43 protein-coding genes are annotated in these 57,355 nt (G+C 31.6%); 22 read left to right on the top strand and 21 right to left on the bottom strand.

Translation table 11 applies throughout. The annotated features are described in order from the left end of the window. Positions 1 to 155: 155 nt before the first annotated feature. The 4 genes from P8K68_RS10950 to P8K68_RS10935 all read right to left on the bottom strand — a co-directional run bounded on the left by P8K68_RS10950 (position 156) and on the right by P8K68_RS10935 (position 2,393). On the bottom strand, positions 156 to 584 hold the full coding sequence (locus P8K68_RS10950) for a DUF5606 domain-containing protein (RefSeq protein WP_300250770.1): 429 nt from the start codon (positions 582 to 584) through the stop codon (positions 156 to 158). A 54-nt stretch (positions 585 to 638) separates the two neighbouring features. Beyond that, positions 639 to 1,229, bottom strand: a complete 591-nt coding sequence (gene def, locus P8K68_RS10945) for a peptide deformylase (protein WP_300250767.1) — start codon at positions 1,227 to 1,229, stop codon at positions 639 to 641. Positions 1,230 to 1,480: 251 nt separating this feature from the next. Next, entirely contained in the window at positions 1,481 to 1,891 is a 411-nt protein-coding gene (ruvX, locus tag P8K68_RS10940; RefSeq protein WP_300250764.1) for a Holliday junction resolvase RuvX, read from the bottom strand. A gap of 193 nt (positions 1,892 to 2,084) precedes the next feature. Further along, positions 2,085 to 2,393 (bottom strand): hypothetical protein, encoded by a 309-nt coding sequence (locus P8K68_RS10935; RefSeq protein ID WP_300250761.1) that lies wholly within the window; start codon positions 2,391 to 2,393, stop codon positions 2,085 to 2,087. Positions 2,394 to 2,720: 327 nt separating this feature from the next. On the opposite strand from P8K68_RS10935, the gene P8K68_RS10930 reads away from it, so the two are divergent. The 4 genes from P8K68_RS10930 (at position 2,721) to P8K68_RS10915 (ending at position 6,578) form a co-directional block, all read left to right on the top strand. After that, the gene (locus P8K68_RS10930) at positions 2,721 to 3,536 is read left to right on the top strand and encodes a 2,3,4,5-tetrahydropyridine-2,6-dicarboxylate N-succinyltransferase (RefSeq protein ID WP_300250758.1); all 816 of its coding nucleotides are present in this window, start codon (positions 2,721 to 2,723) and stop codon (positions 3,534 to 3,536) included. Between the two features lie 121 nt (positions 3,537 to 3,657). Then, the gene (locus tag P8K68_RS10925) at positions 3,658 to 4,650 is read left to right on the top strand and encodes a Stealth CR1 domain-containing protein (RefSeq protein WP_300250756.1); all 993 of its coding nucleotides are present in this window, start codon (positions 3,658 to 3,660) and stop codon (positions 4,648 to 4,650) included. Between the two features lie 18 nt (positions 4,651 to 4,668). Then, complete coding sequence (locus tag P8K68_RS10920; RefSeq protein ID WP_366143747.1) at positions 4,669 to 5,820, top strand: CDP-glycerol glycerophosphotransferase; 1,152 nt, start codon at positions 4,669 to 4,671, stop codon at positions 5,818 to 5,820. 2 nt (positions 5,821 to 5,822) lie between these two features. Then, positions 5,823 to 6,578, top strand: coding sequence for a glycosyltransferase family 2 protein (locus P8K68_RS10915; protein ID WP_300250753.1), 756 nt, complete (start codon positions 5,823 to 5,825; stop codon positions 6,576 to 6,578). A 1-nt stretch (position 6,579) separates the two neighbouring features. On the opposite strand, the gene P8K68_RS10910 is transcribed toward P8K68_RS10915, so the two are convergent. Continuing rightward, positions 6,580 to 7,335, bottom strand: a complete 756-nt coding sequence (locus tag P8K68_RS10910) for a Kdo domain containing protein (protein WP_300250750.1) — start codon at positions 7,333 to 7,335, stop codon at positions 6,580 to 6,582. Between the two features lie 382 nt (positions 7,336 to 7,717). Here P8K68_RS10910 and P8K68_RS10900 point away from each other — a divergent pair, with 382 nt between their 5' ends. Genes P8K68_RS10900 through P8K68_RS10890 form a run of 3 tightly spaced genes read left to right on the top strand, consistent with a single transcriptional unit; the run spans position 7,718 to position 10,694 of the window. Beyond that, complete coding sequence (locus P8K68_RS10900) at positions 7,718 to 9,139, top strand: HD domain-containing protein (protein WP_300250747.1); 1,422 nt, start codon at positions 7,718 to 7,720, stop codon at positions 9,137 to 9,139. Continuing rightward, complete coding sequence (locus tag P8K68_RS10895; RefSeq protein ID WP_300250745.1) at positions 9,126 to 10,142, top strand: COX15/CtaA family protein; 1,017 nt, start codon at positions 9,126 to 9,128, stop codon at positions 10,140 to 10,142. The genes P8K68_RS10900 and P8K68_RS10895 overlap by 14 nt, the downstream gene beginning before the upstream one ends. A gap of 39 nt (positions 10,143 to 10,181) precedes the next feature. After that, positions 10,182 to 10,694, top strand: coding sequence for a hypothetical protein (locus tag P8K68_RS10890; protein ID WP_300250743.1), 513 nt, complete (start codon positions 10,182 to 10,184; stop codon positions 10,692 to 10,694). 6 nt (positions 10,695 to 10,700) lie between these two features. Here the strand turns inward: P8K68_RS10890 and P8K68_RS10885 are convergent, their stop codons facing one another. After that, complete coding sequence (locus P8K68_RS10885; protein ID WP_300250740.1) at positions 10,701 to 11,765, bottom strand: hypothetical protein; 1,065 nt, start codon at positions 11,763 to 11,765, stop codon at positions 10,701 to 10,703. A gap of 125 nt (positions 11,766 to 11,890) precedes the next feature. Here P8K68_RS10885 and P8K68_RS10880 point away from each other — a divergent pair, with 125 nt between their 5' ends. From P8K68_RS10880 to uvrB, 6 genes are all read left to right on the top strand, one after another. Further along, positions 11,891 to 12,793, top strand: a complete 903-nt coding sequence (locus P8K68_RS10880; protein WP_300250737.1) for an ABC transporter ATP-binding protein — start codon at positions 11,891 to 11,893, stop codon at positions 12,791 to 12,793. Between the two features lie 5 nt (positions 12,794 to 12,798). Beyond that, positions 12,799 to 13,623: an ABC transporter permease subunit gene (locus P8K68_RS10875; protein WP_300250734.1), complete on the top strand. Its 825-nt coding sequence runs from the start codon at positions 12,799 to 12,801 to the stop codon at positions 13,621 to 13,623. Between the two features lie 28 nt (positions 13,624 to 13,651). After that, a complete protein-coding gene (locus P8K68_RS10870) occupies positions 13,652 to 16,402 on the top strand; it encodes a T9SS type B sorting domain-containing protein (protein ID WP_300250731.1) in 2,751 nt (916 codons plus the stop codon). A 147-nt stretch (positions 16,403 to 16,549) separates the two neighbouring features. Then, positions 16,550 to 21,499 (top strand): choice-of-anchor L domain-containing protein, encoded by a 4,950-nt coding sequence (locus P8K68_RS10865; RefSeq protein WP_300250729.1) that lies wholly within the window; start codon positions 16,550 to 16,552, stop codon positions 21,497 to 21,499. A 69-nt stretch (positions 21,500 to 21,568) separates the two neighbouring features. Continuing rightward, positions 21,569 to 27,370 carry a T9SS type B sorting domain-containing protein gene (locus P8K68_RS10860; protein ID WP_300250726.1) on the top strand — a complete coding sequence of 1,934 codons (5,802 nt, stop codon included), beginning with the start codon at positions 21,569 to 21,571 and terminating at the stop codon, positions 27,368 to 27,370. Positions 27,371 to 27,457: 87 nt separating this feature from the next. Beyond that, positions 27,458 to 29,461 (top strand): excinuclease ABC subunit UvrB, encoded by a 2,004-nt coding sequence (gene uvrB / locus P8K68_RS10855; RefSeq protein WP_300250724.1) that lies wholly within the window; start codon positions 27,458 to 27,460, stop codon positions 29,459 to 29,461. Positions 29,462 to 29,550: 89 nt separating this feature from the next. Here the strand turns inward: uvrB and P8K68_RS10850 are convergent, their stop codons facing one another. Continuing rightward, complete coding sequence (locus P8K68_RS10850; protein ID WP_300250721.1) at positions 29,551 to 29,964, bottom strand: TerB family tellurite resistance protein; 414 nt, start codon at positions 29,962 to 29,964, stop codon at positions 29,551 to 29,553. 382 nt (positions 29,965 to 30,346) lie between these two features. On the opposite strand from P8K68_RS10850, the gene P8K68_RS10845 reads away from it, so the two are divergent. Next, on the top strand, positions 30,347 to 30,604 hold the full coding sequence (locus tag P8K68_RS10845) for a DUF1456 family protein (RefSeq protein ID WP_300250719.1): 258 nt from the start codon (positions 30,347 to 30,349) through the stop codon (positions 30,602 to 30,604). A gap of 57 nt (positions 30,605 to 30,661) precedes the next feature. Here the strand turns inward: P8K68_RS10845 and sucC are convergent, their stop codons facing one another. Continuing rightward, positions 30,662 to 31,852, bottom strand: a complete 1,191-nt coding sequence (gene sucC / locus P8K68_RS10840) for an ADP-forming succinate--CoA ligase subunit beta (RefSeq protein WP_300250718.1) — start codon at positions 31,850 to 31,852, stop codon at positions 30,662 to 30,664. Between the two features lie 199 nt (positions 31,853 to 32,051). Between sucC and lysA the strand changes: the two genes are divergently transcribed. Together lysA and P8K68_RS10830 are read left to right on the top strand one after the other, a co-directional pair. After that, positions 32,052 to 33,290, top strand: a complete 1,239-nt coding sequence (gene lysA, locus P8K68_RS10835) for a diaminopimelate decarboxylase (RefSeq protein WP_300250773.1) — start codon at positions 32,052 to 32,054, stop codon at positions 33,288 to 33,290. Between the two features lie 127 nt (positions 33,291 to 33,417). Then, on the top strand, positions 33,418 to 34,374 hold the full coding sequence (locus P8K68_RS10830; protein ID WP_300250716.1) for a sterol desaturase family protein: 957 nt from the start codon (positions 33,418 to 33,420) through the stop codon (positions 34,372 to 34,374). A gap of 66 nt (positions 34,375 to 34,440) precedes the next feature. Here P8K68_RS10830 and P8K68_RS10825 read toward each other — a convergent pair whose 3' ends face one another. Then, positions 34,441 to 35,529, bottom strand: coding sequence for a T9SS type A sorting domain-containing protein (locus P8K68_RS10825; protein WP_300250714.1), 1,089 nt, complete (start codon positions 35,527 to 35,529; stop codon positions 34,441 to 34,443). A gap of 236 nt (positions 35,530 to 35,765) precedes the next feature. On the opposite strand from P8K68_RS10825, the gene P8K68_RS10820 reads away from it, so the two are divergent. Together P8K68_RS10820 and P8K68_RS10815 are read left to right on the top strand one after the other, a co-directional pair. Beyond that, positions 35,766 to 36,947, top strand: a complete 1,182-nt coding sequence (locus tag P8K68_RS10820) for a heparan-alpha-glucosaminide N-acetyltransferase domain-containing protein (RefSeq protein WP_300250713.1) — start codon at positions 35,766 to 35,768, stop codon at positions 36,945 to 36,947. 19 nt (positions 36,948 to 36,966) lie between these two features. Beyond that, positions 36,967 to 38,265: an APC family permease gene (locus P8K68_RS10815; protein WP_300250711.1), complete on the top strand. Its 1,299-nt coding sequence runs from the start codon at positions 36,967 to 36,969 to the stop codon at positions 38,263 to 38,265. Positions 38,266 to 38,276: 11 nt separating this feature from the next. On the opposite strand, the gene P8K68_RS10810 is transcribed toward P8K68_RS10815, so the two are convergent. The 10 genes from P8K68_RS10810 to P8K68_RS10765 all read right to left on the bottom strand — a co-directional run bounded on the left by P8K68_RS10810 (position 38,277) and on the right by P8K68_RS10765 (position 48,741). Further along, positions 38,277 to 38,786, bottom strand: a complete 510-nt coding sequence (locus P8K68_RS10810; protein ID WP_300250710.1) for a hypothetical protein — start codon at positions 38,784 to 38,786, stop codon at positions 38,277 to 38,279. Between the two features lie 63 nt (positions 38,787 to 38,849). Beyond that, positions 38,850 to 40,262, bottom strand: a complete 1,413-nt coding sequence (locus P8K68_RS10805) for a M20/M25/M40 family metallo-hydrolase (protein WP_300250707.1) — start codon at positions 40,260 to 40,262, stop codon at positions 38,850 to 38,852. 237 nt (positions 40,263 to 40,499) lie between these two features. Beyond that, entirely contained in the window at positions 40,500 to 41,357 is an 858-nt protein-coding gene (locus tag P8K68_RS10800) for a PPK2 family polyphosphate kinase (protein WP_300250704.1), read from the bottom strand. Between the two features lie 18 nt (positions 41,358 to 41,375). After that, positions 41,376 to 42,539, bottom strand: coding sequence for a sigma-54 dependent transcriptional regulator (locus P8K68_RS10795; RefSeq protein ID WP_300250702.1), 1,164 nt, complete (start codon positions 42,537 to 42,539; stop codon positions 41,376 to 41,378). Positions 42,540 to 42,541: 2 nt separating this feature from the next. Then, positions 42,542 to 43,435 carry a DUF6268 family outer membrane beta-barrel protein gene (locus P8K68_RS10790; protein WP_300250700.1) on the bottom strand — a complete coding sequence of 298 codons (894 nt, stop codon included), beginning with the start codon at positions 43,433 to 43,435 and terminating at the stop codon, positions 42,542 to 42,544. Positions 43,436 to 43,454: 19 nt separating this feature from the next. Beyond that, complete coding sequence (locus P8K68_RS10785) at positions 43,455 to 44,384, bottom strand: mechanosensitive ion channel domain-containing protein (RefSeq protein ID WP_300250698.1); 930 nt, start codon at positions 44,382 to 44,384, stop codon at positions 43,455 to 43,457. Position 44,385: 1 nt separating this feature from the next. Continuing rightward, entirely contained in the window at positions 44,386 to 45,699 is a 1,314-nt protein-coding gene (locus P8K68_RS10780) for an ABC transporter permease (RefSeq protein ID WP_300250695.1), read from the bottom strand. A gap of 3 nt (positions 45,700 to 45,702) precedes the next feature. Then, positions 45,703 to 46,629, bottom strand: a complete 927-nt coding sequence (locus P8K68_RS10775; RefSeq protein WP_300250692.1) for an ABC transporter ATP-binding protein — start codon at positions 46,627 to 46,629, stop codon at positions 45,703 to 45,705. Between the two features lie 388 nt (positions 46,630 to 47,017). Continuing rightward, complete coding sequence (gene dnaJ / locus P8K68_RS10770) at positions 47,018 to 48,142, bottom strand: molecular chaperone DnaJ (RefSeq protein ID WP_300250690.1); 1,125 nt, start codon at positions 48,140 to 48,142, stop codon at positions 47,018 to 47,020. Positions 48,143 to 48,192: 50 nt separating this feature from the next. Continuing rightward, a complete protein-coding gene (locus tag P8K68_RS10765; RefSeq protein WP_300250687.1) occupies positions 48,193 to 48,741 on the bottom strand; it encodes a nucleotide exchange factor GrpE in 549 nt (182 codons plus the stop codon). A gap of 148 nt (positions 48,742 to 48,889) precedes the next feature. On the opposite strand from P8K68_RS10765, the gene P8K68_RS10760 reads away from it, so the two are divergent. Then, positions 48,890 to 49,543, top strand: coding sequence for a YceI family protein (locus tag P8K68_RS10760; RefSeq protein WP_300250685.1), 654 nt, complete (start codon positions 48,890 to 48,892; stop codon positions 49,541 to 49,543). A 160-nt stretch (positions 49,544 to 49,703) separates the two neighbouring features. Here P8K68_RS10760 and P8K68_RS10755 read toward each other — a convergent pair whose 3' ends face one another. After that, complete coding sequence (locus P8K68_RS10755; RefSeq protein ID WP_300250684.1) at positions 49,704 to 50,726, bottom strand: glutamine synthetase beta-grasp domain-containing protein; 1,023 nt, start codon at positions 50,724 to 50,726, stop codon at positions 49,704 to 49,706. Between the two features lie 270 nt (positions 50,727 to 50,996). Here P8K68_RS10755 and P8K68_RS10750 point away from each other — a divergent pair, with 270 nt between their 5' ends. Continuing rightward, entirely contained in the window at positions 50,997 to 53,183 is a 2,187-nt protein-coding gene (locus P8K68_RS10750; protein ID WP_300250682.1) for a glutamine synthetase III, read from the top strand. Positions 53,184 to 53,412: 229 nt separating this feature from the next. On the opposite strand, the gene P8K68_RS10745 is transcribed toward P8K68_RS10750, so the two are convergent. Continuing rightward, the gene (locus tag P8K68_RS10745) at positions 53,413 to 54,363 is read right to left on the bottom strand and encodes a calcium/sodium antiporter (RefSeq protein ID WP_300250680.1); all 951 of its coding nucleotides are present in this window, start codon (positions 54,361 to 54,363) and stop codon (positions 53,413 to 53,415) included. Positions 54,364 to 54,914: 551 nt separating this feature from the next. Here P8K68_RS10745 and P8K68_RS10740 point away from each other — a divergent pair. Together P8K68_RS10740 and P8K68_RS10735 are read left to right on the top strand one after the other, a co-directional pair. After that, positions 54,915 to 55,067, top strand: a complete 153-nt coding sequence (locus P8K68_RS10740; protein WP_300250677.1) for an SsrA-binding protein — start codon at positions 54,915 to 54,917, stop codon at positions 55,065 to 55,067. Between the two features lie 102 nt (positions 55,068 to 55,169). After that, positions 55,170 to 57,026, top strand: a complete 1,857-nt coding sequence (locus tag P8K68_RS10735) for a hypothetical protein (protein WP_300250673.1) — start codon at positions 55,170 to 55,172, stop codon at positions 57,024 to 57,026. Positions 57,027 to 57,355: the final 329 nt, after the last annotated feature.

Raw genomic sequence — 57,355 nt, 5'->3', positions numbered from 1 at the left:
ACTAAAAAATGGATAATGCCTGTTAGAAATTGGGGAATTATACTCAACCAATTTTTAGCTATATTTGAAAACAGGATTAAACTATAAATAATTTAACCCTGAAATTTTGAACTTACACACTTTTTAGGATAGTGTCTTTATATATTTAGTTTGCTTTATTCTTCTTCATCTGATGCTTTTTCATCTTCATCATCAATTAAATTATTTAACATATTATGTTGTTGTAATAAATTATACCATTGAATAACTTTCTTGATATCACTTGCATATACTCTATCTTCATCATAATCTGGTAAAACATTAAAGAAATACTCTTCTAGTTTATCTTTACTATCTTTAGCTTTTACTGTTGTTTGCGCTCCATTTTCTTTCTTTTTGATGTTCTCAAAAACTCGAACTAAAGGCACTTCTTCTGTTAATGTATAGATAGCAATTTCGCTTAACACACTTACATTGTTTTGTACACTAACGGAAATACGTTTATTATCTACTAAAGATTCTGCTACAAAACCGCCACGTGTTTGAGTTATTAATTTATATAACCCTGGTTTTCCTGAAATTGAAATAACTTTTTCTAAACTCATAAATGTTTTTTTGAAAGGCGCAAATATCAAATGTTTATTGATGTCTTGCAAATATTATCGTCTCTTTTTTTGGTCTGGAAAACGCATTTTGTAGTCTACATTTATTTTCCCTTTAGATATGTTGGTAAGTTTACTTTTTATTAATCGCTTTTTTAAACTAGAAAGTTTATCTGTAAATAAAACACCCTCAATATGATCGTATTCATGCTGAATGACTCTGGCTATTAAACCATCAAACGATTCTTTTTGAGATTCAAAGTTCTCATCAAGGTATTCCATAGTAATGTTTGGTTTTCTAAACACATCTTCGCGAACATCAGGGATACTTAAACACCCTTCATTAAAAGCCCATTCATCGCCTTCTTCCTTAATAATTTTTGCATTAATAAATACACGCTTAAAGCCACTTAAAGCCTCTGCTTCTTCTTTTGTTAAACCTTCATCTTCAGAAAAAGGTGTTGTATCAACCAAAAATAACCGAATAGGTAAACCAATTTGAGGGGCTGCAAGACCAACTCCATAAGCATTATACATCGTCTCGAACATGTTTTCTAAAAGGGTATCGAAACTAAGATAATCTTTCGCTATTTCTTTCGCTTTCTTCTTTAAAACTGGGTCTCCGTAAGCTATAATTGGTAAAATCATTCTGTGTAATATTAATATTTACAAAAATACAATACTTATACGTTATGCATCGTATTTAACAAAAAATTATTCTTTTAGAAATTTAGAGTCTATTTAAGAATTTGTGATTGGAATTTTTATAGGCTGTTTTAATACAGTATGAGGTAATGTTTTTAAACATAGCAGCAGTTATTACGGTTCAAAATTTTAACGAAATAATGCTGAAAAAGAGGCATAAAAAAATAATTGACGAAATCTTTAATAGACGCCTCTTATTTTGAATACAGATAACTCTGTAAAATAAGTGTTGCACTAATTTCATCCACAAGCGCTTTATTTTTTCTTTGATTCTTTTTTAAGCCACTATCAATCATGGTTTGGAATGCCATTTTTGATGTAAAACGTTCATCAACACGTTTAACAGGAATATTTGGGAGCGCTTTTTCTAGCTTAGCAATAAAAGACAGAATATGCACTTCACTTTCAGAGGCAGAATTATCCATTTGCTTTGGTTCCCCAACTAGGAATAATTCAACAGATTCTTTTGAGGTATAATCTTTTAAAAAAATAAGCAAATCTTTAGTATTAACTGTGGTAAGACCAGAAGCTATAATTTGCAACTCATCGGTTACAGCTATACCTGTCCTTTTTGTACCAAAATCAATCGCTAGAATTCTTGCCATATTATCTTTTTTTGCAAAAGTAGTAAACAATCTTTTAAGATTTTTTTTTTAGTTTACCGATTACTCGGTAATGACAGTTTAAAGGAAAATCTTGAGAAAAAAATTACTTCTCATGTAAAACAAGAAAGGCTATCCTAAATGGACAGCCTTTCTCGATAGTTAACCTTAATTATTAATACTTGAACATTATTTTTTAAGCTCTTGTAGCTTTATAATTTTCTTGAAATACTAAATTGAAGTTGCTAACATTTCTTTTGCGGTTTAAATAAACTCTAATATCACTAGAACTACGAGCGATTGTTGCATTTACTTTAGCAGCATCAATTAATAATGAATCATTTTTAATAGTATTAACCTCTGCAGTTACAGAAATAATTTCATCTTCGTTAGAAACAGAAATTGTTTTATTAGATTCAATCTCTACGACTACAGAAGAACTTTGAGCGTTTCCGAAAGAGACAGTAAGTAATAAGATTAATAATATGTAAAAATTTGTTTTCATGTGTTTATTATTGTTTGATGGTTCAAATATATATCCAGATGGTATCTAATGAACAAAAAATTAGTTGTATAACCTTGTATTTTCGATAACTAGAGCAGCTACAAATTTTTATCGACGAATAGTTAAAGTGCGTATTTTATCGCTTAAATACACGTTTTCCTGCACTTCATCATGAATAGTCTCAGTTGAAAGGTTAAAATGCATATTTCTATCCTTTAAAAACCACCAATAAATTGAATATTCCTTAGAGAATTCAAGTTATTATTATGGCTATTTCAATGTCTTTTTAAATGATAGCTATTATATTTGCCAAAAAACATAATAGTAATGACTGAACTACAACAAATCATAGAGAAAGCTTGGGATAATAGAGATCTTTTAAAACAAGAAAAGACAACCTCAGCAATAAGAAACGTAATAGATTTATTAGATAAAGGTGAATTGCGAGTTGCAGAACCAATTACTGGTGGATGGCAAGTAAACGAATGGGTTAAAAAAGCAGTTGTTTTATATTTCCCTATTCAGAAAATGGAAACTCTAGAGGCTGGTATTTTTGAATATCATGATAAAATCCCGTTAAAAAAGAACTTTGCTGAACGTGGAATCCGAGTAGTTCCTAATGCTGTAGCGCGCCATGGGGCTTATATTTCTGCTGGTACTATTTTAATGCCAAGTTATGTAAATATTGGTGCTTATGTAGATGAAGGGACTATGGTTGATACTTGGGCAACAGTTGGTAGTTGTGCACAGATTGGTAAAAATGTACATTTATCTGGTGGTGTTGGTATAGGTGGTGTTTTAGAACCTTTACAAGCTGCTCCAGTTATTATTGAAGACAATGCCTTTATTGGCAGCCGTTGTATAGTGGTAGAAGGTGTACGTGTAGAAACCGAGGCGGTTTTAGGTGCTGGTGTTATTTTAACCATGAGTACAAAAATTATTGATGTAACTGGCGATGAACCTGTTCAATATAAAGGTGTTGTTCCTGCAAGGTCTGTAGTTATACCTGGTAGTTATGCTAAAGAATTTCCTTCTGGAAGCTATAATGTACCTTGTGCATTGATTATTGGTAAGCGTAAAGAGAGTACAAATAAGAAAACATCTTTAAATGACGCCCTTCGTGAACATAGTGTAGCGGTTTAGTATGAATCGTGAATAGAAACTATAAAATAGGGTAACTTTTAATAGTTGCCCTTTTTTTTTTTAAATTTAGAAAATTAAATAATTTTATATTTTATCAATATTGAAACTAAACTAAAAACACATGAACAAATCAAAAACTAATATTCAAGTTGATGCTGTTATAACTTGGGTTGATGGTAATGATAAAAATTGGCAACAAAAAATTAATACCTATTCTGAAACTAAAATTAATTTCTCATCGGAAAAACACTTAAAACGCTATAATTCTATAGGAGAAATTAATATAGCAATTAAAGCAATTATTAAATTTGCTCCATTTTTTAAGAATATATTTTTAGTAACTGATAATCAAACTCCAGAATCTTTTGATTCACTTCAATTATTAGCTAAAAACCAGAATATTAATCTAGAAATCGTTGATCATAAAGTCATATTTAACGGTTTTCAAGAATATTTACCTTGTTTTAACTCCTGCTCAATTGGCTCAATGTTATTTAGAATTCCCAATTTATCAGAGCACTTTGTTATTTTTAATGATGACACCTTTATAATGAGAAATGTATCTGAAAATGAATTTTTCATTCATGGACAACCTATAATTAGAGGAGAATGGCAAAAGTTTAATGAGAATAAAAAATTTAGAACACTTTACAATAAAATCAAAACGTTTTTGGGCAAACCAAATAAAAAAGGAAATTATAGCTTTAAAAAATTACAACAAAACAGTGCTAAACTCGCTAATACCGAAAAATACATAAGACGGTTTCACACGCCTGTTTGTTTAAGAAAATCGACCCTTCATAACTTTTTTAAAGAAAACCCAACCCTTCTTGAAGAGAATATAAAACATAGATTTAGAAATAAGGATCAATTTATTATATCCTCATTATCCGAGCATTTAGAAATTAAAAAGAATACCTTCCATTTTAGAAAGAATGCACAATTAACTTATTTTAGAAATTACAAACAACTTTATTTAACAAAATTGAAATTAAAATGGTTCGAAAAAAATAAAAATAAAATTTTTATTACTTTTCAAAGTTTAGATATGGCCGACGACAGTAGTTTACAGTATATTTTAAACTGGATAGATAAACAGTTGGTTTTTAATTAATATCGAAAAAACTAATTTTTGAGCTACAAAGCTTATTTATTTACGCAACAAAAATTTAAAGCAAATTACACCTATTACAATTCCTCTAGATTAATGAATTACAAGTTTTTAATATACATCTCTTATAGCTACGCCATTCCTATTGGCATGCCTTTGGAAGCCGAAATATTAAAAATGGGGTATATTGTTAAATGGTTTGCAGACCAGCCCGATGGTAAATCAAATATCGCAGGAAAAAAAAATATTCTAAAAACAATCAAAGATGTTTTTGATTATTCGCCACAAATTATTTTAACTATAACAGATAGTGTACCAGATTTTTTTAACGCACTAAAAGTTCAAGTTTTTCATGGTTTTCATGCAGAAAAGCGTCCTACTAAAAACAATTCATTCGCACACTTTAGACTGCGAGGTTTTTTTGATTTATACTGTACGCAAGGACCTAACACAACAGAAAAGTTTCAAGAGCTTGCCCAAAAACATAAATATTTTGAAGTTATTGAAACAGGATGGAGCAAAGTAGACCCGTTGTTTCCAATAGCAAATAAAAAAATCACAAAAACTGTAATGATTGCTTCTACTTTTACTGAGCGCTTAAGTTTAGCTTATAACGATTTGGTTTTTAATGAAATAGAACGACTATCTAAGACAGGAAAATTAAATTTCATTATGGTATTACATCCAAAACTCCCAAAGCATATTATTAAAAAATGGAACACTTTAAATAATGATTATTTTACATATTACAACACGACTGATTTAATTCCTTTATTTCAAAAAGCTGACATTTTATTTGCTGATACAACTTCGGCAATTCAAGAGTTTTTAGTTCAAAAAAAACCAGTTGTAACATTTAATCATACGTTTAGTCATAATTACCTTATTGATATTCAAAATGCTATCCATATTGAGGATGCCTTTAAAAAAGCACTTTCTTATCCTGAAGAGTTATTAAACTTTATTAATGATTATCTTAAAGAACTACATCCCTATAATGATGGAAAATCAAGTAAACGCATTATAGAAGCATCTCTTTCGTATTTACATAAAGACAAAAGTCATTTAAAATCTAAACCATTAAATTTGATACGGAAATATAAAATCAGAAAAAAACTAAATTATTTCACTTTAAAAAGTTTTAATAAACCTTTTACAATTACAAAATCATAACAATGCAAAAGCTAACCGCTATCATTCCAACAGGAAACGAAATTCATAATATAGAAGCGGTTATTGCCTCTGTAGATTTTGCAGATGAAATATTAGTAGTTGATAGTTTGAGTACCGATGGCACCACAGAAAAAGCACAAGAATTAGGTGTCAAAGTTATTAAAAGAGCTTATGAATATTCAGCATCTCAAAAAAACTGGGCTATTCCGCAAGCAACACATGAATGGGTTTTACTTGTTGATGCCGACGAGCGCGTAACACTAGAACTAAAAACTGAAATTCTTGAAACTCTTAAAAATCCACCTGAAAATATTGTCGCTTTTTGGATAGGGCGTAACAATCATTTTATGGGCGAACGCGTAAATTATAGTGGCTGGAGACATGATGCTGTCATTAGATTATTTAAAAGAGACGCTTGTAAATATGAAGACAAACATGTGCATTCCGAAATAATTGCAAATGGTGATGTTGGCTACCTAAATAGTAAATTATATCATAACACCTATATTACCTTTGACCTATATATTGAGAAAATGAATCGCTACGCCTCTTGGCAAGCTAAAGATTACGATAAAAAAACAGGAACACTAACACCCTATCATTTTGTTATAAAACCCTTTTGGGGATTTTTTAAACATTATATATTACAAAGTGGTTTTCGTGATGGTGTTGTGGGTTTAACCATTGGCTACGTTCAAGGTTACGTGGTTTTTATGCGCTATGTAAAGCTTTGGCTATTGCGTAAAAACAGACACTAAATTAATTTTTCCAGAACTTTAGTTTATTTTTAAGTCGTTTCTTTCTATTGAATTTATATTGAAACTCTTGGGTAGCTTTCCACATTTGAGTAAAAACGTGATCGAAAGATTTGCCAGAAATTTTAGCATACTCATCACTCATAATTTCTACAATATGCTTATGAGGCGTTAAACGCTCAAAATTTTTAATTCTTTCATTAAAAGACAAAGGTTTAAAAATCATTCTGTTTAAATCAACCAAACTAAAATCATAACCATCACTTGTAATACTTATTAATGTATTTCCTGGAGAATGATCTAAAAACAAAACCTCTTTTTCATGAAGCTCATGTGTAAATCTAGTAAAGGCTCTTAAAAGATTTTCATGGTTTGGATAATCAGCATTATGAGACAGCTCTCTGAAGGTCAAATCATATTTTTGATGTTCACTCACATAATAACTACTTTTAAAAAAAAACACCGATGGAAATTCGTAAAAAGCGATAGGTTGTGGGGAACCTATTCCTAATTCCAAGAGTTTATTGGCATATTCAAAAGAGCGTTGCGCCTTGCTTTTTCTAAAAAAATTATATCCAATTTTATTCAGTAAATTAGGAACCTTAAAAGATTTGATATTAACTACAACGTCATTTAAGTTGAACAATTTGAGTTTGTTTCTTTTGTCTTTTATAGACTCACCCGATGTTCCAAACGATTCAATAAAACCATCAATTTCTGTTTCAAAATCCTTATATGACTTATGAAATACCTTTTTCATTTAGCAATATTACAAAGTTTTGAGCCATTCAAGAAAAACTAATACCAAATTTGTAAATAAAGTTCTCAACTTGTTATGAGAGTAACAATTCTGAAATAAAAAAAACACCATTTAAATAAAGTATAAATGTGATTATATGCAGATGAAAGCACATAAAATATTACGAAAAGCAAATACTTAAAACAACATTTAATATTATTGAAATAATTGATTAACCTACCTCAAAATCATTTAAATAAATAGCTCCAGCCATTTTAAAAGGTGTGGACTATGTTGTAAATTTGCAAAACGAAAAAGCATATGTAAAACCATCGTCAATAATTAAGTTAATTAACTATGGTAATGCTTAAATAATAAGAGCATAAAACCTCAAATATCATCAATGAACTACAAAGAAGCATTACAACATCCCCTATTCAAAATTATTTCAAAATCTGCTAAAGAGCTAGGTTTAGACAGTTATGTTATTGGCGGATTTGTACGTGATTTTATTTTGAAGCGTGGTGATGCTAAAGATATTGATATAGTTGCTATTGGAGATGGTATAAAACTAGCAAAACAAGTTGCAAAACAGCTTCCTAATAAACCTAAAGTCCAGGTATTTAAAACTTACGGCACCGCCATGTTAAGGTATGGTGATATTGAAATTGAATTTGTAGGAGCCAGAAAAGAATCTTACACACAAGATAGCAGAAATCCATCTGTTGAAAATGGCACTTTGGAAGATGACCAAAAACGTAGAGATTTTACTATTAACGCGCTTGCCTTAAACTTAAGCGAAGCTAACTTTGGTGATATTCTAGACCCTTTTAATGGTATTGAAGATTTACAGAATAAAATAATTAAAACACCATTAAATCCAGATATAACTTACAGTGACGACCCATTACGTATGTTACGCGCCATAAGATTTGCTTCACAACTAGATTTTACAATTGAAAAAAAATCTCTTGAAGCCATATCAAACAATAGCCACAGGATTAAGATAATTACAAACGAACGTATTGTAACGGAACTACACAAAATTCTTGAAAGTAAAAAACCATCTAAAGGTTTTTTGTTATTAGAAAAAACAGGTTTACTAGATTATATACTTCCCGAATTAACGGCTTTAAAAGGTATTGATGAGATTGAAGGACAACGCCATAAAGATAATTTTTACCATACACTTGAAGTGGTTGATAATATAGCCTTAAACACAAATAACCTCTGGCTTCGTTGGGCAGCTTTACTGCACGATATTGGGAAAGCACCAACGAAAAAATTTAGCAAAAAAGTAGGTTGGACATTTCATGGGCACGAATTTGAAGGCTCTAAAATGGTCTACAGACTATTTAAAAGATTAAAAATGCCATTAAATGACAAGATGAAGTTTGTTCAAAAAATGGTATTTATGAGCTCTCGCCCTATTGTTTTGGCTGATGATATGGCTACAGACTCTGCAGTAAGACGTTTAGTTTTTGATGCTGGAGATTATGTTGATGATTTAATGACTTTATGTGAAGCAGATATAACCACCAAGAATCCTAAAAAATTCAATAAGTACCATAATAACTTTAAAATTGTTAGAGATAAAATTATTGAAGTTGAAGAACGAGATCATATCAGAAATTTTCAACCTCCAATCTCTGGTGAAGAAATCATGACTGCTTTTAATTTAAAACCATCTCGTGAAATAGGTATTATAAAAGAGGCTATAAAAGAAGCTATTCTAGAAGGCGATATTCCAAATGAATATGAAGCCGCATATAAATTGATGTTAGAAAAAGGAAAAAAATTAGGCTTAAAAAATGAAAAAGGATAACAAAAAAGTAATTTACTGGCTTTTAACAGGGTGTTTTTTAATATTTATTATGGTAGTTGTTGGAGGTATAACCAGACTAACACATTCTGGTTTATCTATCTCCAATTACAAATTAATTTCAGGAACCATTCCTCCTATGAATGAAGTTGAATGGGAGAGCGCTTTTGATTTGTATAAAAAATACCCTGAATACCAAAAACTAAACAACCAATTTACACTTCAAGACTTTAAAGATATCTATTTCTGGGAGTGGTTCCATAGAGTTATTGGTCGGTTTATAGGTATTGTATTTTTACTCCCTTTTATTTACTTTTTAATTACAAAACAACTTACAAAACCTACCTTAAAAAAAGCAACATTACTCTTGTGCTTAGGCGCTTTTCAAGGTTTTTTAGGCTGGTATATGGTTAAAAGCGGTTTAGTTGATAATCCAGATGTTAGCCATTACAGGTTAGCCGCACATTTAACTACTGCATTTATAACTTTTGCCTATACCTTTTGGGTGGCTCTGGATTTAATATTCCCTAATAAGAAAGAAATCCATAAGCCCTTTAAGAATTTAATACTTTGGGGGCTCGCCGTATTACTAATTCAAATTATTTATGGGGCTTTTGTAGCAGGTTTAGATGCTGGATGGATTCACAATCATTGGCCAATGATGAACGAAGGTAAATTTATGCACGAAACGGTTTATACAGAACAAATTCCAACCTATAGAAACTTCATCGAAGGAAAAAGTGGTGTTCAATTTGTTCATAGAATTTTAGCTTTTATAGTTGTTGGTTTCATTATATCAATCTACATAAAATCTAAAAAATTAAAACTAACAACATATCAATCAAAAGGTATAAATGCGCTTTTAATTATAGTTGGTATTCAGTTTTTACTCGGCGTATTTACAATATTGCTTCAAGTTCCGGTATGGTTAGGAGTAGCCCATCAAGTAGGCGCATTTTTCTTATTGAGCGCTATGACATTTACCCTACATCGATTTTCAAAATAAATTAAAAAAAAGCTACCTTTGTAGCATAATTAATCACTAATGGTTTATAGGTTTAGAGTTATTTTAGATAATGATACAGAAGAAGATATCTTTCGCGATTTAGAAATTCGTGAAACAGATACTCTGGAAGATTTACATAATATTATTACACAATCTTTTGGGTTTGATGGTACAGAAATGGCATCATTTTATTTAAGTAATGATATCTGGGAGCAAGGTGAAGAAATTTCATTATTTGATTTAAGTGAAGATGCCTCTGCACGACTTATGAATGAAACATCTTTAGATAGTGTTGTTCATGAAGCTCAAACCAAACTTATATATGTTTATGACTTTATGAGCATGTGGACATTTTATGTTGAATTGGCTGAAATTGTTGATGAAACAGATGGTAATGATTACCCTAACCTCATGTTTGTTCAAGGTCAAGTTCCAGATACGGCTCCAGAAAAAGTGTTTCAAGCTGATGAAGACGAAGATTATAACGAATTTGAAGACGGAATAGACGTAGATGACTACGAAGACCTAGATTTTAACGAAAACTGGAATTAACCACAATTAGCCCCTTATATTTGCTAAGTTAACATTTTCATAATTTCGAGTTAAAAAATCTAAAGAATACTTTAAAATCTCTCCCATATTTTTGCTCTTTTTAAAATTAATATCATGGGTATAATCAAAAATGGTCATTTTCAAAGTTTCTATATTTTCCTTTGTTGAAATCTCATCTGATATCATACATTCAATCAGTTTTTTAGATCTAATATTAGAACTCTTCAATCGTTTTACTAATATTGAACGCTCTTCTGTTTTGTATTGATCAATGGACAGTTTTTGAATACTTTTTGCAACCAATTCAACCATTTCAAAATTCTCTTTAAAAAATTGTGGTCTGTAAATATTAAATTTACCTTCATAAGACTGCTGATCAAAATCTATAGCTCTTATTTTATAAACCACTTTATCAAAATCATGGGTGGGTACAATAACATAATTATAAGAACGCATATCTCCTAATAGTCTAATCATGCACCTTTCATTAAATTTAACAAACTCTTTGGCTATTTGAGATTTTTCAGACTTACTACAATTAGGTAATATGTTTTTAATAAATTCATCTCCCGGAATACCAACTATGTGCTCTTCTATTAAAGTGTTTTCATGTACTAAAAAATTTAAATTGTTTGGAGATAACATATGCTCTAATTCTAATCCGTAAACGCGAGAAGCATCTGCAGTTTTAACATAGAAATAAGTCGAGTTATCATTTAAAACATTTCTTATCTTTATTCTAAAGGGCTTTGAATTTCCAAAAGTGCAAAAATCAATATTATCAACATTTAAAAAGGGTAAAATATTTTCATTTCCATCAGAGTGAAATATAGTATATACTTTTTTTAAAGCGGATTCTATTTCCTGTCTTTCAAATTCATTATAATAAACTCGAATCCAAAGTGTATCAATATCATCTTTATCATAAACGACTATAGACCCTTGAAAACGTAGTAAATCATCGTAAAAAATAGGGATTTTCACATTTCTGTTATACTTTGAAAGATAACCGTGTAACTTTGGTGTAATTGGAAATGACGGCTTTTTTTTTGAAATTTTTAAATCTTGCATAAATAAAAGGAATTAATCAAATTTAAGGTTTTTATTATTAGTTTGTAACAAAAATTGATGCGTATCGTCATACTTAAACAACTAACCATTGCTAACATCTTCAGTTAGTATAAAAAATATGTAGTTTGGAATCTATTCTTACAATTAACAACCTTACAAAAAAATTTGGGTATTTAACAGCAGTTAAAAATTTATCCTTTACTATAAAAAAGGGTAATGTTTATGGTCTTTTAGGACCTAATGGCAGTGGAAAATCAACAACTTTAGGTATTGTTTTAAATGTTGTTAATAAAACCGAAGGAGATTTTCATTGGTTTGATGGGAATACTACAACTCATGATGCTTTAAAAAAAGTAGGTGCTATTATTGAGCGCCCAAACTTTTATCCGTACATGACAGCTTATCAAAATTTAAAGCTTGTTTGTAAGATTAAAGGTGTTGATTTTAGTAAAATTGATGAGAAGCTAGAGATTGTTGGACTTATAGAACGTAAAGACAGTAAATTTAAAACCTACTCGTTAGGCATGAAACAACGTCTGGCCATTGCTTCTGCCCTATTAAACGATCCGGAAATATTAATTCTTGATGAACCAACTAATGGATTAGATCCGCAGGGTATTCATCAAATTAGAAAAATAATAAAACAAATTGCAGCTAAAGGCACTACTATTCTATTAGCATCTCATTTACTTGATGAAGTTGAAAAGGTATGCTCTCATGTGGTTGTGCTTCGTAAAGGTGTAAAATTGTATTCCGGCAGAGTTGATGAAATGATTTCTAGTCATGGTTTTTTTGAACTTAAGTGTAATAATGAAACGGAGTTAGTTAACATTTTAGAGAACAATAAATCATTTGGAAAAATAAAAGTTCTAAATCATTTGGTGACTGCATTTTTAAATGAACCCATGAAATCTGAAGATTTCAATAAATATCTTTTTGAACAGGGCATTATTTTAACTCATTTAGTGCAACGGAAAGAAAGTCTAGAAGAACAATTTTTACAATTAACTGACAACAAGCAAAACTAATTAGAATGTTAAGACTTTTAAATTTAGAATTACAAAAACTATTACTTAATAAAACAAGTAAAATACTCATATTTGTATCGTTTGTTTTACCATTCTTCGTCATATTACTTTCATCTTTAAAAATTAATGTCTTTGGTTTTTTTACATTAGAATTGGGAGAACTTGGCGTTTTTAATTTTCCTGTTATATGGCATTTAACCACATTTTTTTCATCACAATTCAAATTCTTTTTTGCCATAGTAGTAGTAAGCATGATTGGTAATGAGTATAGTAATAAAACCATAAAACAAAATCTTATTGACGGTTTAAGCAAAAAAGAATTTATACTCTCTAAGTTTTACACCATTGTATTTTTCTCATTGATTTCAACCATTCTTATTGGACTAATTTCTTTATGCATTGGTTTATACTATTCTAGCTATAATGAAGCGTCTATAATATTTAGAGGCGTTGAATTTCTTATGGCCTACTTTATAAAATTAATTGGCTTTTTTAGTTTATGTTTATTTTTTGGTATGCTGGTAAAACGTTCTGCATTTGCATTAGCCTTTCTATTTATATTATATATTATAGAATGGATACTATTTGGTTTAATAGCATGGCAATCTGATTTAACTTTAGCTGAAAAAATTCAAAATTTCTTCCCACTTAAATCCATGTATAAATTGATTGACCAACCATTTCAACGAATTGCTATGACGAAATTCCCTGATACAGCAGAATTGGCTTATGATTATGGAGTGCATGGGTTTGAAATTCTTATTGTTTTATGTTGGACCACCCTATTCATCTTTTTATCGTTTAGATTATTAAGAAAGCGCGATTTATGATATCTTTGGTTGCTATTGCTACTGAAAAATGAAAAAGACAGTATTATTCGTAATTCTTAGCCTATATGGACTATTTATTTATGGCCAAAATGAAGCCTCAAATTGGTATTTTGGTTATAACGCTGCAATAGCATTTGATCTTAATGATAATTCAATCACTAAAAAAAATGATGGTCAATTAAATACTATTGAAGGTTGCTCGTCAATTTCTGATAATAATGGCGATTTGTTATTCTATACAGATGGCATAACCATATGGAACAGAAATCATGATGTGATGACAAACGGAAATGTCCTTTTTGGAGATCCATCAAGTTCACAATCTGCTATCATTGTTCCAAAACCTAATACACCAAATATCTACTACATATTTACAGCAGACGACCATAATCGTAATGAAATTCATTATGGATTAAACTATTCTGAAATAGATATGACATTAAGTGGCGGTTTAGGCGCTGTAACCAATAAGAATATAAATTTACTACCTGACTGTTCTGAAAAATTATCAGCAGTATTAAAAGATTGTTTCACAAAATCTATATGGGTATTAACATTTGCTTCAGAAAATGGAACATTAGAAGAGCATAATACCTTTCACGCTTTCGAGGTTAGTAATCTTGGAGTAAATCCTAATTCGGTAAAATCTGTATTTCCTATTAATATTACCGATTATAGAGGTTATTTAAAACTATCTCCTAATGGAAAAAAATTAGCTTCAGCAAACGCATCAGCAGGTACTAGACAAAATATTATTAATACCGAAGATCGCTTGTTTGTTTATGATTTTGATTCGGCATCTGGAGAAGTAAGCAATGCTACAAAATTAGTATTTAATGCCCCTAACAATACACCGTACGGTTTAGAATTTTCACCAAATAGTAACCTTTTATATGTGCATGCATCAAATGATTTTTTTGATTTTGAAAATCCAAGCAATTCTGAAAACCCTCAAAATCATACCTCAACACTTTCTCAATTTAATTTAACGGTTCCCGACATACAAAATTCTCAAGTAGTTTTAGATTCAAGAAACCTTTATAGAGGTGCTTTACAATTAGGACCTGACGGAAAAATTTACAGAGCATTAAGTGCTACTTATAATACAGGGTTACCTTATCTTGGTGTTATAGAAAACCCAAATATTGTTGGAACAGGAAGTAATTACAGACATAACGCCATAGACTTATCGCCATTTAATTCCTCTCAAGGACTCCCCCCTTTTTTAGTATCGTTTTTTGATACCACAATTGATATTATAAAAAACGATAAGAGTTCTGTTAATTTAACAATTTGTGATGGTAGCTCATACGTTTTAGCTTCTGAAGATATACCTGGAGCTAATTATGCTTGGACATTAGATGGCATGCCGTTAGCTGAATCTGATTTTGATTTAGAAGTTTTTGAAAGTGGCCATTATGAAGTGTTTATTGAACTAATTAGTGGAGATTGTCCCTTAGAAGGTCAGGCTTTTGTTAACTTCACACCAAACCCAGATGCTTTTGATTATACCCTAATTCAATGTGATGAAGACGGCGTATTTGATGGCTTAACAACTTTTAATCTCAACCAAGCTAATGAGGCGCTAACAGGAAGTATTCGAAACAGATTAACTAAATTTTATACAGATCCAGCAAGAACACTAGAAATTGATGGAAACGCTTTTACCAATAATATTAATCCACAAATTATTTACGTAGACGTTATAAATAATGAAACAGGTTGTATCAGTTTTTCTGAATTAACTCTTGATGTTACTTTAACAGATTCTAATAATGCATTTTTAAACACCTGTGATGATGATGGTATTGAAGATGGATTTCACACCTTTAACCTAAATGATGCTGAAGCTGATATTCTAGAGGGTCTCCCTTTAGGCTTAAATGTTGTTTATTATAAAAGTTATAATGATGCCCTTTTAGAAGAAAACAATTTAAATACAACATACACAAATAAGACACCTTACAGTGAGACACTATATGCCCGTGTTGAAAATATTAATATTTGCTATGGTATTAGTGAATTGTTTCTTAATGTATTCGAACTACCAGATGTAATTATTGAAGATGTAGAATATTACTGCTTAAATAGTTTCCCTACTACCATACCTATAGATGCTGGAGATTTAGATGGCTCTATTAGCGATTACTCCTATAGCTGGTCTACAGGTGAAAACACATACCAAATTAATATAAATACGCCGGGAGACTATAAAGTTACTGTTATAAATGCCAATGGTTGTTCTAAAGATAGAACCGTTACTGTTGAAACTTCAAATATTGCCACTTTTGAAATGCCTCCGTTTGATGTTAAGGATCTCTCGCAAAATAATTCCATAACCGTTTTCGTTACAGGAGAAGGCATCTATCAATACAGATTAGCTGATGAAAATAATAACACATTACAGCCGTATCAAGATAGTAATATATTCGAAAATATATTTCCTGGTATTTACACCGTTTATGTTCAAGATATAAAAAACAATTGTGGTGTAGTTGATAAAGCTGTTTCTGTTATTGGATTTCCTAAATTTTTTACGCCTAATGATGATGGGGTAAACGATACTTGGAAATTATATGGTGTGTCTAATATGTTTCAACCTAATACCAAAATTCAAATTTTCAACCGATTTGGTAAATTATTAAAACAAATATCACCCTTAGGTGAAGGTTTTAGTGGTATCATAAACGGAGCAAAATTACCTACAGATGATTATTGGTTTTCTGTTAAATTACAAGATGGAAGAGTTTTTAAAGGGCATTTTGCTTTAATTAACTAACTATATATACGAAAAAACTAATTTAAATGCATTTTATCCTGTTTTTTTTGCATTTCATCTGAAAAAAATCTACTTTTCGCCTTTAATTAGCCCCAACTAATTATTATTTTTAATAAATAAAAAAGAACTAGAAAACACCTACGAGTTATGAGACTTATATACCTCATCTTATTTATACTTTGCTTTAGTGGAAATTTTGTGTTTTCTCAACAAATTTCGGTTGATGACTCTGTTAGTTTACAATCTTTAGTGCAAGATAACTTAGTTAATGGCTGTGTAGATATTAGCAATATTAGTTCGTCTGTAAATGGTATTTCGAGTGGTTTATCGAGTTATGCCTATTTTGAAAGAGCAGGTTCAAATTTTCCTTTTGAGAATGGAATTATGCTTTCTACAGGAGCTTCGGCGTCTGGAGGAAACTCACAAATAACACCTACTCTTAGCGAAGGCTCAACAACTTGGGTTACTGATCCAGATTTAGAAACAGCATTAGGCATTACCAATACAGTTAACGCCACATCAATTGAATTTGATTTTGTATCCATTTCAAATCAATTTCAATTTAATTATCTGTTAGCATCAGAAGAGTACTTTGGTATTAACCCTTGTCAGTTTTCTGATGGTTTTGCCTTTCTTATTAAAGAAGCTGGTACCGCAGATCCTTACCAAAATATCGCACTAATTCCAGGAACCTCAACACCTGTAAATACAAGTACCATTCATAATGTTAATGCAAATACAATTAATTGTGAGCCCCAAAACGAAGAATATTTTGCTGGTTATACGCTCGGTGATACAAACTATAATGGTAGAACAACCGTTTTAACGGCTTTTGGTTCTATTCTCCCAAATGTTACTTATCGTATTAAATTAGTTATTGCAGATCAAACCGATGGCACCTTTGATTCAGCAGTATTTATTGAAGGTGATAGTTTTAGAATTTTAGACTTAGGAGAAGACATTATCACTTGTGATAGTTCTAGAACTTTAAATGCGGATTTACAAAACCCTCTTGCCTCGTATGCTTGGTATAGAAACGGCACTTTAATTACAGGCGCTATTAATGCTACATATAATGCAGTTCAAGACGGCACATATCTGGTTGAAGTTGCTGTTCCTGTTAATGGAACCTCTTGTGTAGAAACCGATGAAATTGTTGTGGTTTTAAATACCGAAGAACCCATGGATCCAATTACTGATTACGCATTGTGCGATGATTCTAGCGGTGATGAAACCGAGGTGTTTGACTTAACAACTAAGGATATCGAAATATCTAATAATTCACCGTTTACCAATTATACATTAAGTTATCATTATTCTGATAATGATGCAAGATTAAATATTGGTGCTATAACCACGCCTATCCCAAATACAGTAAACCCGCAACCTATTTTTGTAAGAGTTCAAGATTTAGATAGCAATTGCTTTTCATATACAACTTTTAACCTTATTGTAAACCCGCTTCCTAATATCTTAGCCCCTACTCCTTTGGAGGTCTGTGATGGTGATGATACTCCTGATGGTTATGCCATTATTGATTTAACCCAAAAAGATGATGAAATTACTTCCGGACAAACAAATTTATTGGTTTCTTATCATTACAACCCTTTAGATGCTAGTTCAGGAAATAACCCAATACCATCCCCTTATATAAATACAAATACCCCTAATGATCAGGTTTATGTTAGAATTGTAGATACCAATACTGGATGCGTAACAAATACGACATTAGATATTGTGGTTACACTAAGCCCCGTTGCTAATAGAGACACCCAATATATTGATGCTTGTGATAGAGACTTAGACGGTGAAGCCACTTTTGATTTAACAGAAGTTATTGCTAATATTTTAAACGGATTAACCGGAGTTTCAACGACCTTTCATGCTACTTTTGATCAAGCTGAAATGAATGTTAGCCCTATAGCAGATGAAACTAATTACCAATATACCAATGCCGTATTAGAACCTGGTTCGGCTACTATTTACTTAAGAATTGAAGATGACACTACAGGTTGTGCGACCATAGTCCCTTTTGAAATCCATACCAATTTATTACTTACTGGCACTGATGTAGGAGATTTTGCTCTTTGCGATACTAACGATGATAATACCGATACTTTAGATTTTGATTTAAACACGCTAGAGAATTTTATTGCTAATGATTTACCTAACTCAATAACAGTTAACTTTTTCGAGTCTGAAGACGATAGAGACAATGGCATTGCTATAGATAAAACAACACCATTTGCAGCTTTAAGCCCAAAAGTTTTATACATAACAATAGAAGATGGTGGTTGTGTTGAAAATTCTGAAATTACTTTATTGGTGAACCCAATCTTACTATTCGATAATGTAACTATACCCTATTGTGATGATGATGACGATGGTATAGCAAGTATAGATTTACAATCCATTGAACCCGGATCTGTAACCGATATTGTTACAAGAAGTAATACTGATTTTACGGTTACTTATTTTGAAACACAAGCGGATGCTGACACTAATAATGAAAACAATCAACTGCCGCCATTCTATAATAATTCCAATCCTGTTGAAACGCTGTATGCGCGTATTGTAAATATAGATTCTGGATGTTCAACCGTTAACCCTTTTCAAATTGAAGTGCTTGTTGCTCCAACAGCCATACAGCCAACAGACGAAATTATTTGTGATAATGATCAAGATGGCTTTTCAATAATTAACCTTGAAGATAAGATAGATGAAGCATTACCTAGCAGAACAGGTTTTACTATTGATGTTTTTACATCTTTTGATGATGCTAATAATAATGTTACTGCTAATGCTATTCCTGTTTCAGATAGAAATGCCTATAATACAAATACACAAACTATTTTTATAAGAATTGAAGATGCGGTAAGTGGTACAGGATGTTATTCTGTAGTTTCATTTGAAGCCATAATAAATACGTTACCCATTATTCCTACAGGTATCATATTCCAAGTTTGTGAAGATGATGGAGATAGTTTTGCTGATTTTATATTAGCAGAAACTGATGTTGAAATATTAAATGGACAAACCGGTAAAGAAGTCTATTATTTTGAAGATGAGACTGATGCTATTAGTGGAAATTTAGCAAATGCCATTCCTAAGAATGATCCATATAATTCAGACTCAAAAATTATATATATAAGAGTAGAAAATATTACAGATGCTACATGTTTTAGTATAGGTTCTATAAATATTCAAGTAGCACCAGATCCAATTTATGATACTATAATAGATTTTCTAGTTTGTGATGATGCCAGTAATGATGGTGTTAGCGCGTTTAATTTACAAGCAAAAGCTGATGAAATTCAAGCAACTTCTCCTGATGTTTTAACTATTTCATTTCATGAAACACCTGAGCTTGCTGAAAGCGCAACAGAACCATTACCTGCAAATTATACCAATATTAGAAACCCTCAGAGTATTTATATAAGAATTGAAAGTTCTGCATCCTTTTGTTTTGTTGTTGAAGAAATTGGAATAAACATTGTTGCAGCTCCAGATGTTTTTGTGGGCGCACCATCTTTAACAGCATGCGCACCAACATCTAATGGTGAAGCTTCTTTTGATTTAACTTTTTATAATCTAGATACTATAACTCCAGATTTTGAAGTTTTAGACCGTGTAAAAAGTAATCTTGAAATAAACTATTTTGAAAATGAAACAGATATTAATAGTAGCGACGGCTTAGATAATTCAAACGAAATTATTAATCCAGCCAATTTTAACTCGGTAGCCAAAACAATATATATTAAAATTGTTAATACTATAACAATGTGCTATACTGTTTCACCACTTGAACTTATTGTTAATTTACCGCCACAAATAAATACAATACCTATAATTACTATTTGTGATAATGATACAAATACATACGATTTATCTCAAGTTAACGAGATGGTTGTTGATGATACTTCATTGGTAAATATTTCATATCATGACAGTCAAAATAATGCCGATAATAATCTAGCTCCTTTAAATAATATATTTAATTACACAACTAGTAACCACGAAATTTTTGTCAGAGTTTCAGATGCAGTAACAGGCTGCCCGATTATAACGTCTTTTATTTTGCAGATAAATGAAAATCCTGTTGCTAACACGCCACCAGGTTTTGTAGATTGTGATGATGATTATGATGGCGAACAAATTTTCAATTTAACAGATAACAACAATACCATTTTAGGAGGATTAAATGCTTCTGATTATTCTATAACGTTTTATGAAAATTTAGGTAATGCTGAAAATAAAGTAGATGCTTTACCAAATATCTATTCAGCTATTGATGGAGACATCATATTTGTTAGACTCGAAAATAACAGTACTGGATGTTATAGTACAACACAATTTAATATTCGTGTACATCCATTACCAATTATCCCAATAGCACAAACTATTCCAATATGTAACGGCGACCCTGTTTTAATAGTCGCTGATACAGGCGTAGCTGGAGATCAATATTTATGGTCTACAGGCGAAACTACAAGTCAAATTATTGTTGCTCCTATAAACGTGGGCAGCTATTCTGTTACAGTAACAAGACCAAACGTTATAGGAAACGATTGTTCGTACACCCACAATTTTGAAGTTATTCCGTCTGATGAAGCTGTAATTAATTTTACTCCAACTGTTAATTTTGCAGATCCAAATCGTATAACAGTCGAAATTGACAATTCTAGAATTGGTGATTATATTTTTCTTTTAGATGGTGTTGAAAACACTCCAAATAATTCTAATATTTTTGAAGATGTTTCTTTTGGTTCTCATATTGTTACTGTAAGAGATTTAAATGGTTGTTTAGACGTTCAGAAACCTGTTTTCATTTTTGATATACCAAAATTTTTAACACCAAATAATGATAATGCCTATGACACATGGCATATTGTTGGAGCCAATCAACTACCCGGAACTATAGTCTATATTTATAACAGGCATGGTAAATTAATTAAAACACTTCCCTATTATTCTGAAGGATGGGATGGGACTTACAATGGACAAAATATGCCTTCAGATGATTATTGGTTTTCTGCTGATATTATTCAAGATGGAGAGTCTTTTAACATTAGAGGACATTTTGCTTTAAAACGATAATTTTTTCTTTCAATATTAAATAATTATTTAGCATTTTAACCTTCAAAATTAAACCTTGAAAGGTTTTATATGTCTTATAATACTAAAATAGTATATTTTAGTGTTTCGTTTTTAATTAGCACTTATATTTTGGAAATGCTTAAAAATTATCATTTAAAATGTTTTTCATTTATTCTCTTAATACTTTTAAGTTTTAAAGGCTATTCTCAATTAAGTAAAAAACATTATATCCCACCCTTAACAAGTGCTGCTTTTGGAAATGCTAATCCGGAAGATCAATATATTTATCTTTCTACTCCAAACAATAGTAATATACCATATACAATAATTCCAGTAGGTCAACCTGCTACAAGCTACATTACAGGTACTGTATCAAATACCATACCTCAACAAATAGCAATAGGCGTAGGTAATGGACAATTATTTATTCCTTCAGACCAAACAAGTGTAATTACAAATGATAAGGGCTATATTATAGAAGCCGAAGCACCAATATATGTTTCGGTAAGAATGAATGCAGGCAACGGCGCACAGGCTGGTGCCTTGGTAAGTAAAGGTATTTCTGCTTTGGGAACTACATTTAGAGTAGGTAGTTACACAAACGAAAGTCCTTCTAGCAATTACTTAAGCTTTGTTTCAGTAATGGCTACTGAAGATAATACTCAAGTTAACTTTAGTAATTTGCCAACTGGATTAATTATAAAAAACTATACAGGACCAACTCCAATTCCTGTAATATTAAACGAAGGAGAAAGTTACACCGTAGCAATTAATAGTGCTGATGCTGTAATGAATCAAGATGGTTTAATTGGTTGCCTAGTAAACTCTACCAAACCAATTGTTGTTAATTGTGGCTCTACAAATGGTAGTTTTGGTTCTGGTGGCGGAAGAGATTATGGTATAGACCAAATAGTAGACCTATCAAAAGTTGGAACAGAATACATTTTTGTAAAAGGCGACGGAAATGATGCATGGGAAAATGCTTTAATTATTGCACATTCTGATAATACAACCATTAGTATTAATGGAAACCCACCAATTACCACTATTAATGCAGGCGAATATTATGTTATTGAGGGTAACGAATATAGTGCTAATGGCAACATGTATGTAGAAACTTCCGAACCTGTTTTTGCCTATCAAGGTGTTGGAGGCTTAGGAAATAACGGCACGCCAAATGAAGCTAATCAAGGTATGTTTTTTGTACCGCCTTTAAGCTGTGAAACGCGAGGAAATCTTGACAATATTGCAAATATAAATAACATTGGTAGTATTAATTACCAAGGTGGTATTTCAATTGTTACTAAAGTTGGAGCCACAGTCACTATTAATAACAATCCTATTACCGTTGCGCCAAGTCCAGTTACTGGAAAACCTGACTATATAACATATAAAATAAAAGGGCTTAACGGGAATATATCTGTTCAAAGTGATGATGAATTATATTGTGCCTACTTTAACTACAATGGAGCAGCAACTTCTGGTAGTTTCTATTCAGGCTTCCCTTCTAACCCAGAAATTAATTTTGATGCACAATTTGCAACATTAGGAAACTGCATACCAAACATTACGCTAGAAGCTGCAAATGCGCAAAGTTTTGATAGTTTTAAATGGCTTTTTGATGATGGTTCTGGATCTGGTTTTATTGATTTAATGATAGCCACTTCAATTATCACTCCTTCGCAACCAGGAAAATATAAATTAATAGGTATTATAACCTGTACTGGCGAAGAATTAGAGTCTATTGAAATTCCAATAAGTATTTGTCCAGATGATAGAGATAATGATGGTATTATAGATAACATAGATATTGATAATGATAATGATGGTATTTTAAACTGTACCGAATCTAGAGGAGATGTTGTAATTGATATTGCTAACATCAATACACCCCAACTAATTTTTCAAGATGGCTCTATCAATTCCACTATACCAAGTAGTACGTATACGCAATCCAACAGTTCTGGGAATATCAATTCATTTACAGGAACGAGTACTGGAAATTTCTCAAGTAATGTATCTTCCGGAATAAATTCTGAAAATAATTATTCTATTTCCTTAACAGAACCTATAAACTTTAAACTTTCAGAAGACACCTCAATAATCCACACTTCTGTTGATGGTGAGTTTTTTATAGCTAGAATTTCGCCAGTAAATAAAAATATTACGCTTGTTGATCCAGATGATCGCTTGCTAATCGACTCTAACTTCGATGGTATTTTTGAAACCGGAATTACCATAATTTCAGGATCCGAAATACGTTTCAAAATCAACCCAACACCAACAGGAACCACGCCATATAAGTTTTTCGCAAATCAAATTGATGGCTTTTCGTTTATTCACAAACTAGAAAACATAACTACAGCTTCAAGTTTTACAGCAAATATATCCTTAACATGTTTCAAAAATGACAATGATTTAGATGGCATTCAAGATGCATTTGATTTAGATAGTGATAATGATGGTATTCCTGATAGTATTGAAAACCAGGGAGCATTAGTTACACTTTCGGGAATTGACGCCGATTTAAATGGTTTAGATGATGTTTTTAATATTTCAACTTTACCAATAGATACAGATAACGATACCGTTTTAGATTTTTATGACTTAGATAGTGATAATGACGGTATATTTGATTTGATTGAAACAGGACAATTAGGAACCTTATCAGATACCGATTTAAATGGTGTTGTAGATGGTCCAAATTATGGCATAAATGGTTGGTCAGATGCTGCGGAAACTTCTCCTGATAGTAATGAAATAGGGTATATTTTAAATGATTTAGACAATGATACCCTTTTTACATATTTAGATACTGATAGTGATGGTGACGAATGTAGCGATGTTATTGAAGCAGGCTTTTCTGATGTAAATCAAGACGATTTTCTTGGAGGTGCACCCCCTACTGTAAATACAAACGGATTGGTAAACAATGCTACTGATGGCTATACGTTACCTAATATAGATTATCTAACAACTGCTCCAATTAGTATTACTACACAACCCGAAAATACTATAGCTTGTGAGTTATCGACGGTAAGTATTAGCGTGGTTTCTCCTGAAACAGAAACATACCAGTGGGAATTAAGTACAGATGGTGTAAATTGGACAACCCTAACAGACAACGCAACGTATTCTGGAACACAAACAGCTGTTTTAACCATCAGTATGACACCAATAAGTTACAGTGGATACCTGTATAGGGTTAAGTTAGATAGAGCAGGAAATAGTTGTGGCATTTATTCAGATGAAATAGATTTAAAAGTTGATGAATTGCCTGTTGCAAATACTGCTCCTGTTATGCGTTTATGCGATGACGATAATAATGGCACCATGCCTTTCGATCTTACAACACAAAATAATTCTATTACTACTGTTTCTGGAATGACAATAACATATCATGAATCTCAATTGGATGCCGATGGAAATATTGATGCTATAACAAGTCCTTTTGAAAGTGGCAATACTACTATTTATGTAAGAGTTGAAAACGACAACAATCCCTCTTGTTTTGCTACTTCAAACTTTAATATTGAAGTATTTGAATCTGCTTTCCCTACCGATTCTGCAACAATGACAAGACTTCAAGAATGTGATGATAATTCTGTTGGTAATGATACCGATGGTTTTAAAACCTTAGATTTAACACAAAAAGAAGCTGAAATACTTAATGGCCAGTTGGCTACAGATTTTACAATAACCTATTTCACAGATGCTAGCTACGTAAACCAAATAATAACGCCAACCACATTTAATAATACCGTTTCTAGCTTACAAACAATTTACGTTAGAGTAACTAATAATCTATTTACAAATTGTTTTACAGATACTTCTTTTGAAATAGAAGTTTTAGAATTACCTCAAGTGAATAACCCAAACAGATATGCGCAGTGTGATGACGATTCTAATGACGGACAAGCATTTTTCAACTTAACGCTTGATAATATTAAGGAAGAAATAAATGCAAACTTTATAGCCCAAGGACTGGTATTTACTTACTATGAAACTCAACCTGAAGCAGAAAATGCAACTAATCCCATTATAAATCCAGAGACTTATCAAGATGCATTAGGCTTTACTCCTGAAACCGTTTGGATTCGTATTGAAAATCCAAATACTTGTTTTAGAGTTGTACCAATTATATTGGATGTAAATCCAAGCAGTGCCGCTTTAGCCTCATATACACCAACCCCAAAGTTTGAATGTGATGACGGTTTAGATAATAGAGATGGTGTTTCTGTTTTCGATATGACAGATATTAGAAACGATATTAGTACAAATGTATTTCCTACTTTTAATGTGAGTGTTCATTTTTATGAAAGTCAAAATGATGCAGAATTAGAAACGAACGAAATATTAGACATTTCAAGTCACGAAAACACAAATTCACCAAATATTCAAAGTATTTGGGTGAGAGTAAAAAGCGATCAAGGAAACGATTGTTTAGGTCTTGAAGAGTTTCCTAATCTTTTAAATGTTGAAGCTTTACCAACAGCAAATCCTGTAACAATTGCAAGGGTATGCGATTTTGATACCACAGATACTGTTTTAAGCTTTCCTTTTGATGTGTCTCAATTAGAAACAAACATTTTAAATGGACAAAATCCTTTGAATGTCACTATTACTTATTTTGATTCCAACGGAGCACCTTTATTATATAACGATGGTACACTTGTTGTAAGCCCAATACAACCTACTTTTTTAACCGAAAATCAAACCATAACTATTCGTGTAACAAATAACAATACACAAGCCCCTAATGGCGCATGTTATGATGAAACTACTTTAGAATTTATTATTGACGAACAACCTATTGTAAATCCAATTCCAAATCAAATTGTTTGTGATGGAGATGCTGGAGATATTGATGATGATGGATTTTATCCCTTTGATACCTCAACATTTAGTAGTACCATCTTAGGAACTCAAATTGGTATGGAAATTTATTATGATTATATAGCCGAAGACGGCAGTATATTAATTAACCAAACCAGTTTACCAAACCCTCTAACCTCTCAGAATCAAGTCATTAATATTAAAGTTGAAAATCCAATCAATCGAATATGTGTGGCTACAACAGTTATTAATTTGGTTGTAAACCCTTTACCCGATTTTACAGTTGAAACGCCAAGACTTGTTTGTTCATCAGATCCTACCTTTTCAATAGAATTAGAACCTTTCGAGGCTAATACTGCTGAGACTTTTAATTACGAATGGCTTTGGACTAGTTTGGATGGCGTGACTACAAATCAATTTGTATCAAACGATAGAATTATTTCTGTATCCATACCAGGTACGTATTCCATCACCTTAACCAAAACAGATGGTACAAATTGCTCTAGAACCGAAACAATATTTGTTGATGCTTCAGAACGAGCAACCATAATACAAGAAGATGTTACCATCATAGATCTATCTGATAATAATTCTGTAACTATTGACACAACTAATTTAGGTATGGGCAGTTATGAGTTCGCGCTTCAAGAAGAAAACTCTACTTTTATTAACTATCAAATAGAACCGGTTTTTAACAATATAAGACCTGGTTTTTATACCATTTATGTAAAAGATAATATTTGTGGTGTATCTACCTTAGACATCTCTGTTATTGGATATCCAAAATACTTTACACCTAACGGCGATGGAATAAACGATTTATGGAGAATTAATGGCGTTAATGAAACAGTTCAGCCTAATACTACCATTTTAATTTATGACCGTTATGGTAAATTAATAAAGCAATTATTAGCGCAATCAAATGGATGGGACGGAACCTTTAACGGCAATATATTACCAACCGATGATTATTGGTTTAGGGTTTCTTTGGAAGATGGCAGACAATTCTCAGGTCACTTTACTCTTAAACGTTAAAACATAAATTTATAATACTAAAATTCCAAATTCCAATCTACTTTAAGTAATTTAGACACTTAAATTACTTTAGGCACTTAAAGGCATATGAAGTTTAAAATTGAATCCGAATTCAATCCAACAGGAGATCAACCACAAGCCATAAAAAAATTAGCTGAGGGGCTCTCTTCAAATGAAAAATATCAAACTTTGCTTGGTGTAACAGGTTCTGGAAAAACCTTTACTATAGCCAATGTTATTCAAGAAGTTCAGAAACCAACATTAGTTTTAGCACACAACAAAACTTTAGCTGCTCAATTATATTCTGAATTCAAACAATTTTTTCCTAACAATGCTGTTGAGTATTTTGTATCCTATTATGATTACTACCAACCTGAAGCCTATATTCCTGTTTCTGGTGTTTATATAGAAAAAGATTTATCTATAAATGAAGAAATAGAAAAAATGCGATTGAGCGCCACGTCATCCCTCCTATCTGGTCGACGTGATGTACTCGTAATTGCATCTGTTTCTTGTATCTATGGTATTGGAAATCCCATTGAGTTTCAAAAAAATGTTATTAGTTTACAGAGAGACCAAGTTATTTCAAGAACCAAATTATTACATCAGTTAGTTCAGAGTTTATACTCAAGAACAGAAGCAGATTTTAAACACGGAAACTTCAGAATAAAGGGCGATACCGTTGATATTTTTCCAAGTTATGCTGATGATGCTTTTAGAATTCACTTTTTTGGTGATGAAATTGAGGACATGGAATCTTTTAATATTCAAACAAATCAGGTTATTGAAAAATACGACCAACTTACAATCTATCCTGCAAATATGTTTGTAACCTCTCCAGACGTGTTACAATCTGCTATTAAAGATATTCAAGATGACTTGGTAAAACAACATGACTATTTCAAAGACATTGGAAAACATCTAGAAGCAAAAAGACTAAAAGAACGCACGGAGTTTGATTTAGAGATGATTCGAGAATTAGGCTATTGTTCTGGTATTGAAAACTACTCACGCTATTTAGACCGTCGACTTCCAGGAACACGACCATTCTGTTTATTAGATTATTTTCCTGATGATTATTTAATGGTAGTAGATGAAAGCCACGTCACTATTTCACAAGTACATGCCATGTACGGAGGAGACCGAAGTAGGAAAGAAAACCTGGTAGATTATGGTTTTAGGTTACCTGCTGCGATGGACAATCGCCCATTAAAGTTTGAAGAGTTTGAAGCCATTCAGAATCAAGTTATCTATGTAAGTGCTACACCTGCAGATTACGAGTTGCAAAAAACAGACGGTGTATATGTTGAACAAGTTATTCGTCCTACTGGATTATTAGATCCCATTATTGAAGTGCGCCCAAGTTTAAACCAAATTGATGATTTAATTGAAGAAATACAAGTTCGTGTTGAAAAAGATGAGCGTACTTTGGTAACTACACTTACAAAACGTATGGCTGAAGAATTGACTAAATATTTAGACAGAATTCAAATTCGTTGTCGTTATATTCATAGTGATGTAGATACTTTAGAGCGTGTAGAGATTATGCAAGATTTGCGTAAAGGTCTTTTTGATGTTTTGGTTGGTGTAAATTTACTTCGTGAAGGTTTAGATTTACCTGAAGTATCTCTTGTAGCTATTTTAGATGCTGATAAAGAAGGTTTTTTACGATCCACACGTTCCTTAACTCAAACGGTTGGCAGAGCTGCTAGAAACCTAAACGGTAAAGCTATAATGTATGCTGATAAAATTACAAAAAGCATGCAAAAAACTATTGATGAAACTCAATACAGGCGGGAAAAACAAATTGCATATAATACAAAGCACAATCTTATTCCTAAAGCATTAAATAAAAGCTTGAATAATGTTTTATCAAAAAATTCGGTGAGTACATACAGTTATGAATTAGAAGCCTTAAAAGCTGCTGAACCAGAAAATGAGTACTTGAGTAAACCCGAACTAGAAAAGAAAATACGTGAAAAAAGAAAACTTATGGAACAAGCTGCAAAAGCACTGGACTTTATTGTAGCAGCAAAACTACGTGACGATATTAAAAGTTACCAGAATAAATTAGAAAAGCTAAAAGTATAAACTTTTAGCTTTTCAGTAATTTACTACTCGTAAATTATAATCAACACTAATATTTGTATTCTTCTAGAACAATCTAAATGAAATGAATTTTAATTGTATTGTGTTTTAAAAATATCTATTAAAACATCTGGCGGTACAATTTTATTTGGAAAACTTTCCATTAAATATAGTACCTTGGTAATAGACTCATGACTAAGTCCCATTCTCAATCCAAAATTATATAACTTTATAACTCCAGCTGAGTTGTTATCTTCATTATGCTCTTGCTCTATATTCATTAATAAAACCAATCTATGAAACTGAACAATACGCTCACTATGTGATTTTAAATGCGTGTATGTCACAGGGTTTTCTAACAAATACTCAAAGTCTTCACGAGAAATATCTAATTGCTTTGCAACACCAAGTAAGAAATTATACTCGATACGCATAATATCCTTATCATATTTAGCAAAAGCAATCATTTCTGACAAAAGGCTTAATTTTTCTACTCTATTTACCATTATCAAGGGTTTTCTTTAGGGATAAAATAATTACATCATAAAGTTACATAGAAGAGTCATTTAATAATCGTAGATATAAGGCATCTTATCGAAAAACAGCAGGTATTTAATCGTGCTTTTTATCAATTTCATCAATAATCCACTTTTGTTGAACCAAAATATTTGCATCTTATCATTTATCACCTCATGATCCAAGCTGAACAAAACCCTAATAAAACACTATTAATCAGGTAATTGAGTTGGTATTTTTAATAAAAAAAACTTATTCTTAAAACCAACATTTAAAGTACCTTTACAGAAAAAGGTTAAACGTTAGTTTTGATTACTTCAAAATTAAAAATCGATGAAATACATGTACCTTTAAACCTTTAAAAAAAAAACAATGACGAATAACGATATTTTAAAAAAATTAAGAGTAGCTCTAAAGCTTCGTGATGATGAAATAGTAAAGATTTTAGAGCTCGTAGATTTTAGAATTTCAAAAAGTGAACTTGGAGCTTTTTTTAGAAAAGAAGACCATCCTAAGTATATGGAATGTGGCGACCAAATTTTACGTAACTTTTTAAACGGACTTGTGATTCACCTTAGAGGACCCATGCCAAAAAAGGGACAAAAAACACAAAAAAAGAGCAACGATTAATAAAGTTGCTCTTTTTTTATATCAGAAGCTTAAACAAGTTAAGCATTACAAATTACATTACGATAATACTTGCTGTACTTTATCCGCAGCTTCTTGAAATTCAGTAGCACTCATTACGTCTAATCCTGAATTATCAATCAACTCTTTAGCTATATCTGCATTAGTTCCTTGTAAACGTACAATAATTGGTACGTTTATAGTTCCCATATTTTTATACGCATCAATAACACCTTGCGCAACACGATCACAACGAACAATACCTCCAAAAATATTTATAAGAATAGCTTTAACCGCTGGATCTTTTAAAATAATCTTAAATGCAGCTTCTACACGTGCCGCATCAGCAGTACCTCCAACATCTAAAAAGTTTGCTGGCTCTCCTCCTGCTTGTTTAATTAAATCCATGGTTGCCATAGCTAAACCTGCTCCATTCACCATACAACCAACGTTTCCGTCAAGATCAACATAGTTTAAACCAAGTTCTCCAGCTTCAACTTCAATAGCGCTTTCCTCACGCACATCACGTAAATCAACATAATTTTTATGTCTAAATAAAGCATTATCATCTATAGTCACTTTAGCATCAACAGCCATAATCTTATCATCACTAGTTTTTAAAACGGGATTTATTTCAAATAACGATGAGTCAGATTTTACATAAGCAGTATAAAGTGCTGTAACAAATTTTGTCATTTCTTTAAACGCTAATCCAGATAACCCTAAGTTAAAAGCGATACGCCTTGCTTGAAATGGCAATAAACCAACAGCAGGATCAATTTCTTCTGTAAAGATTAAATCAGGAGTTTCTTCTGCAACAGTTTCAATATCCATTCCGCCTTCGGTTGAATACATTATCATATTACGTCCTGTACCTCTATTTAATAAAACAGACATATAAAACTCATTTGTTTCGCTATCACCAGGGTAATAAACATCTTCAGCAACTAAAACTTGATGTACGCGCTTACCTTCAGCAGAAGTTTGAGGTGTAATCAAATCCATACCTATAATTTGTCCTGAAATCTCTTCAACTTCTTTTAGGTTTTTAGCAAGTTTAACGCCACCGCCTTTACCTCTTCCTCCTGCATGAACTTGGGCTTTTATAACGTGCCAACTCGTTCCTGTTTCGTTTGTCAATTGTTTTGCTGCAGCAACTGCTTCTTGAGCATTTTGAGCTACTATACCGCGTTGGATACGTACGCCGAAACTGTTTAATATTTCTTTACCTTGGTATTCGTGTAAATTCATAATATCGGTTCTTTTTTAAGATTCACAAATGTAAATAATAGCCTTTACTTACCCTAATAATTAAATGTGAAAACTTTGATAAATTATTCACTTCATATATTTGTTAAATAATTAACAAAATGTTTAATTTAATTTATTTTTTAGTTTTTTATTTTTTTATTGAAGCAAAGAAATATCTTTGACAAAAATTAGAAAAACCATGTTAGATAATCAGTTGCTAAAAATAGCAAAAGAATTTGGAAGTCCCGTTTATGTATATGATGCTAGCAAAATTGAAAGCCAGTACAAAAGACTTACTAATGCCTTTAAAGATGTTAAGAAATTAAAACTTAATTATGCTGTTAAGGCGTTATCTAATATTTCTATCCTAAAACTTTTTAAATCACTTGGATCTGGTATTGATACTGTTTCAATTCAAGAAGTACAACTAGGGTTAGCAGCAGGTTTTTCTCCAGAACAAATTATTTTTACACCAAATGGTGTATCGTTAAGTGAAATAGAAGAAGCCGCAAAATTAGGTGTTAAAATTAATATTGATAATTTATCCATTTTGGAACAGTTTGGTACAAAACATCCAAAAGTGCCTGTTTGTATTCGAATAAACCCCCATGTTATGGCTGGTGGGAATGCCAATATTTCAGTAGGTCATATAGATTCTAAATTTGGCATTTCAATTCATCAAATACCACATATATTAAGGATTGTGGAAAATACTAAAATGACTATTAACGGTATTCATATGCATACTGGTAGTGATATTTTAGATATTGAAGTGTTCTTATATGCGAGTGAAATTTTATTTGATACTGCTAAACAATTCAAAAATTTAGATTTTATAGATTTTGGTTCAGGTTTTAAAGTACCTTACAAACAAGGTGATATTGAAACTAATATTGAAGAATTAGGTAAAAAACTATCAAAAAGATTTAACGAATTTTGTAAAGATTATGGCAAGGATTTAACCTTAGCTTTTGAACCTGGCAAGTTTTTAGTAAGTGAATCTGGTAGTTTTTTAACTCAAGTAAATGCGGTAAAACAGACTACCTCAACGGTTTTTGCTCAAGTTGATTCTGGATTTAACCATTTAATACGTCCAATGCTTTACGGCTCGCATCATGATATAGTTAATATATCTAACCCAGAAGGTAGAGAACGATTTTATACCGTTGTTGGTTATATATGTGAAACCGATACTTTTGGAAATAATAGACGTATCAATGAAATTAATGAAGGTGATATTTTATGCTTCAAAAATGCTGGAGCATATTGTTTCTCTATGGCTAGCAATTACAATTCTAGATTTAGACCTGCTGAAGTATTGTGGTATAACAACAAAGCACATTTAATTAGGAAGCGCGAAACTTTTGAAGATATTTTAAACAATCAAATTGAAGTTGATTTTAATTCGGAAAAACAACCCGTATTAGCTAAATCATAATATTTGTTGACAAAATCATACGCCTCTTTAAACAAACTTGTTTTAAAGAGGCTTTTTTTTGAAATAAATGCACGTTATTTAAGTTTAATAATAAAATCGTCCTATTTTTGGAAAAACTCAATAATTAATGAATTTTACTAACCCCCTCGTTTACGGTGTTCCATGTTTTCTTGGATTAATTTTACTCGAATTATCATATAGTAAACATCGCAAAGATGAAAAAAGTAAAAAACTATATAATTGGAAAGATTTAACCGCAAGTCTTACAATGGGAATTGGTTCGGCTGTATTAGCGCCTGTTGCAAAAACAATAGCATTTATATTAGTTTTTAGTATTACTTATGAAATATTCAACCCAGAAATTGATGGTATTCGAACAAACATAATGGGATGGAAATCTTTTGGTTACGCTTGGTATGTTTGGATACTTTGTCAATTAGCTGATGATTTTAGCTATTATTGGTTCCACAGACAAAACCATAATGTACGTTTTTTATGGGCGGCACATATTGTACACCACTCTTCTGATAATTTTAATTTAGGTACCGCTGTTAGAAATGGTTGGTTTACCATTTTTTACAAACCTTTTTTCTATATGTGGATTCCTGCTATTGGGTTTCCTCCAGAAATGCTAGTGGTTTGTTTAGGTATAGAAGCCCTATGGCAATTTCAATTACACTCTGTGTACATTCCTAAAATGGGTTTCATAGAAAAGTTTATGAATACGCACACCATGCATCAAGTACACCACGCACAAAACCTTGAATACATGGACAAAAATCATGGTGGTTTCTTAAATATTTTTGATAAAATGTTTGGCACTTGGAAAGAGCTAGATGAAACTATTGATATAAAATATGGTGTATCCCACCCACCAAATTCTTATAATCCTTTAGTTATCTTAACTCATGAATATAGAGATATCTGGAACGATATGAAAAAATCCAAAAACTGGTACCATAAATTCATGTATGCTTTTGGTGCACCAGGTTGGAGTCATGATGGTAGCACACTTACTATAAAACAGCAACAAAAACTTGGATTAAAAACAAAAAAACCAGAGAAACAAAGTGCTCTGGTTTAATAATATTTTATTTCGTAAAATATACTTTACCTTAAAAAGTATTACAATCGGTTAATTAAAAAAAAATTAGTCTTTAGTAAATCTATGCGATAAAGCCCCTTTCTCTGTTGCAACATTGATTATATATAGTCCAGATTTTAATGCACTAACATCAACAAGCGTGGTGTTGGTTTTTGTTTTCATTACCTGTCTTCCTGAAATATCATAAACCTTAATAGATTTTATTCTAGCTTTTTGTTTTAAATTAATATTTAAATGATTTTTAACTGGATTCGGAAAAACACTTAAAGCATTTAAATTATTTTTATTAATATCTAAAGAATTTGTATCCAAACGCTCAATAAGTACTTCCTCAATAGGATCAAACAAAGTTCCCGTTGTAGATATAACCAACTCGGTATATCTAAGAAAAATATTCCCCGTGATATCGTCATAATAGTAATATGATAATTGACTTGCACTAGCGTTTAGTACATTAAAAATTATATTCTGTTCAATTTTAAGTCTGGTTACTTGACCGCTATATGAACCTGAGCCATTTCCAAGATCATTGGTGTTTAAAGTTCCATAAGCATCTACAGTAGTAGTTATTAATCCTTCAAACGTACCCGATAAGTTGCCAAATTCAGGGCTAAAAAAATCAAAACTTCCAGAAACATCATCAGAATTGGTACTTCCAAAAGCTAATGGGAATATACCAATTACAGCATTACCATTATCATCGTTGGGTGGAATTGGGTTAACTGGCTCGCCTATATTCCTAGTATTATCACCATCATAATTTAAACTAAGCCCCTCACGCTCAATACCAGTAAGTGACACTAAACCAGCAATATTTTCTGTAAAAACTTTATTTGTACCACCAACTAAAGGAGTAGATGTTGTAGTTTGTACAGATGTTGTATTTGGATATTCAATTAATTCTCCTGATGTAGGTACTGCGTAAGTATCTTCTGTTGTAGTTCCTGTTGTTGAAAATGAACTGAATGTCCATATTGCATTAGCGCCAGTTGGACTTTGGTCTATTGCAGAAGGTGTTGACACAACGTAGTAATTAGATAACGGATTACTATTATAATTCTGAATAGGTGTTTGTGCTTCTGAAAAGCTAAAAACAAAAGTAAATACAAATAATAAAAGTAATTTCATTTTCATTGGTATAAGATTTAGTAATTTATGAAAATATAAAATCTCAGGTCAACTGAGACTAATAATAGATGTAAGCGCATATTTATTAGTTGTTATGTTATTCAATTCTAATACATTAATTGTTATTAGATAAAAAGCCTTTATAGCAACTATTATATAACATAAATTATTTGGTATAACATGATGCTTTATCTACTTTTAAAAATCGTTACGTTTTTTATTTTAAAAACATTTAAAGGTTTATGGAAATTAAAACCAACCGTATTGAATCCATTGACATTTTAAGAGGTGTTGCTATGGTACTTATGGCTTTAGACCATGTTAGAGATTATTTTCATTATGGGTCTTTTTTTTCTGATCCAACAAATTTAGAAACCACCACCCCTTTTTTATTTTTTACACGTTTTATAACGCATTATTGTGCGCCTGTATTTGTTTTTCTTGCTGGAACGTCAGCATTTTTGTACGGTACAAAAAGAACAAAACCCAAACTTTTCAAATTTTTAATAACCCGTGGTTTTTGGCTTATACTTCTAGAAATAACCTTGAATAATTTGTTATGGAAGTTCGACATTACATTTAGTAGAATTATACTGCAAGTAATTTGGGCTATCGGTTTAAGTATGGTGTCGTTATCATTCTTGATTTATTTATCACGAAAAACCCTTTTAATAATTGGTGTTATTATTGTAGCTGGTCATAATCTATTAGATGGTATTGTTATGCAAGGCAATAGTTTTCAGTCTATTATCTGGTATATATTGCATCAAGCAAATATTGTAACTGTTAGTAATAATTTTGATATTGGTATATTTTACCCAATACTACCATGGATTGGACTTATGACATTAGGCTATTCCTTAGGCTATCTATATCAAAAGGGGTTTGACTCTGGTATTAGAAAAAAGTGGTTACTACATTTAGGGATTGGAGCAATACTTTTATTTTTTATTTTAAGAAGCATAAATATTTATGGAGATTTAGTGCCATGGACAGTTCAAGATACTAACACAAAAACAATACTGTCTTTCTTTAAAGTATCAAAATATCCGCCCTCTTTAGCTTATATTTTGGTTACCATTGGTCCCTCTTTATTATTCTTATATGTTTTTGAAAACATTAAAAATAAAGTAACTGACTTCTTTTTAATTTTTGGTCGTGTTCCTTTTTTTTATTATTTCTTACATATCCTAGTTATACATGTTTTCGCAATGATAGGTATGGCTATTTTTGGAGGAAATTGGCAAGACATGATTTTAACTAAAGATGTTTTTAGTAGTGGAAGACTAATTAATTACGGTTATTCGCTTTTTGTAGTTTATGCAGTTTGGGTAGGTATTATTTCACTACTCTACTTCCCGTGCAGAAAGTATATGATTTATAAAGCAAATAATAAAGACAAGTGGTGGCTGAGTTATTTATAGATAACTATCAATTTATTCAATGAATCAAAAAGAAGAAGGGTTAAAAAGACGTGTTGGTGTATTAGGTTTATCGGCTAACATTATCAACATTATTATAGGGTCTGGGATTTTTGTACTTCCAGCTATTGTAGCTAGTTATATGGGTGCATCAAGTATATTGGCATACTTGTTTTGCGGATTATTAATGGCTATGATAATGCTATGTTTTGCTGAAGCTGGAAGCAAAGTCACTACTACTGGTGGCCCTTATACTTATATTGAAACAGCTTTTGGAGACTACGCAGGGTTTATTGCTGGTTTTTTTGCTATTGGAAGTAATTTATTTGCTGATGCTGCAGTATCAAATGCTTTAGTAAATGTTATAGCATCTGCTTACCCCATATTTGCAGAGGGTTGGCCCCGTTTTATATTTTTATTTATTCTTTTTTACGGATTGGTTTATATCAATGTTATTGGATTAAAACAAGGTATTGGATTAGTGAAATTTAACACGTTAATAAAACTAATACCATTACTTCTGCTTATACTTATTGGTTTTAAAGATGTATCATTAAGTAATTTATATTTTGACAATATGCCAAGTATTAAAACCCTTGGACAAACATCGCTTATTTTATTTTTTGCTTTTCAAGGTTGTGAGACGGGTATTATTGTTGGGGGTGAAGTTATTAACCCTAAACGTACCATTCCTAGAGCCATTTTAATTAGTATAACCGTTGTTGTAGTTGTATATGTTTTAATACAATCCGTATCTCAAGGTGTATTGGGCAGTAACTTACCTAATTTTAAAGCGGCTCCACTTGCTGAAACCGCCAAAGTAGTTATGGGGTCTTTTGGATATACACTTTTAATTATAGGAGCTGTTATTTCTATGTTTGGATATATGAGCGGTACCATTTTAAATAGCCCAAGAATAGTTTACGCACTTTCAAGAGATGGTGTAATTCCTATAAAACCATTATCTAAAATTCATAAAACTTTTGCAACCCCATATTTAGCGATTATAATTTATGCTACAATTGGTTTTACGCTAGCAATTTCAGGTAGTTTCGAACAATTAGCAATTATTGCAAGTAGTGCTATGTTAATGCTTTATTTGGGAGTAGCATTATCCGTAATTAAGTTACGTAGATCTCATAAGGAAAATGATGGATTTAAAATCCCTGGAGGATTTGTAGTACCTATTTTATCTATTGGAATTATTATTTATTTTTTATCTAATCTTTCAGCAAAAGAAGCAATTGTTACAGGTATTATTATTGCGATTTTAAGTTTGATTTTCTTATTTCTTAGAGTTTTAAAAAAGAAGAAAGTATAATTTAAAGTACATCATTTTTTCAATTTCCCACTAAACACACTTACATTTGAATTGAAGGGATTACCTGAAGCACGTCTTAACATAACCACTTGTCCGCAATGCCAAATCGCATCAGCTATTGGTCCGTTAATAATATTCCAAAAGGGAACTTCTGATGCTTCAAGTTTAAAAGGTTTTTGAGTGTCTTTTAATACGTCTGAAACTATTTTGAAATTAAGTAACGTACGCTTACGTTTTTCCTTAAAACTAAGCGTTTCTTTATTTTCATCTTTATCACTATCTAAAATATTATTACGAATGAATTTTGAAAGACCGTAAAGATGCTCTATTGTTTCAGCTGAAGACCTACCAGACGCGCTTGCTTTATAACTCAAATCTTCTGGTTTTAATCCTTCTGTTGCCCAAAAATACCGAAACCCTAAACCATCAATCATTCTTGCAGCTACAGTAGTTGAAGTATAGGCTTCTGGATAATCAGGAATTTCGTAATATGGTAATTTATCTTCATTTTGCGCCATCATGACTGTTGTTAAAATTAAAGCTAATATTTAAGTTAATTTCTTCATATTTAAATGATAAGATATTTAGTTTTTTATTGGAGTTTTATTCGAAATTGGATTTACACCATATTTATCAAACAAATACACTAAAGCGGTCATGGTTGCAGCTCCTAATTCTAACTCACGTTTGTTAATGGCATCAAACGTATCATTACTAGCATGATGATGATCAAAATAACGTTGAGAATCTGGACGTAAACCTGCTAAAACATTGGAGTCTGTTTTAAGCGGACCAACATCGGCTCCACTTCCCCCCTTTTCAAAATAGTGAATAAGATAGGGTTTAAATAGTGGTTGCCAACTTAATACTTGATTAAATGCAGCATCGTTACAATCGAAACTAAAACCACGAGGAGTAAACCCACCTGAATCACTTTCTAGAGCAAATACATGGTTTTCTCCTTTTTGTTTGGCTACCTCAGCATACTTTCTTCCACCGCGTAATCCGTTTTCTTCATTCATAAATAACACCACTCTGATGCTTCGTTTTGGTTTAATACCTGACTCTTTTAATAGCCTTAAAACATCCATAGATTGCACAACACCTGCACCATCATCGTGAGAGCCATCACCTAAATCCCAAGAATCTAAATGACCGCCAACAATCATATATTCATTTGGATATTCACTTCCTGTGATTTCTCCAATAACATTATAAGATTGTACATCTTTAAGTTGCTTACAATTTTGCTTAAAGTAAAACTTAATAGACTTATCTAACTTTAACATCGTACTTAACAACTCAGCATCATTAGTACTAATGGCTGCAGAAGGAATACGTTTATCAACTGGTAAATCATCGTAAGTCATGCTTCCTGTATGTGGTAAATCGTCCATTCTTAAATTCATAGAACGTACAATAACACCAACGGCACCAAATTTTATGGCTTCTACGGCACCTTGGTAACGTTGATTCACACAACCTCCGTAAGCCTCAAATGTATTAATTAAATCGACTTGCATCGGGCGGTTATAGAATACTATTTTACCTTCAATATTTTCTGGACCAAGTGCTTCGAGTTCTTCAAAGTTTTTAACCTCAACAACTTCTGCTTTTAAACCCAATGCCGCTGTAGCTACTGAACCCCCTAATGCACAAATATTGACGTTAGTTGTTTTTCCTGGTGTGGTTTCGATAAACGCAAATTCTTTTGCACCACGAACCCATTTAGGGACCATTACGGTTTGCAACCAAACTTTATCTAGTCCAAGTTTTTCAAGTTCTTCTTTAGTATATGCTACTGCTCTTTCTGCTCCTAAAGATCCAGACAACCTGCTCCCTATTTGATTGGATAAATGATTTAACCAATTATAACTTTGTCCGTTGGTTAAGGATTGTTTATAGATGGTTTTCACGATCTCTTGATCGGTTTGTGCATTAATGCTTGACACGGCTATAACTAAAAAGAAAAGTAGAATTGATTTTAAAATTTTCATAGATTTTTTTATGCTTAAAGATAGTATTTATTAAAAGTTGAACACTAAACAGACTTTTAAATTTGTGTTAATACCATGAGGGAAGTGCGTTAACGATTGCAGCGGCATCCTTTTTGCGAAGATTTAAACTAGTGGCTTTCTTTTAAAACCTAAAGTTAATTTATGGTGCTATCCTGAAGTAAGTTAGGACTGCTTCGCAGAAAGATATAGCGAAAAGCGTGTTAAAACGCCCAAAAATTATTCGTTATTTAGTTCTTGTTTATATAATTCGATATTGGCTTTAATATCGTCATCCAACTCTGGTTCTTTTATATCGGTATAAGCGCTTATTGTATCGAACATGATTTTTGCCACTAGATATCTCGCAGACGGTTTATCATCAGCAGGTATGGTATACCAAGGCGCGTGAGGTTTTGATGTTCTGTTAATGGCGTCTTCGTAACAGGTTTGGTATTTATCCCAAAGTTTACGCTCTTTTAAATCGCCGGGTGAGAATTTCCAATTTTTTTCTTGCTTTCGTAAGCGGCGTAGCAATCTGTTTTTTTGTTCTTCTTTAGATAGGTTTAAAAAGAATTTAAAAATGATAGTTCCGTTTTCTGCAATATGTTTTTCAAAGTTGTTTATTTGCTCAAAACGTTGGTTCCAAAAGGACTCGTTAATATCGTCTACCGCATTAACTCCCGGAATATTTTCACTCATAATATAACCTGGATGCACGCGCGTTACCAACACATTTTCGTAGTGGGTTCTATTAAAAACGCCAAACTTTCCGCGTGCCGGAAGAGCAATGTAATGTCGCCATAAATAATCGTGTTTTAATTCCAGTTCTGTAGGCACTTTAAAACTATGAACTACAACTCCTCTGGCATTAAAATCTTTAAATACTTCGCGAATTAGACTGTCTTTCCCAGCAGTATCCATACCCTGCAGGCAAATTAAAACCGAATATTTACCATGTGCATATAAAGTATCTTGAAGTTTGCCTAGTTGTTTTCTGACTTTTTTAAGTTCTTTTTCTGCATCATCAATGACTACTTTAGTTTGTGATTTTGTAAGGGATATGTTTGCTGTTACTTTGTACTGATCTAATTGCATTTTTAATGGTTTAAAAAATTACTTTGACGCAAATAGTTTTACATCTTGCTCGCTTACTTCGCTGCCTCCTAAGATAATTAATCGTTCAATAACATTACGAAGTTCTCTAATATTTCCTGTCCAATCATATTCTTGAAGCAGCTTTATTGCTTTTTCTGAAAATGCTTTTTTAACCGTTCCTTGTTCGCTTGCTATTTTATTAGAGAAATGATTTACCAATAATGGAATATCCTCTCGTCTATCATTCAGAGCAGGAACTTTAATTAAAATTACCGCTAACCGGTGATATAAATCTTCACGGAATCTGCCCTCTTCAATTTCCTTTTTTAAATTTTTGTTTGTTGCTGCAACAACGCGAACATCTACTTTAATATCCTTATCACTACCAACACGTTGCACTTTACTTTCTTGTAAGGCACGTAACACTTTAGCTTGAGCTGAAAGACTCATATCTCCTATTTCATCCAGAAAAATAGTACCTCCATTGGCGGCTTCAAATTTCCCTGCCCTATCTTTATTAGCACTTGTAAAAGCGCCTTTTACATGACCAAATAATTCGCTTTCAATAAGCTCACTAGGTATGGCAGCACAATTCACTTCAATTAAATTACCTTGAGCACGATCGCTCTTTTGGTGTAACCAATGTGCTACTAATTCTTTACCTGTCCCATTTGGACCTGTAATTAACACACGTGCGTCAGTTGGAGCCACTTTATCAATAATATCTTTGATTTGTGAAATAGCATCACTATTACCAATCATTTCATATTTTTTACTAACCTTCTTTTTTAGAATTTTGTTTTCTACAACCAATTCTTTTCTATCTAAAGCATTTCTAACGGTATTTAGTAAACGGTTTAAATCAGGTGGTTTTGAGATATAATCAAAAGCTCCTAATCGCATCGTATTCACAGCTGTATCCAAATCACCATGACCAGAAATCATGACTATTGGAATTTCGGGTTTTATTTTTTTAACAGCTTCTAAAACTTCAACACCATCCATTTTTGGCATTTTAATATCGCAAAGTATTAAATCGAAATCTTCATTTTTTATCTTTTCAATACCTGATAAACCATCTTCTGCTTCATCTACTTTATAAGCTTCATTTTCTTCGGAAAGAATCTTAACAAGCACACGTCTAATCGCCGCTTCATCTTCTATTACTAATATTTTTGACATATTTATATTTTAAATTTAAGTCCGGTTCTTAAATAAAATGCGTTAACATCATTCAATTTAAAAACTTCATCTCTATTTTTGTTACGTAATACATTGTTTAGTCTAAATGTATAGCCTGTATACATATAAGCTACTAAATGTTTTGTAAAGCAATATTCGTACCCAAGTCCACCAACAGCTACAGATAATGAAATATGATCTATATTTTGTCCATTTATTTCAACAGTATCTTGTAGATGAGCTAAGTAACCGTCTAGCCCAACAAATGCCTGCACGATATTTTCTTTATTAAATGTATATTTTAAATTAGATTTTGGTACACCCGCATTAAAACTCCAGTCTTCATTAATTTTTCTATAATAACTTATGAAGGGTAACGGAAATGGTATCCCTGTAGTAGCATTATATGTTAGCCCTAAAATTAAACGGTAGGGCCGTTTTAAATTGTCGTCTTTAGTTCTATCATTTATTAAAAAGACGCCTCCATTCATAAAAAAATCATCTGCATTTAAAGATTTATTAAGTGTAGAGGCAATTCTTGGGTTAAACTTTGCTCCCAATCGCCATTTTTCATTCCATTTAAAGGTATAGCCAATGTTTAAATCTATGATATGAATTCTATCTAAAACTGATGTGTCAAATGGATAATTCTCTTCTAAATTAAGAAAAATACGGTTATACTCTGCTCCAACTATTAAATAACTACCTTCTTTAACTTCTATTGGATAATTTAAAATTGCCCTTAATCTTGTGTACTGATCTTCAGAATTACTTTGAGGAATAAATGAATACTCTAACCGTGCTAAATCTGTGAGTTGCGCTATTGAAAATTGAAAAACAAATAAGAAACATACCACCAATACACACCTAGTTTCTTTTATTATCCTTTGATTCATTCCCTGGTTGATTTTAAATTTACTGTGGTTTTTGAATAATATGGATATCTCTTTGAGGGAATGGTATGCTTATATTGTTTTCTCTAAAAAGCTTATCAATTTCAAAACGAATATCACTTTTAGGAAACTGGGCTTTGAAACTATCGTTAATAGTAAATATAATTTTAAAATTTAGAGAACTATCGCCAAAATCTGTAAATAGTACCATTGGCTCTGGCTCACTAAGCACATTTGGATGTGTACTTGCCGCTTGAATTAAAAGGTTTTTAACCAATTGTACATCGCTACCATAAGCGACACCAACATTTACTGACTCTCTAGTTATTGTGCCGTTTTGTGTCCAGTTATACAAACTATTTTCTAAATATAAATGGTTAGGAATAACTAAAACCTTATTATCTATAGTTACTGCTCTTGTTGTTCTTAATTTAATTTCCTCTACTCTTCCTACTTTACCCTCTATTTCTATAATATCGCCAACATGAACAGATTGATCTACTAAAATAAATATACCAGATAAAATATCTTGAAAAAGCGTTTGAAGTGCTAAACCAACACCAATAAGTAGTGCTGCTGAGGCTGCAAAAACAGCTGTAACATTTATTCCTATAGAATCAAAAACAACAAGAAGTACAATGATATAAATAATCCATCTAGCAAAAGAAAAAACAGTAGTAAATTTTGCTTTATCACTAGTTGGCATATTTTTAGTTACTAGGCGTTTTACCCATCTTAAAAAATATGTTGTAGCAAGTACAACTAAAATAACTAATAAAGCATACTTTACCTTTAATACTATATCGTGAGCGTTCTCTCCAGTTCCCGTAGTGAAATCTATGATTTTAAATTCTAGAAATTCTAGAAATTTTTCCCATAAAGAACTGTCTGTTATGACTTGCTCAACTTTGTTTACACGATCTTCAATATGTTCTTTTACGTTGTCTTGCATTTTAATATTTAATCCATTTAATCAACTCTTTATAGCTCGGTTTCTTGCCATACATTAAAATTCCAACGCGATATATTTTTGCTGCAAACCAAACTGTAAACATAAATGACCCTACCAATATTAATAAAGATAATACTTGTTGCCAAATTGGGACACCAAAAGGAATTCGCATGAGCATAACCACGGGTGATGTTAAGGGTATAAACGAAAACACCGTTGAAACCGTTCCGTGGGGGTCTTCAATAACTGTAAATATACCAATATAAACGGCTAAAACCAGTGGCATAATTATAGGCAGCATAAACTGCTGTGTATCGGTTTCATTATCAACAGCTGCTCCAATGGCTGCATATAATGAGCTGTACAATAAGTAACCGCCAATAAAGAACAAAAGAAATGCTACAACTAAATTAGCTAATGGTAAGTTATAAAAAGCTGTAATACTATTTTGAAGTTGAACATTTACTTCTGGGTTTTCCATAGCCTGCTCCATGATTTGTTGTTGTGGCGTTTGCATTTCCGACATGTCTATGCCTAGAATTAGTGAAGCCACAGTCATTAAAACACCTCCTAAAATAACCCAAATTACAAATTGTGTTATTCCAGCCAACGATGTTCCAATAATTTTTCCAAGCATTAATTGCACTGGTTTTACTGAAGAAATTATAACTTCTATAATTCTACTGGTTTTTTCTTCAATAACACTTCGCATAATCATGTTTCCATATATAATAATGAACATGAACAGTAAATACCCTGCTGCACCACCAAAAATAAGTTTTACAACACTATCTACTTTTGATGTTTTTTCACCTTCAAAACTCTCCTGATTAATTTCAATGTTTACTTTTGTAGCCTTTAATTTATCAATATCTATACCTTCTTTAATTCTATTTTGTAATGTTAATTCTGATTGAATTTTACCTTCTAAATTTGAAATTAAAGTTAATGATGGTGATTCTTCTGAATAAAATGTCAAGTTTTCCGAGGTAAGTTTTTCTTCTGAAATAGCATTAACATATAATAATCCGTAGCCCTCTGATTCTTGGACCAGTGCTTTTGCATCATCAAGAGACATACCTTCTAGAATATTATAAGACGTGTTCTCAGAATTTTTAAAAACATTACTTACCAATCCAGATTCATCTAGAATAGATACGACTCTAATTTTATTTTTGTTTAATTGTGTTAAATAAGCAACAACAGCAATTAGTGACATAAATATTAAAGGACTCAAAAAAGTCATGATAATAAACGATTTATTTTTAACCTTAGTTAAATATTCTCGTTTTATAATAAGCGGTAAATGGTTCATAAATCAATTATTATTAACAGCTTGAATAAAAATATCGTTTACACTTGGTATAAGCTCTACAAAATGAGACACTTCACCTTTTTGGGTTAGATAACTCAATAAATCATTTGGTTTTCCATTTTGTTGGAGCTTAATATTTAGTTTAAGTTCATCTTCTAAAGTTTTAAAATTAGCCTTAGAAACATTAAATTTTTCAGACAATTCCTGTTCTAAGAGCATTTGATTTTTAGCTCTTATACCAACTTCATAAGTATTGATTTTATATTGACGCTTGACATCTACCAAATTACCATCTAATATTTTATTTGATTTATGTATCAAAGCAATATCATCACATAACTCCTCAACAGATTCCATTCTATGAGTAGAAAAAATAACTGTAGCTCCGTTTTCGCGTAGTCGTAAAATTTCATCTTTAATTAAGTTAGCATTTATTGGATCGAAGCCCGAAAAGGGTTCGTCAAAAATCAACAACTTTGGTTCATGGAGCACCGTAACTACAAATTGTATTTTTTGTGCCATACCTTTTGAAAGTTCTTGAATTTTTTTATCCCACCAATCTCCAATCTCTAAACGTTCAAACCAATATTTTAATCGTTTTTTCGCTTCTGCCTTACTTAACCCTTTTAATTGCGCTAAGTATATAGCTTGTTCGCCTACTTTCATGGATTTATATAAACCACGTTCTTCTGGTAAATAACCAATATCCATAATATGCTTTTGACTAAGAGGCTCTCCATCTAAAATTACCGAACCTGAATCTGGCATAGTTATTTGGTTGATAACACGTATAAGCGTTGTTTTTCCTGCACCGTTAGGCCCTAGGAGTCCGAAAATACTTCCTCTTGGAATGCTAATCGATACATCATTTAAAGCTTTAAAATCTCCAAAATATTTAGAAACATTATTAACTTCAAGTAAGTTATTCATACTGATTTTTTTATTGACTAGTAATAACGTAAATATATTAAATGTTTAGTCTTGACACTTAACGCTTTTGGTAATAATTATGATTTAAATAATAGATGCTGTGAAAAATTATGGATTAGTTCAAACGTCTAACTTAATTTGATATTTCATACTTATCAAATTAGAGTTCCACTAAAAAACAAAACCCACCCTTAATAAAATTAAGGATGGGAAAAAAATTGCTATGAAAAAGAAAAATTATCACTAAAATAAATTAGTGATATTCAAATATAGTTTTTTTTTCAATACTAATAGCAAAACTATTAATTTTCTTCTTTTTTTAGATAAAAAAATCCGCTTAAAAAGCGGATTTTCATATAATATTACAATTAACTAAAAGATTGTTTCTTTAGGAAAACATATCTTTTACTTTTTCAAAGAAAGATTTATCAGAACTTTCGGGTTTTGGAACAAAATGTTCATCCTCTTGCATAGCTTCAAAAAAGTCTTTTTGCTGTTTATTTAGTGTTTTTGGAGTCCACACATTTACATGTACTAACAAATCTCCCTTACCGTAACCATTTATGCTTGGGATTCCTTTTCCGCGTAAGCGTAAAATTTTACCAGATTGCACACCAGATTCAACCTTTATACGTACTTTTCCTGTAACCGTATCAATTTCTTTTGAAGTTCCTAAAACAGCATCGGGAAAACTTACATATAAATCGTAATGTAAATTATCACCTTCACGCTGTAATTTATCGTGAGTTTCTTCTTCAATAACAACAATTAAATCTCCAGAAATTCCATTTCCAGGAGCTTCGTTACCTTTACCAGAAACCTTAAGCTGCATGCCATCAACAACACCTGCAGGTATTTTTATAGATACAGTTTCTTCAGTAACTTTTAAACCTTGTGCGTCTGCATCACTTGGTTTTTTATCAATAGTTTGTCCTGCACCGCCACATACATTACAAGGTGCCGAGGTTTGCATTCTGCCTAAAATAGTATTTGCTATTCGGGTTACTTGCCCTGCTCCATTACATGTAGAACAGGTTTTATAAGTAGTACCTGGTGCTTGAACTTTACGTTTTACTTTTACTTTCTTTTCAACACCTATTGCAATTTCTTCTAAAGTCAGTTTTACTCGAATACGGAGATTACTTCCCTTAACACGACGCTGGCCTCCACCACCGCCAAAACCAGAGAAACCGCCGCCAAAGCCTCCGCCTCCGCCAAAGATATCTCCAAACTGACTGAATATGTCATCCATATTCATACCGCCGCCGCCAAAACCACCGCCGCCATTCTCAAAGGCTTGGTGCCCATACTGGTCGTAACGTGCTTTTTTATTGTCGTCGCTTAATATTTCATAAGCTTCAGCAGCTTCTTTAAATTTAGCTTCTGCGTCTTTATCATCAGGGTTTTTATCAGGGTGAAATTCAATAGCCTTTTTTCTGTAAGCTTTTTTTATTTCAGCGGTACTTGCGCTTTTATTGATACCTAATATTTCGTAATAATCTCTTTTAGCCATATTCCTATTCTAAATCCTCTCTATCAAAAAGGACTTTTTAATTTATATTATTATTGCCCTATAACAACTTTTGGAAAACGAATTACTTTTTCTCCTAAAAGGTATCCTTTTTCAACGATATCGATAATTTTACCTTTCAAGTCATCAGTTGGTGCCGGTATTTGTGTAATAGCTTCGTGGTTATCAGCGTTAAATGTATCACCTTTATTAACCTCTATAAGCTTTAAGCCTTTTTGCTCTAAAGTTTTTACTAATTTTTGATAAATTAACAGAACACCTTTACGTAACTCTTCAGCTTCTTTATCATCTTCAATATGCGTTAATGCACGTTCAAAATCATCTAAAACTGGCAACAATGTTTTCATAACATCCTCACTAGCTGTTGAAAACAATTCAATACGCTCTTTTGCTGTGCGCCTTTTATAATTTTCAAACTCTGCAAACAAACGCAAAAACTTATCTTTTTCTTGCTTTAATTCTCCTTCAAGTTTTTCTTCCTTTGTTAGCTCCTCCACTACTTGCTCTTCAACTTCAACTGTTTCTGCTTGAGCAGATTCAACTTGATCGTTTTCTATATCGCTTTTATTTTTTTTACTCATGGTAAATTCAAATTTTTTCAATCTTAAATTTAAGTTGGCAAAAGTACTGCCAATATTATAAAAATGTCATAATGTCATTAAAATAATTTTAATTTTTTTTCTGATGATGAATACCTAATTTTGTATGATAACACTAAAATATTTTAAAATGAAAAAGAATTTTTTAAAAATCTTATTTATCACTGCTTTAATTATTTCTATTACTGGATGCAAAGACAAAGCAAAAGAAGCTACAACTACTGCGGCTGAAGCAGTTGAAAAAACTGTTAACTCTGAAATTTACAACGTAAACAATGAAGCTTCAATTATTGAATGGAAAGGTTTTAAACCTACAGGATCTCATAACGGTACTATTAGTATTGAGCGCGGTGTATTAGATGTTACTGACGGAAAAATTGTTGGTGGGTCTTTCATCATTGATATGACATCCATAGTTGTTACAGATATTCCTGCAGATGATAAAGGAAATGCAAAACTTAAAGCGCATTTAACAAATCAAGACTTTTTTGATGTTGAAAAACACCCAAGTGCTGGTTTTACCATTACTGGCTTAGCGGAAGTTGAAGGTAAAATGATGCTTTCTGGCAATTTATCTCTTAAAGATGCTAAGAATAATGTAACATTTCCTGTAACTGTAAGCAATGAAAATGGCGTTATTACACTTACTAGTGAAACGTTTTCTATAGACAGAACTAAATGGAACGTAAAATATGGTTCTAAATCTATTTTTGATAATTTAGGTGATAAATTTATTAATGATGATATGGAATTGAAAGTTATGGTTACGGCTGTAAAGTCTTAATTTTAATTAATAAAAATAATTTTATTAAAAAACCATCTTGTGAAAATAAGGTGGTTTTTTGTTTGTATTGAATGTGTCTACCAAAAATTATTATTCCATAAAAAACGCCAACAATTAATGTTGGCGATTTTTTTTATGAACAAAACTGAATATAAACTAATTATATTTTAGCAGATTTTACAGTTTTTATAATTCTTCCTGCAATTTTGTATGGATCTCCATTAGAAGCAGGTCTTCTATCTTCTAACCAGCCTTTCCAACCTTTCTCTACTGCAATAATTGGAATACGAATAGATGCACCTCTATCTGAAACTCCCCAAGAAAAATCTGTAATAGCAGCTGTTTCATGTAAACCTGTTAAACGTTGGTCGTTAAACTCCCCATAAACAGCAATGTGTTCTTTTACAACAGGACGGAAAGCTTCACAAATTTTTGCGTAAACTTCTTTATCTCCACAAGTTCTTAAAGTTGTGTTTGAGAAATTAGCGTGCATACCTGAACCATTCCAATCCATATCTTTACCTAATGGTTTTGGGTGGTAATCAATATAGTATCCATACTTTTCTGTTAAACGGTCTAGTAAATATCTAGCAATCCAAATTTCGTCACCAGCTTTTTTAGCCCCTTTTGCAAACAATTGGAATTCCCATTGTCCAGAAGCAACTTCTTGATTAATACCCTCAAAGTTTAAACCAGCATCAATACATAAATCTGCATGCTCTTCAACTAAATCTCTACCGTGTGTATTTTTTCCACCTACAGAACAGTAATACATACCTTGTGGTGCAGGATATCCACCTACAGGGAATCCTAGTGGTAATTGTGTTTTAGTATCCATAATGAAATACTCTTGCTCGAAACCAAACCAGAAATCATTATCATCATCATCAATTGTAGCTCTACCGTTAGACACGTGTGGAGTTCCATCTGCATTCATAACTTCAGTCATTACTAAATAACCATTGATTCTGTCTGGATCTGGGTAAATTGCAACAGGTACTAGTAAACAGTCTGAAGATCCACCTTCAGCTTGTCTAGTTGAAGATCCATCAAAAGACCAGTTTCCTAATTCTTCTAACGTTCCTTTAAAGTCTTCGTGCTCTTCTACCTTAGTTTTACTTCTTAAGTTTTGAGTTGGGAAGTACCCATCTAACCAAAGGTATTCTAATTTAATTTTTGCCATAGTGAATATTTTATTAATGTAATATTGATAATAATATCACAAATATAGATTTTTATGCTTTTACTTTGAATTTATAGGGGGTGTTTTCACAAATGTGTGTGTTATTTTTATTTATACCCTATTTTTTTAAGGTTTATTTTAAAAAAAGTTGATTATTTTATGAAAAAACTGAAAAAAGCTTAAAAGATTTTTTCAGTTTTAAGGTTTTATTATTAAACCTAGTTATTTTTGCTAATAATATAAGAATCAAATGTTTTAAAAAATATAAGAATGTCTACACTAAGATTTCATGCTATAAAAGAGTCGCTTAAATTCAAACCTGTTTTGGTTGAAGAAAAAGAGCGTCGTTCAGATTTATTTGGTAAAAATGTATTTAACGAAAATGCCATGCGCCATTATTTAACAAAAGATGCTTTTGTTAGTGTTATGAATGCCATTCAATTTGGAAAAAAAATAGATAGAAATATAGCAGATCAAGTAGCTTCTTCCATGAAAGATTGGGCACTATCTAAAGGAGTTACACATTATACGCATTGGTTTCAACCATTAACAGGTACTACTGCTGAAAAACATGATGCTTTTTTTGAAACTATAGGAGGTGGCATAGCTGTTGAAAAATTTGGAGGAGACCAATTGGTACAACAAGAACCAGATGCATCTAGTTTCCCAAGTGGTGGTATTAGAAATACGTTTGAAGCTAGGGGTTATACTGCTTGGGACCCTACATCTCCGGCATTTATCTATGGCACAACACTTTGTATTCCAACTATATTTGTGGCTTATACAGGCGAGGCTTTAGATTATAAAACCCCGCTTTTAAGAGCACTTCATGCAGTTGATGATGCAGCCACTGCCATTTGTAAATATTTTGATAAAAATGTAAAAAAAGTGACTTCTTCTTTAGGTTGGGAGCAAGAATATTTTTTAATAGACAAGCTCATGGCTGAAAGTCGTCCAGACATCGCTTTAACTGGTCGAACATTATTAGGGCATTCCGCCGCAAAAGGGCAACAATTAGATGATCATTATTTTGGGTCTATTCCTAATAGAGCATTAAATTTCATGCGGGAGTTAGAAACCGAATGTTTGCTTTTAGGGATTCCTGTAAAAACAAGACATAACGAGGTAGCACCAAATCAATTTGAATTAGCGCCTATATACGAGGAGGCCAACTTAGCAGTAGATCATAATGCGTTGTTAATGGATATTATGGGTCGTGTAGCGTCCCGTCACAACTTTAAAGTACTATTACACGAAAAACCTTTTGCAGGCGTAAATGGATCTGGCAAGCATAATAATTGGTCGCTTTCAACAGATACTGGTGTTAATTTATTAGCTCCAGGAAAAACACCAATGAGCAACCTGCAATTTCTAACCTTCTTTATTAATACGATAAAAGCCGTACATACACACGAAGCACTTTTAAGAGCAGCTATAGCATCTGCAAGTAATGACCATAGATTAGGTGCAAACGAGGCACCTCCAGCAATTATCTCTGTGTTTATTGGCGAGCAATTAACAAAAGTATTAGAGGAGTTGGCAGGTGTTACCAAAGGAAAATTATCCCCTAAAGAAAAAACAGAATTAAAACTTAATGTTGTTGGAAAAATTCCAGATGTTTTATTGGATAATACCGATAGGAACAGAACATCGCCTTTCGCTTTCACAGGTAATAAATTTGAATTCAGAGCCGTAGGATCTCTAGCAAATTGCGGAAACCCAATGACGGTTTTAAACACGATAGTAGCAAAACAACTTAAAGATTTCAAAAAAGAAGTAGACAACTTAATAGATAAAAAAGATTTAAAGAAAGACGAAGCCGTTTTTAATGTATTAAGAGAATACATCAAATCCTCTAAACCTATTTTATTTGAAGGTAATGGTTATGGTGCTGAATGGGAAAAGGAGGCAAAAAAACGTGGTTTAAGCAATAACAAAACCACACCAGAAGCCTTAAAAGCAAGAGTCTCCAAAGCCTCTATTGCCCTATTTGAAGAAATGAAAGTGATGAGCAAAATTGAAACTGAGGCCCGTTACGAAATCGAGGTTGAAGCTTACATCATGCACATTCAAATAGAAAGTCGTGTTTTAGGCGATATAGCGCGTAATCATATTGTACCCACTGCAGTTAAATATCAAAATATTTTGGTTGAAAACGTTCGAGGTTTAAAAGAAATTTTTGAAGAAAAATACACTAGCGTTTCAAGAGAACAAATCAATTTAATCGAAGATATTTCAAACCATATAGAAGGCATAAATGCCAATGTTACCAAAATGATTGATGCCCGAAAAACAGCAAACAACATTAAAGATATTGAAAAGAAAGCCCATGCATATTGTAACCATGTAAAGCCGTTGTTTAATGACATTCGTTATCATTGCGATAAACTAGAGCTCTTGGTAGATGATGAAATCTGGCCACTAACCAAGTACAGAGAACTATTATTTACAAGATAATATTATTATTTGGGTACCTACCCACAAGAGTTGAGCAAGAAGATTATCCTGAGTGGAGTCGAAGAGCTAAAAGCTTTCACTCTCAACTCGCTATAAGCTTCCAATACAATCCCTAATGCATTATGTTTACAAGATTATGTTTTTAGAAAGAAAGTTTTTGTTTTTTTTGATAAATTGAATTGATACGGAATATTACCAATTTACAAAAGGTTAAAGAGAAATAGAATTATTAAAGCTTCCCATGGGTAAATACCAAAAACATAAAAACGCCATAACCAACCACTAAAAAAAAGCCTTTAATTCTGCTAATTTGAAAACGTTTTGGCAAGAATATTAAAGGTATTAAAACTGCTGAAAAACCAAGCATCCAAAAGATATCGCTCGATAATATTTGTGGTTCAGTAACAGATATAGGTTTTACAAGAGCTGTTAAACCTAAAACAGAGGCTATATTAAAGATGTTACTACCTATTAAGTTCCCCAAAGAAATGGCTTTTTCTTGTTTTGCTGCTGCAATAACTGATGCTGCTAATTCTGGAACACTAGTCCCTATTGCTATTAATGATACTCCTATAACTGCTTCACTAACCCCTACAGAAGTCGCTATATTTTTTGCTCCCAAAACAAGCCATTCACTTCCAAAATAAAGTGATGTTGCACCAATCAATAACCACAACCCTATTTTAAAGTTTGAAACTGTTGATAAAGCATCATCAACATCCTCTACAACAACGTCCTTTTTAGCATTTCTGATAAGAAATATTAAAAAGGCAATAAGTCCAGCAAATAAAATACCACCCTCAATAGCAGTTAAAACACTATCGTTTTTTAAAAAAAAATATAATAAAATTGAAAACACCATCATAACGGGCCAATTCACTTTATAAAATGATTTATCTACAGCAATTGTACCAACCATTGCAGTTATACCAAGAACTAATCCAATGTTGGCAATATTAGACCCTATGACGTTGTTAATAGCAATTGCCGGAGATCCTGAAAATGCAGCTTGTAAACTTACAAGTAATTCTGGTGCAGAAGTGGCAAACGATACCACCGTCATACCAATTACCATTTTAGATATATTAAATTTAAATGATAATGCTACTGATGAGCGCACCAAAAACTCTCCACCAACTACTAATAAAACAAAACCAAGGATAACCCAAAGGATACTCATAAACTTTTTTTTTTGCGAAGATAAATGAAAGTAAAAAGTGAATAACTAAAAGTGAATATTTTTTTTGACACTATAAACTTTATAAGGTTAGTCTATTTAGATTTTTTTTTATTTTCAATTTGGAAAATAATGAAAATCATAAAAAAGAGCATTTTTGAAACAAAATAACCCTAGAGTTTTAAAAGACATTCAAAATATAGCCTATAATTGTTATAAATTATAATCATTATTACTCCTTATTATTTTAATTTATCACTTAAGTAAAGAAGTTTATAGAAAAAACGAAATTAATTTCATCTTTTTAATTACAAATCCGTATTTAAATTCATCGATTTCAATAAAATTACTTGGTAGTCATATTGGTAAATATATATCTTCCAAAAACATTGATATAAATAACTTTATTTACTAACCTTTTAAAACTAAAATATGATAACACTTGCCAAAATTGCAATTGATTTAATACTCTTTATTATTTCAATTATTTAAAAAAACCATGTAAAACTTAGTCTAGAATAAGTTTTACTATTTTTACACTATAAATTTTAAAAGTGAAAAAGCAAGTTTTCAAAATTTTAGCTAAGGTTAATAAGTTAATCTTCCCAAGTTATTCTAAAAAGCAATTAGATTTAGCTCAAGCTAGTAAATTACAAATGCTAATTATTGGTTGGAGATGGTATGTAACAAGAAATGCATTAGATTGATAGATAAAAATAAGCATTTCGGCTTTTTTTTTGCATTTTGAATATTTCTAATAGTACATTTACACCCAATAGAAATAAATGCCCCTATAAATCTCAAAACCTATGGTTAAACATATTTATCCATTAATAGTATTTTTAAGCTTCACCACAAATCTATTTGCACAAGAAGCAAGTATTTCTACAAAGTTTTCTCAAGACGGTAATCTTTATGAAACTCCGACTAAGTCCTCAGAGATTATTGCTGAATTTAAAGAAAACCAAAAATGCATAGTAACTAGTTATTTAGGCAACTACACCTATAAAATAAAATATAAAGATTTCGTTGGCTTTGTAAAAGATCAATACTTATTTGTAAATGAACAAATGATGGATTTATATTTTGACCATGAAGAAAAGCAAAGAGATATTGCTATTGCAGAGCGAAAAGAAAAAGAAAAAAAAGAAGAAGAAATTTCAAATAAAGCTAAAAGAGCCAAAGAATTAATAGAACAGAATAGAATAGATTCAATAGCAAAAATTGAATTAGAAGCAAAAAAAAGCTCACTAGAATTAAAGCGAAATGATTCTATCGTTAAAGCTAAAGAACAACAAAGAATACAACGTGTTGCGCAAGCAAAACAAGATTCTATTGCTAAGGTTATTAATGAGCAGAAAAAGATTTTAGCTGAACAACGAAAAAAAGATTCTATTAATAAAGTTGAAGCACAAAAACAATTAGTAATACAAAGACGAAACGACTCTATTGCCAAAGCTAAAGAGAACCAAAAAATTCAACTCGCTGCTCAAAGAAAAAAAGATTCTATTAATCAAGTTATTAAAGACAAGAATAGAATTTTAGCTGAACAACGAAAAAATGATTCTATTAATCAAGTTGAAGCACAAAAACAATTAGTAATACAAAGACGAAACGACTCTATTGCCAAAGTTAAAGAGAACCAAAAAATTCAACTCGCTGCTCAAAGAAAAAAAGATTCTATTAATCAAGCTATTGAAGAGAAGAATAGAATTTTAGCTGAACAACGGAAAAATGATTCTATTACTCAAGTTGAAGCTAAAAACAAAAGAGTATTAGAATTATTAAGGAAAAGAAACGATTCAGTTTTAAAAGCCAGAGAACAAGCAAAAGTTGTTTTAGAAACAAAAAGAAACGATTCTATTTTAAAAGCTAAAGCTGAAGAAAAAATAGTATTAGAAAAATTACGAAAAAGAAATGAATCTTTTGCTAAAGCCGAAGCTCAAAAAAAGGAAAAAGCCAAAAAACTTCAAGAAACAGCAATTAATAAAGCAAAATTAGAAGAAAACAAGAACTTTATTCAAAAGCGACAATATGATTCCATTTTAAAAGTTAGAGAGCAAGAAAGAAAGCAATTAGTTGAGTTAAGAAGACAAAATGATTCTATCGCAAGAATTATTGAGCAAGAAAGAAGTGCTCTAGAAAAATTAAGAAATGATGCTTCGCTTTCTCAAGAAAGTAAAACATCTAAAACAGCTTCAAGAACAGAGGAAAATAAAAGATTAGAACTACTAAAACGCATGAAGTTTAGAGATTCTTGCCATTATCAGATTAATGAATATGATAGATTTTATAATATTACTACAATTAGAACAGAAGCTTATCCACTAAGCAAAAATCTAACAGTTGAATTATACAAGCAAGGTAGAAAGACAAATGTGTTTTTTAATTACACTGGAGATTTAGGTTGTGCTTCATATCTTCCAAGAGAACGATCTAGTGTGAAAGTTAGTCTAGAAAACAACCAAACCATTGTTTTTTATCATTCTTGGGATATTGAATGTGGCGTATTTTTGTTTAAATCCATTTTAACCAGTGCTCAAATGAATATCTTGAAAAATTCACCAATAAAATCTATAACTCTTAAAGGAACCGAAGACTCAAAAGAAGTTAATTTTATAGATTATAAAGAGTTTTTTATAGATAAGCTTAAGTGTATTGATTAGATTGTGTGTACTTCAAAAAAAATAATAAGTCACTTCTTCCTTCTTTTTTAGTGTAAGGCACCTAAACTGTTTCATATACCGCTGGCACATAAACCAATTTCTTAGATGCTTCTTTAACTATAACACGATCTTCTACAGTTTTATATGCAGCAGGAACAATTTCTAATGTTAATACTAATTATTAGATTTTTTATCAATAGCGTCCTAAACGTTTAATAAAAGAGAAAGGGAAATTTGTTCCGCAAAGTTATCTTTGTGGTGCAACACAAAAAACACCTTTCTCCTATGACAAATATAACTTTGTTTTCTCAGATAATTTCAAAATTAGA

This window comes from Algibacter sp. (assembly GCF_029245835.1).
GTDB lineage: Bacteria > Bacteroidota > Bacteroidia > Flavobacteriales > Flavobacteriaceae > Algibacter_B.
The sequence above is the reverse complement of the archived record's forward strand: the minus strand, read 5'-3'. Positions and strand labels throughout refer to the sequence as shown.

What these genes read in the sequence shown, in the direction of transcription:
- P8K68_RS10950 (WP_300250770.1), bottom strand. Translation starts at nt 584, where the DNA reads ATGAGTTTAGAAAAAGTTATTTCAATTTCAGGAAAACCAGGGTTATAT.
- def (WP_300250767.1), bottom strand. Translation starts at nt 1,229, where the DNA reads ATGATTTTACCAATTATAGCTTACGGAGACCCAGTTTTAAAGAAGAAA.
- ruvX (WP_300250764.1), bottom strand. Translation starts at nt 1,891, where the DNA reads ATGGCAAGAATTCTAGCGATTGATTTTGGTACAAAAAGGACAGGTATA.
- P8K68_RS10935 (WP_300250761.1), bottom strand. Translation starts at nt 2,393, where the DNA reads ATGAAAACAAATTTTTACATATTATTAATCTTATTACTTACTGTCTCT.
- P8K68_RS10930 (WP_300250758.1), top strand. Translation starts at nt 2,721, where the DNA reads ATGACTGAACTACAACAAATCATAGAGAAAGCTTGGGATAATAGAGAT.
- P8K68_RS10925 (WP_300250756.1), top strand. Translation starts at nt 3,658, where the DNA reads ATGAACAAATCAAAAACTAATATTCAAGTTGATGCTGTTATAACTTGG.
- P8K68_RS10915 (WP_300250753.1), top strand. Translation starts at nt 5,823, where the DNA reads ATGCAAAAGCTAACCGCTATCATTCCAACAGGAAACGAAATTCATAAT.
- P8K68_RS10910 (WP_300250750.1), bottom strand. Translation starts at nt 7,335, where the DNA reads ATGAAAAAGGTATTTCATAAGTCATATAAGGATTTTGAAACAGAAATT.
- P8K68_RS10900 (WP_300250747.1), top strand. Translation starts at nt 7,718, where the DNA reads ATGAACTACAAAGAAGCATTACAACATCCCCTATTCAAAATTATTTCA.
- P8K68_RS10895 (WP_300250745.1), top strand. Translation starts at nt 9,126, where the DNA reads ATGAAAAAGGATAACAAAAAAGTAATTTACTGGCTTTTAACAGGGTGT.
- P8K68_RS10890 (WP_300250743.1), top strand. Translation starts at nt 10,182, where the DNA reads ATGGTTTATAGGTTTAGAGTTATTTTAGATAATGATACAGAAGAAGAT.
- P8K68_RS10885 (WP_300250740.1), bottom strand. Translation starts at nt 11,765, where the DNA reads ATGCAAGATTTAAAAATTTCAAAAAAAAAGCCGTCATTTCCAATTACA.
- P8K68_RS10875 (WP_300250734.1), top strand. Translation starts at nt 12,799, where the DNA reads ATGTTAAGACTTTTAAATTTAGAATTACAAAAACTATTACTTAATAAA.
- P8K68_RS10870 (WP_300250731.1), top strand. Translation starts at nt 13,652, where the DNA reads ATGAAAAAGACAGTATTATTCGTAATTCTTAGCCTATATGGACTATTT.
- P8K68_RS10865 (WP_300250729.1), top strand. Translation starts at nt 16,550, where the DNA reads ATGAGACTTATATACCTCATCTTATTTATACTTTGCTTTAGTGGAAAT.
- P8K68_RS10860 (WP_300250726.1), top strand. Translation starts at nt 21,569, where the DNA reads ATGTCTTATAATACTAAAATAGTATATTTTAGTGTTTCGTTTTTAATT.
- uvrB (WP_300250724.1), top strand. Translation starts at nt 27,458, where the DNA reads ATGAAGTTTAAAATTGAATCCGAATTCAATCCAACAGGAGATCAACCA.
- P8K68_RS10850 (WP_300250721.1), bottom strand. Translation starts at nt 29,964, where the DNA reads ATGGTAAATAGAGTAGAAAAATTAAGCCTTTTGTCAGAAATGATTGCT.
- P8K68_RS10845 (WP_300250719.1), top strand. Translation starts at nt 30,347, where the DNA reads ATGACGAATAACGATATTTTAAAAAAATTAAGAGTAGCTCTAAAGCTT.
- sucC (WP_300250718.1), bottom strand. Translation starts at nt 31,852, where the DNA reads ATGAATTTACACGAATACCAAGGTAAAGAAATATTAAACAGTTTCGGC.
- lysA (WP_300250773.1), top strand. Translation starts at nt 32,052, where the DNA reads ATGTTAGATAATCAGTTGCTAAAAATAGCAAAAGAATTTGGAAGTCCC.
- P8K68_RS10830 (WP_300250716.1), top strand. Translation starts at nt 33,418, where the DNA reads ATGAATTTTACTAACCCCCTCGTTTACGGTGTTCCATGTTTTCTTGGA.
- P8K68_RS10825 (WP_300250714.1), bottom strand. Translation starts at nt 35,529, where the DNA reads ATGAAAATGAAATTACTTTTATTATTTGTATTTACTTTTGTTTTTAGC.
- P8K68_RS10820 (WP_300250713.1), top strand. Translation starts at nt 35,766, where the DNA reads ATGGAAATTAAAACCAACCGTATTGAATCCATTGACATTTTAAGAGGT.
- P8K68_RS10815 (WP_300250711.1), top strand. Translation starts at nt 36,967, where the DNA reads ATGAATCAAAAAGAAGAAGGGTTAAAAAGACGTGTTGGTGTATTAGGT.
- P8K68_RS10810 (WP_300250710.1), bottom strand. Translation starts at nt 38,786, where the DNA reads ATGATGGCGCAAAATGAAGATAAATTACCATATTACGAAATTCCTGAT.
- P8K68_RS10805 (WP_300250707.1), bottom strand. Translation starts at nt 40,262, where the DNA reads ATGAAAATTTTAAAATCAATTCTACTTTTCTTTTTAGTTATAGCCGTG.
- P8K68_RS10800 (WP_300250704.1), bottom strand. Translation starts at nt 41,357, where the DNA reads ATGCAATTAGATCAGTACAAAGTAACAGCAAACATATCCCTTACAAAA.
- P8K68_RS10795 (WP_300250702.1), bottom strand. Translation starts at nt 42,539, where the DNA reads ATGTCAAAAATATTAGTAATAGAAGATGAAGCGGCGATTAGACGTGTG.
- P8K68_RS10790 (WP_300250700.1), bottom strand. Translation starts at nt 43,435, where the DNA reads ATGAATCAAAGGATAATAAAAGAAACTAGGTGTGTATTGGTGGTATGT.
- P8K68_RS10785 (WP_300250698.1), bottom strand. Translation starts at nt 44,384, where the DNA reads ATGCAAGACAACGTAAAAGAACATATTGAAGATCGTGTAAACAAAGTT.
- P8K68_RS10780 (WP_300250695.1), bottom strand. Translation starts at nt 45,699, where the DNA reads ATGAACCATTTACCGCTTATTATAAAACGAGAATATTTAACTAAGGTT.
- P8K68_RS10775 (WP_300250692.1), bottom strand. Translation starts at nt 46,629, where the DNA reads ATGAATAACTTACTTGAAGTTAATAATGTTTCTAAATATTTTGGAGAT.
- dnaJ (WP_300250690.1), bottom strand. Translation starts at nt 48,142, where the DNA reads ATGGCTAAAAGAGATTATTACGAAATATTAGGTATCAATAAAAGCGCA.
- P8K68_RS10765 (WP_300250687.1), bottom strand. Translation starts at nt 48,741, where the DNA reads ATGAGTAAAAAAAATAAAAGCGATATAGAAAACGATCAAGTTGAATCT.
- P8K68_RS10760 (WP_300250685.1), top strand. Translation starts at nt 48,890, where the DNA reads ATGAAAAAGAATTTTTTAAAAATCTTATTTATCACTGCTTTAATTATT.
- P8K68_RS10755 (WP_300250684.1), bottom strand. Translation starts at nt 50,726, where the DNA reads ATGGCAAAAATTAAATTAGAATACCTTTGGTTAGATGGGTACTTCCCA.
- P8K68_RS10750 (WP_300250682.1), top strand. Translation starts at nt 50,997, where the DNA reads ATGTCTACACTAAGATTTCATGCTATAAAAGAGTCGCTTAAATTCAAA.
- P8K68_RS10745 (WP_300250680.1), bottom strand. Translation starts at nt 54,363, where the DNA reads ATGAGTATCCTTTGGGTTATCCTTGGTTTTGTTTTATTAGTAGTTGGT.
- P8K68_RS10735 (WP_300250673.1), top strand. Translation starts at nt 55,170, where the DNA reads ATGGTTAAACATATTTATCCATTAATAGTATTTTTAAGCTTCACCACA.